This window comes from Pseudomonas putida, assembly GCA_041071465.1.
Taxonomy (GTDB): domain Bacteria; phylum Pseudomonadota; class Gammaproteobacteria; order Pseudomonadales; family Pseudomonadaceae; genus Aquipseudomonas; species Aquipseudomonas putida_P.
Genome location: CP163498.1, coordinates 6,093,137 through 6,147,642, shown reverse-complemented (window position 1 = coordinate 6,147,642; position 54,506 = coordinate 6,093,137). Strand labels below are relative to the sequence as shown.

Annotated in this window: 56 protein-coding genes, 2 tRNA genes and 4 pseudogenes (2 of these 62 running past the window's edge); 28 read left to right on the top strand and 34 right to left on the bottom strand. The window is 61.3% G+C overall.

What is annotated here, in order from left to right:
- Positions 1-598 carry the 3' portion of a LysR substrate-binding domain-containing protein gene (locus AB5975_28210; protein XDR20268.1) on the top strand. The gene continues 281 nt to the left of window position 1, outside the view, so 598 of the gene's 879 nt are visible here — the last part of the coding sequence; its start codon lies beyond the left edge, outside the window; the stop codon is at positions 596-598.
- A 72-nt stretch (positions 599-670) separates the two neighbouring features.
- Here the strand turns inward: AB5975_28210 and AB5975_28205 are convergent, their stop codons facing one another.
- Positions 671-1,888: an amidohydrolase family protein gene (locus AB5975_28205; protein ID XDR20267.1), complete on the bottom strand. Its 1,218-nt coding sequence runs from the start codon at positions 1,886-1,888 to the stop codon at positions 671-673.
- A 281-nt stretch (positions 1,889-2,169) separates the two neighbouring features.
- On the opposite strand from AB5975_28205, the gene AB5975_28200 reads away from it, so the two are divergent.
- Positions 2,170-3,324 (top strand): MFS transporter, encoded by a 1,155-nt coding sequence (locus AB5975_28200; GenBank protein XDR20266.1) that lies wholly within the window; start codon positions 2,170-2,172, stop codon positions 3,322-3,324.
- Here AB5975_28200 and AB5975_28195 read toward each other — a convergent pair.
- The gene (locus tag AB5975_28195; protein ID XDR20265.1) at positions 3,318-4,286 is read right to left on the bottom strand and encodes a LysR family transcriptional regulator; all 969 of its coding nucleotides are present in this window, start codon (positions 4,284-4,286) and stop codon (positions 3,318-3,320) included. The genes AB5975_28200 and AB5975_28195 overlap by 7 nt on opposite strands.
- A gap of 234 nt (positions 4,287-4,520) precedes the next feature.
- Between AB5975_28195 and AB5975_28190 the strand changes: the two genes are divergently transcribed.
- Together AB5975_28190 and salA are read left to right on the top strand one after the other, a co-directional pair.
- Positions 4,521-5,858, top strand: coding sequence for an MFS transporter (locus AB5975_28190; protein ID XDR20264.1), 1,338 nt, complete (start codon positions 4,521-4,523; stop codon positions 5,856-5,858).
- 111 nt (positions 5,859-5,969) lie between these two features.
- Positions 5,970-7,253 carry a salicylate 1-monooxygenase gene (gene salA / locus AB5975_28185; GenBank protein XDR20263.1) on the top strand — a complete coding sequence of 428 codons (1,284 nt, stop codon included), beginning with the start codon at positions 5,970-5,972 and terminating at the stop codon, positions 7,251-7,253.
- Between the two features lie 26 nt (positions 7,254-7,279).
- Here the strand turns inward: salA and AB5975_28180 are convergent, their stop codons facing one another.
- Positions 7,280-8,242 carry an XdhC family protein gene (locus tag AB5975_28180; protein XDR20262.1) on the bottom strand — a complete coding sequence of 321 codons (963 nt, stop codon included), beginning with the start codon at positions 8,240-8,242 and terminating at the stop codon, positions 7,280-7,282.
- Positions 8,243-8,347: 105 nt separating this feature from the next.
- Here AB5975_28180 and AB5975_28175 point away from each other — a divergent pair, with 105 nt between their 5' ends.
- Positions 8,348-8,986: a TetR/AcrR family transcriptional regulator gene (locus AB5975_28175; GenBank protein XDR20261.1), complete on the top strand. Its 639-nt coding sequence runs from the start codon at positions 8,348-8,350 to the stop codon at positions 8,984-8,986.
- A gap of 3 nt (positions 8,987-8,989) precedes the next feature.
- Here AB5975_28175 and AB5975_28170 read toward each other — a convergent pair whose 3' ends face one another.
- The 4 genes from AB5975_28170 to AB5975_28155 form a co-directional block, all read right to left on the bottom strand.
- Positions 8,990-12,553 (bottom strand): molybdopterin-dependent oxidoreductase, encoded by a 3,564-nt coding sequence (locus tag AB5975_28170; GenBank protein XDR20260.1) that lies wholly within the window; start codon positions 12,551-12,553, stop codon positions 8,990-8,992.
- Positions 12,550-13,023 carry a (2Fe-2S)-binding protein gene (locus AB5975_28165; protein XDR20259.1) on the bottom strand — a complete coding sequence of 158 codons (474 nt, stop codon included), beginning with the start codon at positions 13,021-13,023 and terminating at the stop codon, positions 12,550-12,552. The genes AB5975_28170 and AB5975_28165 overlap by 4 nt, the downstream gene beginning before the upstream one ends.
- A gap of 200 nt (positions 13,024-13,223) precedes the next feature.
- Positions 13,224-13,703, bottom strand: coding sequence for a MarR family winged helix-turn-helix transcriptional regulator (locus tag AB5975_28160; GenBank protein XDR20258.1), 480 nt, complete (start codon positions 13,701-13,703; stop codon positions 13,224-13,226).
- 69 nt (positions 13,704-13,772) lie between these two features.
- Positions 13,773-14,825 (bottom strand): 2,5-dihydroxypyridine 5,6-dioxygenase, encoded by a 1,053-nt coding sequence (locus AB5975_28155; GenBank protein XDR20257.1) that lies wholly within the window; start codon positions 14,823-14,825, stop codon positions 13,773-13,775.
- On the opposite strand from AB5975_28155, the gene AB5975_28150 reads away from it, so the two are divergent.
- The 7 genes from AB5975_28150 (at position 14,812) to AB5975_28120 (ending at position 21,473) form a co-directional block, all read left to right on the top strand.
- A complete protein-coding gene (locus tag AB5975_28150) occupies positions 14,812-15,156 on the top strand; it encodes a hypothetical protein (protein ID XDR20256.1) in 345 nt (114 codons plus the stop codon). The two genes, AB5975_28155 and AB5975_28150, sit on opposite strands and share 14 nt — an antisense overlap.
- Positions 15,146-16,294: a 6-hydroxynicotinate 3-monooxygenase gene (gene nicC, locus AB5975_28145; GenBank protein ID XDR20255.1), complete on the top strand. Its 1,149-nt coding sequence runs from the start codon at positions 15,146-15,148 to the stop codon at positions 16,292-16,294. The genes AB5975_28150 and nicC overlap by 11 nt, the downstream gene beginning before the upstream one ends.
- On the top strand, positions 16,291-17,097 hold the full coding sequence (gene nicD / locus AB5975_28140; GenBank protein XDR20254.1) for an N-formylmaleamate deformylase: 807 nt from the start codon (positions 16,291-16,293) through the stop codon (positions 17,095-17,097). Before nicC ends, nicD begins: the two co-directional genes overlap by 4 nt.
- Positions 17,098-17,110: 13 nt before the next feature.
- Positions 17,111-17,863 carry an Asp/Glu racemase gene (locus tag AB5975_28135; GenBank protein ID XDR20253.1) on the top strand — a complete coding sequence of 251 codons (753 nt, stop codon included), beginning with the start codon at positions 17,111-17,113 and terminating at the stop codon, positions 17,861-17,863.
- A gap of 14 nt (positions 17,864-17,877) precedes the next feature.
- Positions 17,878-18,519: an N-carbamoylsarcosine amidohydrolase gene (locus AB5975_28130; GenBank protein ID XDR20252.1), complete on the top strand. Its 642-nt coding sequence runs from the start codon at positions 17,878-17,880 to the stop codon at positions 18,517-18,519.
- A 208-nt stretch (positions 18,520-18,727) separates the two neighbouring features.
- A complete protein-coding gene (locus AB5975_28125) occupies positions 18,728-20,041 on the top strand; it encodes an MFS transporter (GenBank protein XDR20251.1) in 1,314 nt (437 codons plus the stop codon).
- A gap of 139 nt (positions 20,042-20,180) precedes the next feature.
- On the top strand, positions 20,181-21,473 hold the full coding sequence (locus AB5975_28120; GenBank protein ID XDR20250.1) for an OprD family porin: 1,293 nt from the start codon (positions 20,181-20,183) through the stop codon (positions 21,471-21,473).
- An 83-nt stretch (positions 21,474-21,556) separates the two neighbouring features.
- On the opposite strand, the gene AB5975_28115 is transcribed toward AB5975_28120, so the two are convergent.
- Positions 21,557-21,742 (bottom strand): hypothetical protein, encoded by a 186-nt coding sequence (locus AB5975_28115; GenBank protein XDR20249.1) that lies wholly within the window; start codon positions 21,740-21,742, stop codon positions 21,557-21,559.
- Between the two features lie 292 nt (positions 21,743-22,034).
- Positions 22,035-23,075, bottom strand: a complete 1,041-nt coding sequence (locus AB5975_28110; protein ID XDR20248.1) for an alpha/beta fold hydrolase — start codon at positions 23,073-23,075, stop codon at positions 22,035-22,037.
- Between the two features lie 205 nt (positions 23,076-23,280).
- On the opposite strand from AB5975_28110, the gene AB5975_28105 reads away from it, so the two are divergent.
- Together AB5975_28105 and AB5975_28100 are read left to right on the top strand one after the other, a co-directional pair.
- On the top strand, positions 23,281-23,637 hold the full coding sequence (locus AB5975_28105) for an SH3 domain-containing protein (GenBank protein ID XDR20247.1): 357 nt from the start codon (positions 23,281-23,283) through the stop codon (positions 23,635-23,637).
- Positions 23,638-24,005: 368 nt separating this feature from the next.
- Positions 24,006-24,200: a hypothetical protein gene (locus tag AB5975_28100; GenBank protein XDR20246.1), complete on the top strand. Its 195-nt coding sequence runs from the start codon at positions 24,006-24,008 to the stop codon at positions 24,198-24,200.
- 130 nt (positions 24,201-24,330) lie between these two features.
- Here the strand turns inward: AB5975_28100 and AB5975_28095 are convergent, their stop codons facing one another.
- A complete protein-coding gene (locus tag AB5975_28095; GenBank protein ID XDR20245.1) occupies positions 24,331-25,236 on the bottom strand; it encodes a LysR substrate-binding domain-containing protein in 906 nt (301 codons plus the stop codon).
- 98 nt (positions 25,237-25,334) lie between these two features.
- Between AB5975_28095 and AB5975_28090 the strand changes: the two genes are divergently transcribed.
- Entirely contained in the window at positions 25,335-26,096 is a 762-nt protein-coding gene (locus AB5975_28090; protein XDR20244.1) for a sulfite exporter TauE/SafE family protein, read from the top strand.
- Between the two features lies 1 nt (position 26,097).
- On the opposite strand, the gene AB5975_28085 is transcribed toward AB5975_28090, so the two are convergent.
- From AB5975_28085 to AB5975_28070, 4 genes and pseudogenes are all read right to left on the bottom strand, one after another.
- Positions 26,098-27,522 (bottom strand): diguanylate cyclase, encoded by a 1,425-nt coding sequence (locus tag AB5975_28085; protein ID XDR20243.1) that lies wholly within the window; start codon positions 27,520-27,522, stop codon positions 26,098-26,100.
- 137 nt (positions 27,523-27,659) lie between these two features.
- A pseudogene (locus AB5975_28080) lies at positions 27,660-29,488 on the bottom strand (SLC13 family permease).
- Between the two features lie 126 nt (positions 29,489-29,614).
- On the bottom strand, positions 29,615-30,007 hold the full coding sequence (locus AB5975_28075) for a glycine zipper domain-containing protein (GenBank protein XDR20242.1): 393 nt from the start codon (positions 30,005-30,007) through the stop codon (positions 29,615-29,617).
- A gap of 73 nt (positions 30,008-30,080) precedes the next feature.
- Complete coding sequence (locus AB5975_28070; GenBank protein XDR20241.1) at positions 30,081-30,275, bottom strand: hypothetical protein; 195 nt, start codon at positions 30,273-30,275, stop codon at positions 30,081-30,083.
- A 221-nt stretch (positions 30,276-30,496) separates the two neighbouring features.
- On the opposite strand from AB5975_28070, the gene AB5975_28065 reads away from it, so the two are divergent.
- The 3 genes from AB5975_28065 to AB5975_28055 all read left to right on the top strand — a co-directional run bounded on the left by AB5975_28065 (position 30,497) and on the right by AB5975_28055 (position 33,013).
- Positions 30,497-31,657 carry a GGDEF domain-containing protein gene (locus AB5975_28065; GenBank protein XDR20240.1) on the top strand — a complete coding sequence of 387 codons (1,161 nt, stop codon included), beginning with the start codon at positions 30,497-30,499 and terminating at the stop codon, positions 31,655-31,657.
- Positions 31,658-31,729: 72 nt separating this feature from the next.
- Entirely contained in the window at positions 31,730-32,080 is a 351-nt protein-coding gene (locus tag AB5975_28060; GenBank protein ID XDR20239.1) for a hypothetical protein, read from the top strand.
- A 111-nt stretch (positions 32,081-32,191) separates the two neighbouring features.
- Positions 32,192-33,013: a class I SAM-dependent methyltransferase gene (locus AB5975_28055; GenBank protein XDR20238.1), complete on the top strand. Its 822-nt coding sequence runs from the start codon at positions 32,192-32,194 to the stop codon at positions 33,011-33,013.
- Here the strand turns inward: AB5975_28055 and AB5975_28050 are convergent, their stop codons facing one another.
- The 4 genes from AB5975_28050 to AB5975_28035 form a co-directional block, all read right to left on the bottom strand.
- On the bottom strand, positions 33,014-33,781 hold the full coding sequence (locus tag AB5975_28050) for an SDR family oxidoreductase (GenBank protein XDR20237.1): 768 nt from the start codon (positions 33,779-33,781) through the stop codon (positions 33,014-33,016).
- A 35-nt stretch (positions 33,782-33,816) separates the two neighbouring features.
- Complete coding sequence (locus AB5975_28045; GenBank protein ID XDR20236.1) at positions 33,817-34,884, bottom strand: phosphotransferase family protein; 1,068 nt, start codon at positions 34,882-34,884, stop codon at positions 33,817-33,819.
- Between the two features lie 186 nt (positions 34,885-35,070).
- A complete protein-coding gene (locus tag AB5975_28040) occupies positions 35,071-35,388 on the bottom strand; it encodes an SCP2 sterol-binding domain-containing protein (protein XDR20235.1) in 318 nt (105 codons plus the stop codon).
- Between the two features lie 56 nt (positions 35,389-35,444).
- A complete protein-coding gene (locus AB5975_28035; protein XDR20234.1) occupies positions 35,445-36,155 on the bottom strand; it encodes a histidine phosphatase family protein in 711 nt (236 codons plus the stop codon).
- A gap of 197 nt (positions 36,156-36,352) precedes the next feature.
- Here AB5975_28035 and sohB point away from each other — a divergent pair, with 197 nt between their 5' ends.
- Together sohB and AB5975_28025 are read left to right on the top strand one after the other, a co-directional pair.
- Positions 36,353-37,372, top strand: a complete 1,020-nt coding sequence (gene sohB, locus AB5975_28030) for a protease SohB (protein ID XDR20233.1) — start codon at positions 36,353-36,355, stop codon at positions 37,370-37,372.
- Positions 37,373-37,526: 154 nt separating this feature from the next.
- A tRNA-Cys gene (locus AB5975_28025) sits at positions 37,527-37,600 on the top strand.
- 97 nt (positions 37,601-37,697) lie between these two features.
- On the opposite strand, the pseudogene AB5975_28020 reads toward AB5975_28025, so the two are convergent.
- From AB5975_28020 to AB5975_28005, 4 genes and pseudogenes are all read right to left on the bottom strand, one after another.
- Positions 37,698-37,991, bottom strand: a pseudogene (locus AB5975_28020) (integrase).
- Positions 37,967-38,149, bottom strand: a complete 183-nt coding sequence (locus tag AB5975_28015) for a hypothetical protein (protein XDR23064.1) — start codon at positions 38,147-38,149, stop codon at positions 37,967-37,969. Before AB5975_28015 ends, AB5975_28020 begins: the two are co-directional and overlap by 25 nt.
- Positions 38,150-38,201: 52 nt before the next feature.
- Positions 38,202-38,528 carry a hypothetical protein gene (locus AB5975_28010; protein XDR20232.1) on the bottom strand — a complete coding sequence of 109 codons (327 nt, stop codon included), beginning with the start codon at positions 38,526-38,528 and terminating at the stop codon, positions 38,202-38,204.
- A 438-nt stretch (positions 38,529-38,966) separates the two neighbouring features.
- Positions 38,967-39,329, bottom strand: coding sequence for a hypothetical protein (locus tag AB5975_28005; GenBank protein XDR20231.1), 363 nt, complete (start codon positions 39,327-39,329; stop codon positions 38,967-38,969).
- Between the two features lie 1,318 nt (positions 39,330-40,647).
- Here AB5975_28005 and AB5975_28000 point away from each other — a divergent pair.
- A complete protein-coding gene (locus tag AB5975_28000; protein XDR20230.1) occupies positions 40,648-41,022 on the top strand; it encodes a hypothetical protein in 375 nt (124 codons plus the stop codon).
- Positions 41,023-41,026: 4 nt separating this feature from the next.
- Here AB5975_28000 and AB5975_27995 read toward each other — a convergent pair.
- Positions 41,027-41,233 (bottom strand): annotated as a pseudogene (locus tag AB5975_27995) (hypothetical protein).
- Here AB5975_27995 and AB5975_27990 point away from each other — a divergent pair.
- Positions 41,165-41,476 (top strand): annotated as a pseudogene (locus AB5975_27990) (hypothetical protein). The pseudogenes AB5975_27995 and AB5975_27990 sit on opposite strands and share 69 nt — an antisense overlap.
- On the opposite strand, the gene AB5975_27985 reads toward AB5975_27990, so the two are convergent.
- Together AB5975_27985 and AB5975_27980 are read right to left on the bottom strand one after the other, a co-directional pair.
- Positions 41,473-42,325 (bottom strand): IS5 family transposase gene (locus tag AB5975_27985; protein ID XDR20229.1). Its coding sequence is split into 2 segments (ribosomal slippage): positions 41,473-41,971 and positions 41,970-42,325, totalling 855 coding nucleotides; the frame shifts between segments, so codons are not numbered across the junction. The pseudogene AB5975_27990 and the gene AB5975_27985 sit on opposite strands and share 4 nt — an antisense overlap.
- Before the next feature lie 186 nt (positions 42,326-42,511).
- A complete protein-coding gene (locus AB5975_27980; protein XDR20228.1) occupies positions 42,512-42,775 on the bottom strand; it encodes a hypothetical protein in 264 nt (87 codons plus the stop codon).
- Between the two features lie 409 nt (positions 42,776-43,184).
- On the opposite strand from AB5975_27980, the gene AB5975_27975 reads away from it, so the two are divergent.
- Positions 43,185-43,769: a hypothetical protein gene (locus AB5975_27975; protein XDR20227.1), complete on the top strand. Its 585-nt coding sequence runs from the start codon at positions 43,185-43,187 to the stop codon at positions 43,767-43,769.
- Positions 43,770-43,985: 216 nt separating this feature from the next.
- Here AB5975_27975 and AB5975_27970 read toward each other — a convergent pair whose 3' ends face one another.
- The 4 genes from AB5975_27970 to adhP all read right to left on the bottom strand — a co-directional run bounded on the left by AB5975_27970 (position 43,986) and on the right by adhP (position 47,189).
- Positions 43,986-44,789, bottom strand: a complete 804-nt coding sequence (locus AB5975_27970) for a hypothetical protein (protein XDR20226.1) — start codon at positions 44,787-44,789, stop codon at positions 43,986-43,988.
- A gap of 582 nt (positions 44,790-45,371) precedes the next feature.
- A complete protein-coding gene (locus tag AB5975_27965; GenBank protein ID XDR20225.1) occupies positions 45,372-45,608 on the bottom strand; it encodes a hypothetical protein in 237 nt (78 codons plus the stop codon).
- 272 nt (positions 45,609-45,880) lie between these two features.
- Positions 45,881-46,087, bottom strand: coding sequence for a DUF6434 domain-containing protein (locus AB5975_27960; GenBank protein XDR20224.1), 207 nt, complete (start codon positions 46,085-46,087; stop codon positions 45,881-45,883).
- Positions 46,088-46,178: 91 nt separating this feature from the next.
- On the bottom strand, positions 46,179-47,189 hold the full coding sequence (gene adhP / locus AB5975_27955) for an alcohol dehydrogenase AdhP (GenBank protein XDR20223.1): 1,011 nt from the start codon (positions 47,187-47,189) through the stop codon (positions 46,179-46,181).
- A gap of 442 nt (positions 47,190-47,631) precedes the next feature.
- Between adhP and AB5975_27950 the strand changes: the two genes are divergently transcribed.
- On the top strand, positions 47,632-47,829 hold the full coding sequence (locus tag AB5975_27950) for a hypothetical protein (GenBank protein XDR20222.1): 198 nt from the start codon (positions 47,632-47,634) through the stop codon (positions 47,827-47,829).
- Position 47,830: 1 nt separating this feature from the next.
- On the opposite strand, the gene AB5975_27945 is transcribed toward AB5975_27950, so the two are convergent.
- Positions 47,831-48,244 carry a DoxX family protein gene (locus tag AB5975_27945; protein ID XDR20221.1) on the bottom strand — a complete coding sequence of 138 codons (414 nt, stop codon included), beginning with the start codon at positions 48,242-48,244 and terminating at the stop codon, positions 47,831-47,833.
- A gap of 103 nt (positions 48,245-48,347) precedes the next feature.
- A tRNA-Leu gene (locus AB5975_27940) sits at positions 48,348-48,432 on the bottom strand.
- 201 nt (positions 48,433-48,633) lie between these two features.
- Between AB5975_27940 and AB5975_27935 the strand changes: the two genes are divergently transcribed.
- From AB5975_27935 to AB5975_27920, 4 genes are all read left to right on the top strand, one after another.
- Positions 48,634-48,909 carry a hypothetical protein gene (locus AB5975_27935; GenBank protein ID XDR20220.1) on the top strand — a complete coding sequence of 92 codons (276 nt, stop codon included), beginning with the start codon at positions 48,634-48,636 and terminating at the stop codon, positions 48,907-48,909.
- An 83-nt stretch (positions 48,910-48,992) separates the two neighbouring features.
- Positions 48,993-50,153 (top strand): nitrogen regulation protein NR(II), encoded by a 1,161-nt coding sequence (locus tag AB5975_27930; GenBank protein XDR20219.1) that lies wholly within the window; start codon positions 48,993-48,995, stop codon positions 50,151-50,153.
- A gap of 5 nt (positions 50,154-50,158) precedes the next feature.
- Positions 50,159-51,604: an ATPase domain-containing protein gene (locus AB5975_27925; GenBank protein ID XDR20218.1), complete on the top strand. Its 1,446-nt coding sequence runs from the start codon at positions 50,159-50,161 to the stop codon at positions 51,602-51,604.
- Between the two features lie 11 nt (positions 51,605-51,615).
- Complete coding sequence (locus tag AB5975_27920) at positions 51,616-51,969, top strand: response regulator (GenBank protein XDR20217.1); 354 nt, start codon at positions 51,616-51,618, stop codon at positions 51,967-51,969.
- 45 nt (positions 51,970-52,014) lie between these two features.
- On the opposite strand, the gene csrA is transcribed toward AB5975_27920, so the two are convergent.
- The 3 genes from csrA to modC form a co-directional block, all read right to left on the bottom strand.
- Positions 52,015-52,212, bottom strand: coding sequence for a carbon storage regulator CsrA (csrA, locus tag AB5975_27915; GenBank protein XDR20216.1), 198 nt, complete (start codon positions 52,210-52,212; stop codon positions 52,015-52,017).
- 253 nt (positions 52,213-52,465) lie between these two features.
- The gene (locus AB5975_27910) at positions 52,466-53,488 is read right to left on the bottom strand and encodes a DNA topoisomerase IB (protein XDR20215.1); all 1,023 of its coding nucleotides are present in this window, start codon (positions 53,486-53,488) and stop codon (positions 52,466-52,468) included.
- Positions 53,489-53,545: 57 nt separating this feature from the next.
- Positions 53,546-54,506, bottom strand: partial view of a molybdenum ABC transporter ATP-binding protein gene (gene modC, locus AB5975_27905; protein ID XDR20214.1) — the 3' portion only. 131 nt of this gene lie beyond the right edge of the window; the window shows 961 of its 1,092 coding nt (coding positions 132-1,092); its start codon lies off the right edge, out of view — the gene reads right to left on this strand; its stop codon occupies positions 53,546-53,548.

Genomic DNA, 54,506 nt, shown 5'->3' with positions numbered 1-54,506 from the left:
AGGCGGGGTGACGGTTACCGTGCGTATCGGCCTGCCGGACGATTTTGTCGCGGGCAAGACGATGCAGGCGTTGGCAGCGTTCAATCGGCGTAACCCGACAGTGAAGCTGGAGATCACCGGTGGCCTGAGCCGGGATTTGATGAGCACCTACGACCGTGGCGAACTGGACCTGGTGCTGATCAAGCAGCGGCGGCATAGCCGGGAGGCCAATGCCTGCCAGCCGGAGTGCATCGAGTGGATCGACAGTGCGCAGTACCCGTGTTTTGCCCAGGATCCGATTCCGCTGGTGACCTTTCCGCCGCGGGGGCTGTACCGGGATGACATGATCGGTGCGGTCGAGGCGATGGGGCGCAGTTGGCGGATCGCCTTTACCAGTTCGAGCCTGGCAGGGATTCAGGAGGCGGTGGCCAATGGCCTGGGGGTGAGTCTGTTGCCTTCGCGCGTGGTGACGGCCAGGCATCGAGTTTTGGGGGCGCAAGAGGGGTTCAAGCCGATCAAAGTGTTTGAGGCGGCAATTTTCCATCGGCCTACGGCGGACCCGATGGTGATGGAGCTGGCTGAGATTCTGATTGGGATTTTGCGGGCTGAGGCAGAGTAAGCACGGGGCTGGAAACCAGCTGGGGCGATGAGGGCTGCCAGGCAGCCCATCACCGGCAAGCCAGCGCTGACCTCAACGGCGCAGCTCGTTGGCAAACTGCGTAGCCTTCAACCGCAATTGCGCAGGCCCGCCCCAGAATGTGCCGTGGCGCACGATCACGCGTTCATGGAGGGCTGCCGCCACCGCCGCCGCCGCATTCGGCGCCTTGAACAGCACGAAACTGGCCTCGTTGCCGACCTTCAAACCGTAGTCTTGTTTGCCCATCACTCCGGCGCTGGCCTCAGTGGCCATTTCCAACGCAACCCGCAATTCTTCGTCGGTGTTGAAGCCCGAGCGATAGCTGATCAGCATCGCCCGTTGCAGCATGTCGCCATTGCCATACGGCCACCAGGCATCCTGGATATTGTCGTTACCGGTGAACACCCGCACACCGCCTGCACGCAGGCGTAGCACAGGCGGGAAGGCGTGTTCGCCGGGTGCGTTGGTCATGATCGATACGCCGGCGCCGGCCAGCAGCTCGGCCGTGCGGTCGACCACCGCGTCGGATACATCGCCCAGGCCATAGGCGTGGCTGACTGCCACCAAGCCTTGCATGCCCAAGGCGGTGGTGCGCGCGGCGATGCGTTCAAGCTGGGCGATGCAGATGTCGCCGGGTTCATGCAGGTGGATATCGACCTTCACGCCGTGCCGGTCGGCAATGCCGAACACGATGTCCAGCTGCGCTTCGGCGTCGCCATCCAGGGTGGTTGGGTCGATACCGCCGACGACCTGCACACCTTCGCGTATAGCCGCTTCCATCACGTCGGCAGTGCCGGGGCAGGTCACCACACCGGCCTGGGGGAAGGCCACAAGTTCGATGTCTATCAGGTCTTTCCAGGTGTCCCGGGCTTCGAGCATGGCGCGCAAGTTGGTCAGGCCGGTGGTGGCGTCCACGTCCACATGGCAGCGCATGGCCACGGTGCCGTAAGAGGCGGCCTGGCGCATCAGCGCGTCGGCGCGCTCGAGGATCGGTGGGGCGCTGGCAAGTTCGCGTTTTTCCACGGCCAGGCGCTCACGCAGGCTGGCGACGGGTTGGTGTGGGCGCCAGCGGTCGCCGACGAAGCTTTTGTCCAAGTGGATGTGGCCGTCGACGAAGCCGGGGAGCGCCAGCAGGCCTTCAAGGTCGATGGTCTCGCGGGCGGCTGTGCTGGCGCGTTGCGGGCCGATGTGGCTGATGCGGCCGTTGCTTACGGCGATGTGCAGGGGCAGGCCATCGGCGTCGATGGCATTGATGAACTCACGGTCGTTCATGAACGGGCCTTTTTTACTGAGGCTTGGGTGACGTACCACGGTAGGGCGGATGCGGGTATGTCTCCAATTAATTATCAGGATCCTATGCAGTGCATTTCTGGATGCAGGCAGGGCGCGTCAGCCTGCATTAAAAAGCCCACTGAAGTCGATTTCGATAATTAACTTTCCAAGCCTTCGCTCTCGGCCCAGGATTGCCCACGGGACCCGCCCGCCGCCAGCTACGGCGCCTTTCAGGGCCGGTCGCCACACACAATAAAAACAAATGCCGTGTCGGAGTCCCCATGACCCATGATTCCAAGCTGCTGCGTGCCGCGCTGATTTTCATTGCCTGTACCTCCTTCATTGTTTGTGGTGTGCAACCCATCTTCATGGGGTTGGTCACCGAACAGCTCAGCCTGTCACTCGACCAGCAAGGTTGGGTGGTGTCGGTCGAGATGATTGGCATGACCCTGGGCACCTTGCTGTGCCCACTGTTGATGAAGCGCCACGGCGGGCGCGGCTTGTGTCTGTTCGTAGGTGGGCTGTGCGTGGCGCTTAGCATCGCCACGGCTTTTACCAGCAGCAACGCGATGTTGCTGGGCGTGCGCCTGGCGGCCGGCACCTGCGCGGGGCTGGTGTATGCCTATGCGGTGTCCACGTTGGGCCGCCTACCCAATCAGGACCGTTCGTTCGGCCTGATGCTGTTACTGCAAACGCCGGAGTACTCGCTGTTTTCCGCAGCGCTGCCATTGCTTGCCGCGCAGAGTGGAACGGTAACCGCCTTGTGCGCGTTTGGCCTGTGGTACCTGTTGATCTGCGGCGCCAGCCTGGTGCTGCCGCGTCGCCCGGCAGTTTCGTTGGCCAATGACGAAGGTTCGCCCGCCCAGGGTGGTTCGGCGCGTGCGGGACGCACTGCACTGGTGGGCATGCTGTTCATGCAGATCGCCATCTATTGCGTGTGGGGCTTCATCGACCAGCTGGCGCGAGACCAGGGTATCGAAGGTGTCGACATTGGCTGGGCATTCGGCCTGTCTGCCATTGGCGGCCTGCCTGGGGCAGGGCTGCCGAGTTTGCTGGGCGCGCGGGTAAACCGGCAGTTGATGATTGCCGTAGGCTTGGTGGCAGTGTTCATTTCCATTGCCATGCTCACCGGCCATACCCGCACGCCGATGCAGTTGTTCGTGGCGCTGTTGCTGATCAACTTTGGCTGGGTGCTGTCGTTGTCGTACTACATGGCGCTGATTACCACCAACGACCCGACCGGCAAGCTTACGCCGCTGGTCAGCATTACCTTGATGGGCGCGGCGGCCGTGACGCCTGCGCTGATTGCCTTGTTGGTGGAAGGGTCCAATCAACAACTGATCTTCTTGCTGGGGACGGGGGCGTTGGTGATTGCTTTTGCGGTTACCTGCCTGGGGGGCGGGGTTAGAGGTGTGCGTAGAAAGGCTGTTTACTGAGCGTTCGCGGTTGAGGCTGCGCCGCAGCCCCAAGGTGCATGACGATTGGCGCAAGACCATGCATCCGAGAACAAGTCGAACATCAATTGTCGAAGCCAGCGGTTGGCCGGGTCCTTGTTGTACCGCCCATGCCAGAACAGGTTGATTTCGATGTTCGGCAATGCCACCGGGGGTGGCATAACGCTCAACCCGAACGGTGCCTCGCAACTGGCGGCAAACCGCTCTGGCACCGTTGCCAACAAATCACTGTGCTGCAGGATGTGCCCCACCGCCACGAAGTGCGGCACTTCCAGGCGAATGTTGCGCACCACCCCAGCCCGCGCGTAATACGTGTCGACCTCGCCATGCCCGGTATTGGCCGCCACCACACTCACATGCTCGAAGCTCATGAAGTTCTCCACGGTCAGGGGCTGCTGCGTAGCGGGGTGCCCTTTACGGCACAGGCACACATAGCGATGGTGAAACAGCCGCCGTTGAAAGAACCCCGCCTGCAGATGCGGTAACAGGCCAACCGCCAGCTCAATAGTGCCGTTCTGCAGCCCTTCGGCCAGGGTGTCAGCCGAGTTGCGCAATGTGCTGATGGTGCAGCCGGGCGCCAGTGCGGCAAACGCGTCCATCAGCTTGGGCATGAAGTAGATCTCGCCAATGTCGGTCATGGCCATGGTGAAGCGGCGATTGCTGGTGGCCGGGTCGAAAGTGTCCTGCCGGCTGAATGCGTCGCGTAGCGTTTGGATGGCTGTGGTAATCGGCTCCGCCAACTGCAGGGCGTAAGGAGTGGGCTCCATGCCCTGGTAGGTGCGCACGAACAACTCGTCCTGCAGCACAGTGCGCAGGCGCTTCAGGGCATTGCTCATCGCCGGTTGGGTCAGGCTCAGGTTTTCGGCGGCGGTCGAAACTTTGCGGTCGATCAGTAGCTGGTTGAAAACCAGCAGCAGGTTCAGGTCTAGATCGCGTAAATCCATGATACCTCTCAGGTATTGGTCGAGACGCGATGGGTATTGTTTTCAGGGTTTATCTGCGTCCGAATGCAACGCTACCGGAAACGAGACTCACTGGGTATGCATAAACAGTATTCATACCCGAAATAGCCACTATTCGAGTGGCTGCATATCAGCCGTGTCGCGCCTTGGTCATGATGGATCGCGCTAGCCAATTTGGGGGCATGCCCCATCCATAACAACTACAAGAGCGATGCCATGCGAAATATCAATGCAGCGGCCCTGCTGGAACGGGCCCGGTTCAATGCCTTTCACGCGCGTTTACTGTTCTGGTGCGCGCTGATCATCATCTTCGACGGCTATGACTTGGTCATCTATGGCGTGGTACTGCCATCGCTGATGGCCGAATGGGGCCTGAGCGCGGTACAGGCGGGGGTACTGGGCAGTTGCGCGCTGGTCGGGATGATGGCGGGGGCGCTGTTCTTCGGTTCGCTGTCGGACCGGATCGGGCGGCGCAAAACCATCATGACCTGTGTCTTGCTGTTCAGTGGCGTCACGGCCTTGAATGGGCTGGCCACTTCACCCGAAACCTTCGCGCTGTGCCGCTTTGTTGCCGGGCTGGGGATCGGCGGTGTCATGCCCAATGTGGTTGCGCTGATGAACGAGTACGCACCCGGCAAGATGCGCAGCACCTTGGTGGCGATCATGTTCAGTGGCTATTCGCTGGGCGGCATGCTGTCGGCTGGGCTGGGCATGCTGTTCATTCCCCAGTGGGGCTGGCAGGCGGTGTTCTATGTGGCTGTGATACCGCTGTTGCTGCTGCCGTTGCTGATCCATCAATTGCCCGAGTCCATGGACTTTCTGTTGCGCAGCGGTCAGGCCGAACGCGCCAAGGTTTTGCTGGCCCAGGCCACATCAGACTATTTGCCGGAGCACGATGACCAACTCAGCTTGGTCGCTACGCGGGCTGGGAAAGTGTCGATTCGGGAGGTTTTCAGTGAAGGGCGGGTGGTAAACACGCTGACGTTGTGGGCGGCATTCTTCTGTTGCCTGTTGATGGTTTATGCATTGAGTTCGTGGCTGCCAAAGTTGATGAGCAGTGCGGGCTATGGGCTGAACTCAAGCCTGGCATTTTTACTGGTGCTCAACTCGGGTGCGATCGTTGGGGCGATTGCGGGTGGCTGGCTGGGTGACCGTGTGGGTATCGCCAACGTGTTGCTGTGCTTCTTCGCCTGCGGTGCGCTGTCGCTCAGCCTGCTTGCGCTAAAGGCGCCCGTGGCGGTGCTGTACCTGCTCATCGCCGTGGCTGGCGCTTCTACCATTGGCACGCAGATTTTGGCCAATGCCTGCGCGGTGCAGTACTACCCGCCACACATCCGTTCCACCGGACTTGGGTGGGCAATGGGTATAGGGCGGCTGGGGGCAATCGTCGGGCCGGTACTGGGCGGGGTGCTGCACAGCGCGAACCTGCCTTATCAAAGCAGTTTCCTGGCGTTTGCCATACCGGGCGCCATTGGCGCCGTCGCCATTCTGCTGTTTATCCGGCGTCAGGTTGTGGCAACGCGAAGCCGGGGCGTTCAGCGAGTTACCGGCTGAGGAATATTCAGGTAGGTGATGGCGTTTATGGGTTTGGCGATATTTATCAATGGTCTGCCAGCAGTAATGATCGGCTCACTCCAATAACAATCAGCCCCGAGGTACCTTGCAATGCAACAGGCTACTGCACTTGAAGTTTCCATAGTTGGCGGTGGTATCGCAGGTGTCGCACTTGCGCTCGATCTTTGCCGCCATGCGCACTTGAACGTCCAACTGTTCGAATCGGCTGCGGCCTTTGGTGAAGTAGGCGCAGGCGTCTCTTTTGGTGCCAATGCGGTGCGTGCCATTGCCGGATTGGGCATTGCCGAGCCCTATGCCAGGATCGCCGACAGCACGCCGGCACCTTGGCAAGATGTGTGGTTCGAATGGCGTGATGGGCGTGACGCGCAATACCTGGGCAGCAGTGTGGCAGAAGGGGTTGGGCAGTCGTCGGTACACCGGGCTGATTTTCTCGATGCGCTGGCCAGCCAGTTGCCGCCGGGCATCGCCCAGTTCGGCAAGCGTGCGCAGCAGGTCGAGCAGGTGGGGGAGCGTGTGCGGGTGTGCTTTACCGATGGCACGGAGCATCACTGCGACGTGTTGATTGGTGCCGACGGCATCAAGTCATCCATCCGTGACCACGTGCTCGACGGCCTGGGTGTTGCGCGGGTGGCGCCGCGTTTCAGTGGCACATGCGCCTACCGTGGGCTGATCGACAGCGCGCAGTTACGTGAAGCCTGTTGGGCGCGCGGCGTGGGTGAGCATCTGGTCGATGTGCCGCAGATGTACCTGGGGCTCGACGGCCATATCCTGACCTTCCCGGTCAAACAGGGGCGGTTGATCAATGTGGTGGCGTTCGTGTCGGACCGCAGCCAGCCGAATCCAGCCTGGCCAAGCGATGCGCCTTGGGTGCGTCAGGCAAGCCAGGCCGAAATGCTCAAAGCGTTCGAGGGCTGGGGTGATGCGGTGCAGGTACTGCTGGAGTGCATCGCCACACCTTCCCTGTGGGCACTGCATGATCTTGCTGAACTGCCGGGGTATACCCACGGCCGAGTGGGGCTGATTGGTGATGCTGCTCACGCCATGCTGCCGCATCAGGGCGCGGGGGCCGGCCAGGGGTTGGAGGATGCCTGGTTGCTGGCACGGTTGCTGGCCGACCCGAATGTGCTCGGCAGCCCTGTGCAGGCAGTGCTTGAGGCGTATGACGCGGTACGGCGACCGCGTGCTTGCCGGGTGCAGCGCACCTCATGGGAAGCGGGTGAGCTGTATGAGTTCCGTGACCCTGCCGTGCTGGACGATCCGCAGTTGCTCGGCAAGGTGCTGGGCGAGCGGTTCGATTGGTTGTGGAACCATGATCTGCAGGATGACCTGAAACGCGCCCGTCAATTGTTGGGGTTGCAGGTGCAGGCTGCCTGAATGGCAGGGGGTCGTGGTGCCAGGCGTTACAACGCATTTCGCGCCTTGCCCCGGTATACCCGCAGCACATCCGCCATCACCGCCAGCGCAATCTCCGCTGGCGACTTGCTGCCCAGGTCCAGCCCGATAGGCATGTGCAGCCGTTCGATCTGTTCGTTCGTCAAGCCGCCAATCCGCTGCAACCGCTCGGCGCGGCGGGCTGATGTGGCTGCCGAGCCCATGGCGCCGATGTAGAACGCCGGCGTATGCACCGCCTCCATCAAGGCCAGGTCATCGATTTTCGGATCGTGAGTCAACGCCACCACGGCCGTAGCGGCATGGCAACCACCCGCCGCGATGAACAGCGAAGGCAGTACCCGGTGCATCTGTACGCCTTCTATCTCGACACTCGCCATCTCCTCGCGCGGGTCGCAGGCAATGACCTCGCAGCCCAGCGTGCGAGCGATATCGGCACAGGCCTCGGCGACCGGCGACAGCCCGGCCAGCACCAGCCGCAAAGCGGGGCCGATACCGATGTGCACGGCGCCGTCGTCCATGCGCACGGCAACGCTATTGTCACAATGCAGGCTGACACTACCCGCCGGCAGACAGACCTTGCGCGTCACCCGTTGCTGGCCCAGCAGCGCCCCGCGAAGGGCCTGCAGATGCTCCAGCCACGCGCCATCCGCCTGCCGCCGCTCTACCAGCACCACCAGCACGCCGCCGCAGGGCAGGCGCAAGCGCCGGCTCTGCTCGTGCCCGTCGCCATAGCGCATTACCTGTGCCGGCTGGGTGAATGCACCGTGCGCCAGGCTGGCGAGGAACTCCTCTTCCACGCAGCCGCCGGACAAAGAACCGACCCACTCATGCGCGCTGCGGCAGGCCAGCATCGCGCCGGGCGAGCGGGGGGCCGAGCCATAGGTGGACAGCACCGTGCACAGCCACACCGTATCGCCGGCACGGGCCCATTGCAGGGCTTTGTCGATCACCTGCAGGTCGAGATGCTGCATGTTCCGCTACCTCGCTCGTATCGTGTCAGCCCAGCCGAAAAAGGCGCGCAATGGCCCAACGTCTGTGGCAGTGTTGGGTATCTGGCCAGCCCCACAGGGACCGACATGCAAACTCGCAAAACCGGTGTTCGCGCCCAGCAGGCCGACCGCACCCGGGACAACATTCTCAAGGCTGCCGTGAAGGTCTTCAGCAAGGAAGGCTTCACCGGTGGGCGCATCGAGCAGATCTCCACGCTGGCCAAGTCCAACGACCGGATGATCTATTACTACTTCGGCAGCAAGGAAAAGCTGTTCATCAGCGTGCTGGAGCACATCTACGCCAGCTTCAACCAGGCCGAAGCCAAGCTGCGCCTGGACCTCGCCGACCCGGAACAAGCCCTGCGCGAGCTGGTGGCGTTCATTTGGGACTACTACGTGCGCCACCCCGAGTTCGTCACCATCCTTGCCACCGAAAACCTTCACCAGGGCCAGCACGCGCGCAAGTCGCAAAACCTCAGGGCGCTGTCCGGCGAGGCGGTCGGCGTGCTGCGGCCGATCATCGAGGCCGGCCAGGCCAAGGGCCTGTTCCGGGACGACATCGACATCACCCACGCCTACCTGATGATTGCCTCGCTGTGCTACTTCTATAACTCCAACCGCCATACTCTCAGCTCGTTCCTGGCCGTGGACCTGGCCGACAAGCAGGCCAAGGCCGACTGGCTTGCCTTTATCAGCGACCTTGCCTTGCGTGGCCTGCGCCGCTGAACCTCAGTGGCTGCCGGGGTTGGCGCGTATTTGCGCGGCCTTGGCCGCCAGCCCTTGCCAGGCGGGCTTGTCGGCGGCAAAACGCTGGCGCAGGTAGGCCGCCAGGTCGGCTACCTGACGGTCCGACAGGCTGTCCTTGAAGCCGGGCATGTAGCCCAGGTCGGGGGTTGCCGGGGTCGCAATGCCGTGCAGCACCACGCGCAGCAGGTTGTCCGGCAGGTCGCTGTGGACGTTGCTGTTGACCGCCATCGACGGGCTGACACCAAACAGTTTTGGCCCCAACCCATCGCTGTGGCAGGCCATGCATGCGCCTTTGAAAACCCGCTCGCCGTTGCTCAACGACACTTGCGTGTCCGCCTGAGGCGCGGCCTTGGCCACCTGTGCCTGTGGCTCACCATCGAGTGAGCTGAGGTAATGGGCAATGGCCCGCACATCGCTTTTGGGCAGGGTGGCCAGTTCGCTGACCACCGGCCCCATGGGGCCGGCCGCCACGCCGTGCTTTTCCGAAAAGCCGGTGCTCAGGTAGCTGAACAGTTCATCTTCGCTCCACGGCGTCGCTGACTTGCCCAGGGCGTTCAGGGCCGGGGCTTCCCAGCCATCGACCATGCCGCCGGCGAGGTAGCTGCTGCCGGCTTTTTCGGCACCCATCAGGTTGCGCGGCGAGTGGCAGGCCGTGCAGTGCCCCAAGCCGTCGACCAGGTAGGCACCACGGTTCCACTGTTCGCTGCGTTGCGGGTCGGGCTGGTATTCACCGCGTTGCAGAAACAGCGCGTTCCAGCCGGCCATCAGTGGCCTCTGGTTGAACGGGAAGCGCATCTGGTTGGCCGGCGCTGCCTGGCGTACCGGCGTTTGCGACATCAGGTAGGCGTACAGCGCTTGCATGTCGGCGTCGTTGATGTTGCGAAACGAGGTGTAGGGAAAGGCCGGGTACAGGTGCCGGCCATCGCGGCTGATACCCTCGCGCATGGCCCGCTCGAAGGCGGCGAATGACCAGCGGCCGATGCCGGTTTCCGGGTCGGGGGTGATGTTGGTGCTGTACAGCGTACCGAAGGGCGTGTCCATTGCCAGCCCACCGGTATTCACCTTGCCGCCGCTGACCGTATGGCACACGGCGCAGTCGCCGGCCGCTGCCACCTGGCGCCCGCGTTCGAGCATCGCGGCGCTCCAGCTGCCGGCGCCAGGCGGGGTTACCGGGGCGATTTCGGCACGCCAGGGCAGGGCGGTGGCAAGCATGCCCAAGGCGGCACCGAACACCCCGGCGAGCGAGCCGATCCACCATTTGGAGCGTTTGGTCGTCGGCTGCGCTGGCGCGGGCGCATCAGGCCCCTGGCCTTCACCGCCGAGGGCGGCACGCACCCGCTCGGCCGTGATCGGCAGTTCGCGAAAACGAATGCCGGTGGCGTCGAAAATGGCATTGGCGATGGCCGCCGCGCTGGGTACCGAGGCCGACTCGCCACTGCCCATTGGCGGCTCGTGCTGGCGGGGTAGCATCATCACGTCGATAGCTGGCAACTCGGGGAAGGTCAGGATCGGGTAGCCACCCCATTCCTTGCTTGCCACCGTCGACTCCTCGAAGCTGACCTGCTCCTTGAGCACCCGGCTGGTGGACTGGATGACGTTGCCGTGGATCTGGTGACGCACGCCCTCGGGGTTGACCATCATCCCGGCATCGTGACCGATCACTACACGGGTGACGGCGACTTCACCGGTGCGCCGGTCTACCGCGACATCCGCCACCCATGCCGCCCAGGCTGCGCCGAAGCCGGGGAACTTGCTGTGGATGTAGCGGGCATAGGCAAAACCTCTGCCGCACAGTACGTCACCGTCGGCCTGCGCCTGCCTGGGCTGGGTATGCGGCTGCCATTGAGCACGTTCGGCGGTGGCCTTGACCAGGTCGATGGCGCGCGGATCGGACAAGTGCTTGAGGCGGTATTCGACCGGGTCGACGGCTGCGGCGAAGGCCAACTCGTCGATGTACGATTCGTGGGCGAAGCTGTTGGGCATGGCCGACACGCCGCGCATCCACGAAGCGCGCACCAGTGGCGTCATGTCGTTGATGGTGACGCGCATGTGTTCGTAGTCATAAGGCGGGATCGAGGTGCGGTCGCCCATTTCGAACAGTGCCGGCACCGGCTCCACGGCGCCGGTCAGCAACAGGGCCAGGGTAGGTGCGCCATTGGACGGGTAGCTGGTCTGGAAGTCGTAGGCGGCCACGCTGCCGTCGGCGTTAAGGCCGCCGTCGATCTCCATCAGTTGCGCGGTGCCCTTGGGCTCCCAAACGTGTTCCTGTTCACGGGTCAGCTGCACTCGCACTGGGCGCTGCACCGCACGCGACAGCAGCACCGCATCGGCACACACGTCATCGGCGCAATTGCGGCCATAGCAGCCGGCGGCCTCCATGCGGATGATCTCGATGCGCGCTTCGTCGCACGCCAGCAACCAGGCCAGGTCGGCGCGCAGCAGGTGCGGGTTTTGCGTGCCGGACCACACGCGGATCGGCCCCTCGGTGAAGTCGGCCAGCGCGCACGACGGGCCGATCGAGGCATGCAACTGGTAGGGCCACAGGTAGCTGCGGCTCAGGCGCTGGCTGGCGTTGGCGAGGCCACCGTCCACATCGCCCTGGTCCAGCACCGTGCGCTGCACGCGTGGGTTATCGCGGATGGCCTGGGCGATATCGCTTAGGTCAGGCAGCTTGCCTGTGAATGGCTTCCAGCTGATTTTCAGCTCATGGGCTGCACGGATCGCTTGCTCTTCGCGCTCGGCCACCACGCCGACGAAATCGCGGATGACCACCACGGCCACCACGCCAGGTATGTGGGCGATGGAGGACTCATCCACCGCCAGCAGGCTGTTGCCGACGAAGTCGCCGCTGTCGTGGCCGGCGTAGGGCGGGCGGATCACCCGGCCGTGAAGCATGCCGGGCAGCCGCATGTCGTGCACATAGGTCAGCTCGCCGGTGGCCTTGCCGGGGATATCTACCCGTGCCGCGCTGCGCCCGACCAGGCGGTAGTCCTCGATGGCTTTGAGCGGGGCATCGTCGGCAATAAACAATTGATGATTTTCACCCTGCACCAGTTCGGCAAAGCTCAGCGTGCCGCCGTTGCTGCCGATAACTACGCCGTCTTCAATGCGCAGCGCTTCGGGCGTGCAGCCAAACCGTTGCGCGGCCTGTTGCAGCAGATGGCGCCGCGCCGTCGCGGCGGCCTTGCGCAGGGGCACGGCGGAAATCTGCAGGGTGGCGCTGGCGATGGTCGCGCCCTGGTTCGGTGCCCGCTCGGTGTCGCCCAGCACCATGTGCACCTGGTCCATACGCAGGTCAAGCTCTTCGGCGACGATCTGCGCCAGCGAGGTGCGGATGCCGGTGCCCAGGTCGACGTGGCCGTTGAAGGCGTAGACCATGCCGTCGTCGCTGACGGCGATGAACAACGCCAGCTCGCGCTCCTTGGCCACAGGTGTCACGCCCTTGGCCACGGGGCCCGAGGGCGGGGTGATGTGGTCGACGATCAGCAGTACGCCGGTCTTGGCCAGCAACTGGTCGCGGCTGGGCACCTGTTGAGAGTGGTTCATGCTTTTCTCCGGGTCTCGGCGGCGCGGCGCACGGCGCGCAGGATTTCGACGTGGGTACCGCAGCGGCACAGGTTGCCGGACAGCTCGTTGCGAATCTGTTCGTCGGTGGGGTCGGGAATGCGGTCGAGCAGGGCCTTGGCGGTCATGATCATGCCGTTCATGCAGTAGCCGCACTGGGCCGCCTGTTCGTCGATGAACGCCTGTTGCACGGGGTGTGGCGCAGCCTTGTTGCCCAGCCCTTCGAGGGTGGTGATGTCGCGGCCTGCAGCGCCGGCCAGGGGGATGACGCACGAGCGTGCGGCCACGCCGTCGATGATCACCGTGCACGCCCCGCATTCGCCCAGGCCGCAGCCGTACTTGGGGCCATTCAGGCACAGGTCGTTGCGCAGGATCAGCAGCAGCGGGGTGTCGGGCATGGCGCTGACGTCGACCGGCTGGCCGTTGATCCGCAGGGAGATGGTTGTTTGCATTGTTGGCTCATCTCTGGAGGTTGCTTGCGCTACCAAAGGACTCAAATGGTGCGTGAGTTTCGGTAAGTACTCACTACATGAAGTGAGTGAGCAAGAAGCAGGCCAGGGATGAATTCAGAGGGAGGGTGCAGCCTTGTTTCGGGGTGCAGGGAGGCCTGTGCAAGCGGCCTTGTGTCGCGAAAGGCCGCTTGCACAACCGGTCAACCCGCGCTGTCGTCGCTGTCGATCATCTTGCGCAGCAGGTACAAAATGGCCACGCGCTCACCGGCATTGAGGCTGCCCATGCTCAGTTCGCTGATCTGCCGGGCGCAGGGGATCATTGCATCGAGCAATGCCGCACCGCTGGCGGTGAGTTCGACGATGACCTTGCGCCGGTCGCCCGGGTCGGGCGAAAGCTGCACCAGTTCGCGTGCCTTGAGGCGCTCGACGATGCCGCGGATGGTGGCCTGGTCCACAGCGGTGGCTTTGATCAACTCGGCCTGGGAGCTGGGGCCGTGGTCGCGCAGGGCGCACAGGGTGACGAACTGAATCGAGGTAAGCTGCGGGTCGCAGGCCTGCTGCTGGAAAATCGCCGTGTGCCGCTGATAGGCCTTGCGCAGCAGGTGGCCGACCTGTTCGGTGACGTCGTAGGGGGTGGTGGTGTCGAGCGGGGCGCTGCTGGGTGTGGTTTTGTTCGGCATAGGATGGCTTGGGCTGGTGGAAAGGTGCTGGCCGGCCGCCAATAGCGGAGCGCCCGGCCAGTATAACCCCTATCGCGCGCGCGACTCCTCTGGTGCGACTACATCGCCCGCCAGCACCACGGCCTTGTCATCCAGGTAGATGTCGCAGTTGCGCAGTGGGATGTCCAGGTGGCACGGGGTCTTGCGTTTGCCGCCGACCTCGGTGTTGGGGCCGGTGGAGAACAGGAAGTTGCCGTAGAACGCACGGGCATCCATGCACATGCCGTCGTTGCGGTCGTGCAGGCCCATGGCTGTCCACTGCGCGCGCGGCTGCAGGCCCCAGCCGATGTGCGAGATGCCGTACACCTCGGGGTCATTGAAGTACTTCATGTAGTCGCGCAGGTACTCGGCCTCGAAACCGCCATGGATACCGGTGATGAAGCCTTTTTCGATCTCCAGGGTAATGCGCTCGCGGCAGTAGTTCTTGAACGGCAGGATGATGTCGCCCACGTCCAGCACCAGCGTGCCCTCGGCGCTGTCCTCGTTCGGCCAGGTGAACAAAAAGCCGCTGGGCCAGTGGTCCCAGCGCCCCGGCTCGTCGGCATAACCGTACTCGGTCACGGCCGGGTACTGGCCAAGCGGGGCGTGGAAATCGCTGCCGGCCTTGGACCGTACATGCAGGCTGCGCGCCTGCTTCAGCAGGGTTTCGGCGGCCAGTACCCGACGTTTGTCGTCTTCGCTCGGCAGCATGCGCGCCAGCACTTCTGGCGGCTCCACGGCCAGCAGGATGCGCGTGCCGGTCTTGAGGATCTGCTCCTGCTCAGGCGAGTGCAGCAGCATCATGGTGTCGACCACCAGGTCAGCTGCCTCCAGCGCCCGCTGCGCCGCCAGGTTGCCGGTGAGCGCGGTGTCGCCGCAGTAGGCGGTCATGTCGTTGCCCATGGCGGTCGGGTGGTTGAACGCCGGCAGCTCTACCGCATACACCTTGGCCTTCAGGCGCTGCGCGGCCTCCATTGCGGCGTTGACCGTGCGCGGGTCGGAGTAGTGGCTCTTGAGCACGGCCACGCTTTGCGTCTCGTCCACGCGGGACAGTTTCAGTACGTGCTCGAACATCTGGGTCAGTTGTGCATTGCTCACCGGCATCGGGGTTCTCCTGGTGGCGTTGACGGGGATGCACCGGGGCGGTGCCTGGCGCTTCATCTCGGTGCAAAGTAATAGTGTGTACACCCTACTTTTGCAGATGAAAGCGCATCCCGCCGGCAAGCGCAAGTGCTCTCTAAAACGTTACCTATCCACACATTGGCTCAACGTTTGCGGTAACAATCTGCCATTTATCGTTTCGATCAGGTGTTTGAAAAATATTTTCAAGAACCTCTTTCCAAAAATCATTTACAGCGTATACGCTCTAAATCGTCAGGCGGTCGAACCGCTGGCCACACATCAGAACAAGAGGAGAGATACCCATGCGGGGTAGGCAGAAAATCGCAATCGTCGGTGCAGGTCTGGGTGGGGCAGCCGCCGCCACGTTGCTGCAGCAGGCCGGGTTCGATGTCGAGGTGTTCGAGCAGGCGCCAGAGTTCACCCGCCTGGGGGCGGGCATTCATATCGGCCCTAACGTGATGAAGATCTTCCGCCGCATGGGGCTGGAGCAGAAACTGGAACTGATGGGCTCGCACCCGGACTTCTGGTTCAGCCGCGATGGCCACAGCGGCGATTATCTGTCGCGCATCCCGTTGGGCGAGTTTGCTCGCCGCGAGTACGGCGCCGCCTACATCACCATCCACCGTGGCGACTTGCACGCGTTGCAGATCGAGGCGATCAAGCCGGGCACCGTGCACTTTGGCAAACGCCTGGAAAAGATCGTCGACGAAGGCGACCAGGTCCGCCTGGACTTCGCCGACGGCACCCACACCGTGGCCGACATCGTCATCGGTGCCGACGGCATCCACTCGAAGATCCGTGAAGAGCTGCTGGGTGCCGAAGCGCCGAACTACAGCGGCTGGGTGGCGCACCGCGCGCTGATCCGCGGGGTGAACCTGGCGCAGCATGCCGATGTGTTCGAGCCTTGCGTCAAATGGTGGTCCGAGGACCGCCACATGATGGTCTACTACACCACCGGCAAGCGCGACGAGTACTACTTCGTCACTGGTGTGCCGCACGAAGCCTGGGACTTCCAGGGCGCGTTCGTCGACAGCAGCCAGGAAGAAATGCGCGCCGCCTTCGAAGGCTACCACCCCACCGTACAGAAACTGATCGACGCCACCGAATCGATCACCAAGTGGCCGCTGCGCAACCGCAACCCGTTGCCTTTATGGAGCCGTGGGCGCCTGGTGCTGCTGGGCGACGCCTGCCACCCGATGAAGCCGCACATGGCCCAGGGCGCGTGCATGGCCATCGAGGACGCGGCCATGTTGACCCGCTGCCTGCAGGAGACGGGGCTGTCCGACCACCGCACCGCGTTCGCGTTGTACGAGGCCAACCGCAAGGAACGGGCATCGCAGGTGCAGTCGGTTTCGAACGCCAACACCTGGCTCTACACCCAGGAAGACCCGGCTTGGGTCTATGGCTACGACCTGTACGGGCAGCAGCTGAAAAGCGGGGAGGCGGCATGAGCACCTTCGTCGCCGGCGGCAACGTCAGCGCCAATGGCATCCGCCAGCATTACCTGCGCTATGGCGGCAAGGGCCATGCGCTGATCCTGGTGCCGGGCATTACCAGCCCGGCGATCACCTGGGGCTTCGTCGCCGAGCGCCTTGGGCAGCACTTCGACACCTATGTGCTGGATGTGCGTGGGCGCGGCTTGTCTTCAAGCGGCCCGGAACTGGATTACGGCACCGACGCTTGTGCCGCCGACATCCCGGCCTTTGCCGCAGCGCTGGGCCTGGACAGCTACCACCTGGTCGGGCACTCGATGGGCGCGCGCTTCGCCATTCGCGCGGCAGCCCGAGGCGCACCGGGGCTGCAGCGGCTGGTACTGGTCGACCCACCGGTGTCCGGGCCGGGCCGCCGCGCCTACCCGAGCAAGCTGCCGTGGTATGTCGATTCGATCCGCCAGGCCACGGTTGGCATGAGCGGCGATGACATGCGTGCCTTCTGCGCTACCTGGAGCGACGAGCAACTGGCGCTGCGTGCCGAATGGCTGCACACCTGCTACGAGCCGGCGATCGTGCGCGCCTTCGACGATTTCCATGAGGTGGACATCCACCAGGACCTGCCCACCGTGCGCCAGCCGGCGCTGCTGATGGTGGCCGGGCGCGGCGGGGTGATCGAGCCACGCGACATTGCCGAAATCCGCGAGCTCAAGCCGGATACCCAGGTTGTAACGGTAGACAACGCTGGCCACATGATCCCTTGGGATGACCTTGAAGGTTTTTTTGCCGCCTTTGGCGATTTCCTCGACCAACCCCTTGTCTGACGGAGCACGAGACATGACCAAGCTATACCGCATCGGCCAGATCGTGCCGAGCTCCAACACCACCATGGAAACCGAAATCCCGGCGATGCTCCACGCGCGCCAGGCGATCCGCCCCGAACGCTTCACCTTCCATTCCAGCCGCATGCGCATGAAGCAGGTGAAGAAGGAGGAGCTGGCCGCCATGGACGCCGAGTCCGACCGCTGCGCCGTCGAGCTGTCCGACGCCAAGGTCGATGTGCTGGGCTACGCCTGCCTGGTGGCGATCATGGCCATGGGCCTGGGCTATCACCGCCAATCGGAAAAGCGCCTGCAGCAGGCCACTGCCGATAACGACGCACTGGCACCGGTCATCACCAGTGCCGGGGCGTTGGTCGAAGCCTTGCATGTGATGAAGGCCAAGCGCATCGCCATCGTCGCACCGTACATGAAGCCGCTGACCGAGCTGGTGGTGAACTACATCCGCGAGGAAGGCTTCGAGGTGCAGGACTGGCGCGCGCTGGAAATCCCCGACAACCTCGCCGTGGCCCGCCACGACCCGGCCAACCTGCCGGGCATCGTCGCCGGCATGGACCTTGAGGGCGTCGATGTGGTGGTGTTGTCGGCCTGCGTGCAGATGCAATCGCTGCCGGCGGTGGCCAAGGTCGAGGCGCAAACCGGCAAGCCGGTGGTCACTGCCGCCATCGCCACCACTTACGCCATGCTCAAGGCGCTCGACCTGGAACCGGTCGTGCCGGGTGCCGGTGCCCTGCTGTCGGGTGCCTACTGAAATCGGAGACGGACATGAGCGACGCACAAAGCGCCCGTGACAACTACCAAGGAGTGTGGGGCCAACGCATTGGTTTTGGCCGCAAGCCGGCCCTGTTGATGATCGACTTCATGCAGGGCTATACCACCCCTGGCGCACCGCTGTACGCGCCGGGCGTGGTTGCGGCGGTCGAGCAGGCCGCCGGCCTGCTGGCGCTGGCCCGCGACTGCGGCACTTTGGTGGTGCACACCAACATTCGCTACCAGCCGCCGCATTTCGCTGACGGCGGCGTGTGGGTGCGCAAGGCACCGGTGATGAAGGACATGGTCGAAGGCAACCCGTTGGCCGCCTTCTGCCAGGCCGTCGCGCCACAGGCAGGGGAGGTGGTGCTGAGCAAGCAGTACGCCAGTGCCTTCTTTGCCACCAGCCTGGCCCCGCTGCTGCATGCGCAAGGGGTGGATACCGTGGTGCTGGCGGGCTGCTCGACCAGTGGCTGTATCCGCGCCAGTGCGGTGGATGCCATGCAGCACGGGTTTCGAACCATCGTGGTGCGCGAGTGTGTCGGCGACCGCCACAACGACCCGCACGAAGCCAACCTGTTCGACATCGACAGCAAGTACGGCGATGTCGTCACCCGGCAGGATGCCATGCAGCAACTCAGGCAACTGGCCGGCTGAACGCCGGGCAGCCCTGAGCCAATAACAATCAAGGAACGGTGCGGGAAGCCCGTCCATGACCGCCTGCTGTCCGGGCGGTCGCCCCGCAGGAGCACTCGGGGTATTCAGGCGTTGCCCAGGCACGCCGCGTATAGTGCGCGGGGTGCCCGGCGCGTCGAAAACTGCTGGCTTTAAAACAACCACAAAGTCGCCCGCCAGGAGACAGGAAATGCCAATTGCGAATGCAACCACGGTCCACAGTGACATCGACCATGGCACGAAAGCGCTGTACAGCAAGATCACCTGGAGGCTCATCCCCTTCCTGTGCTTCTGCTACCTCGCAGCTTATCTGGACCGCATCAACGTCGGCTTCGCCAAGCTGCAGATGCTCGAAGACTTGCAGTTCAGCACAGCGGCCTATGGCCTGGGTGCCGGGCTGTTCTTCGTCGGCTACATCATCTTCGAGGTGCCGAGCAACCTGATCCTGCAGCGCGTTGGCGCCAAGCTGTGGATCGCCCGCATCATGATCACCTGGGGCCTGCTGTCGGCCTGCACCATGTTCGTCACCAGCACCACCCAGTTCTATATCCTGCGTTTCCTGCTGGGTGCGGCCGAGGCCGGCTTCCTGCCCGGCGTGCTGTTCTACCTGACCATGTGGTACCCCACCTACCGGCGCGGGCGCATCATTGCCCTGTTCATGATCGGGCTGCCCTTGTCGAGCGTGATCGGCGGGCCGATTTCTGGCTGGATCATGGGGCATTTCGACCAGGTTCACGGTTTGCACGGCTGGCAGTGGCTGTTCCTGCTGGAGGCGATCCCCAGCGTTTTGCTTGGCATCCTCACGTTCTGGGCATTGCCTAACCATTTCCAGCAGGCCAAGTGGCTGTCGGTTGACGACAAGGCACAATTGGCGGCGCACCTGGCGGCTGATGATGCCGAGGGCAAGGACAGCAAGCACAGCTTCCGCGATGGCTTCTTCAACCTGAAGGTGTGGATGCTCGGGGGTATCGACTTTTCGATCCTGCTCAGTGCCTATGCCATGGGCTTCTGGATGCCGACCTTCATCCGTGATGCGGGCGTCAGCGACACTTTCCATATCGGCCTGCTCACAGCCATTCCGAGCCTGGCTGCACTGGCCGGCATGCTGATGATCGGGGCCAGCTCCGACCGCCATCGCGAACGCCGCTGGCACATCATCGTGCCGTTCATCATCGGTGCAATCGCCATGGCCAGCAGCACCATGTTCAGCCACAACCTGGTGATGACCGTGGTGTTGTTCGCCATTGCCTCGGCAGCGATCATTGGCGCGGTGCCGGTGTTCTTCAGCCTGCCGGCGACCTTCCTCAAAGGCACTGCTGCCGCCACTGGCTTTGCCCTGGCCTGCTCGGTGGCCAACATCGCCGGCCTGGTGAGCAACTCACTGATGGGCGTGGTCACCGACCTCACCGGTACCTCGCACGCTGCCCTGTGGGTGTTTGCCGGCTGCCTGATCCTCAGCTGCTTCCTGGTCATCGCCTTGCCGGCGAAGCTGGTCAACCGCTAGCGGCCCAGCGCTTCACGCAACGGCAGGGCAGGCGGGCCGGGTGCCCGCCTGCCCGCCCTCTCTCGATGCAACCCGCACGTCGGTGGCCTTATCAGGCCACCGCGCCGGGTTGCTGTTGCCCGAATCCAGGAGTAGCCCCATGCAAGGTTTCACTGCACCGCGTTTTTCTTCGTCTGCGCGTCTTGCCGGCGGTTGTATTGCCGCAGCGTTGTGTGCCGAGGCTTCGGCAGAAGAGGCCGGTTTCATCGAAGGTGCCCGCGCCACACTGCAAGCGCGCAATTACTTTTTCAGCCGCGATTATGCCGATATCAAGGGCGCGAGCACCCAGTCGCGTACTCAGGAATGGGCACAGGGCTTTATCCTCAATGCCAGCTCCGGTTACACCCAGGGCACCGTTGGCGTCGGTGTGGATGTTACTGGCCTGCTTGGCTTCAAGCTCGACAGCAGCCCGGCGCATGCCAAGTCCGGTTTGCTGCCCAGCCTGGACAGCGGCAAGTCGGCGGACGAATACAGCCGTTTGGGGGCGGCGATCAAGTTCAAGGTGTCGCAGACCGAGCTGAAGGTGGGCGAGTTGATGCCCAACCTGCCTGTGCTGTTGTTCAGCGACTTGCGCCTGCTGCCGCCGACCTATCAGGGCGCGATGCTGGAATCGCGCGAGATAGCGGGGTTGACCCTGAATGCTGGCCAGTTCCGCTCCACCAGCCTGCGCGACTCGTCCAACAGCCAGAAGATGTACGCACTGGTCAACGACCCGATCAACCCGGCGCGGTTGGCGCGCTTTACCAGCGACCGCTTCAACTACGTGGGCGCCGACTATGCCTTCAACGACAACCGCACCAGCGTGGGGGTGTGGCAGGCGCAGTTGGAGGATATCTACCAGCAGCGCTTCTACAGCTTCAAGCACGCCGAGCCGCTGGGGGACTGGACGCTTGGGGTCAATGCCGGCTATTTCGATGCCCGCGAGGACGGGCGCAAGATTGCCGGCGATTACGACAACCATGCGTTGTTCAGCCTGTTCTCGGCCAAGACCGGTGGGCATACCTTTTACCTGGGTTACCAGCAGATCGGCGGCGATGATGGTTTCATCCAGGTGGGTGCCAACACCAACCCGATGGGCAATACGCTGCCGACCTATGAGTTCTCGGCGCCGGGTGAACGCTCGTGGCAGGTGAGGCATGACTACAATTTTGTCGCTTTAGGCGTTCCGGGCCTGACGTCGACCCTGCGCTATGTGAAGGGGCGGGACGTGGACACCGGGCTGGGCTTCGAGGGGCGTGACCGCGAGCGCGATCTGGACCTGGCCTATGTGGTGCAAAGCGGGCCGCTGGCTGGGCTGGGGATACGCGTGCGCAATGTGATGGCGCGCTCCAATTACCGCACCGATATCGATGAGAACCGCTTGATCCTCAGTTACACGGTCAAGCTGTTCTGAAGTCGATTGCCAGTGCAGCGCGGCCTTTCGCGACACAAGGCCGCGCTGCGCGTCTGCGGCATGCTTTGCAGGAGCGGTGACGATCACTGCAAGGTTACGGGCTTCAATGAAGCCGGTAACTGTGCAACCGCAGCCTCCAGCCGCTCGATCGGCCCAGCGAGCAGGTCTGCTTCCTTGTCCTTGCCCTCACTTCTCAGGCGATCGCGCTCACCACGCAGGTTAAGCAAGTTTTTTTGTAGCTTCAGGGCCGAGGCGTTGAACGGGTCCATGCTTTTCTCATGCTGTAGGCGTCCGTGCCGTTGTAGGAAAAGTGGACCGTAGCAGCTCGAATTTGCTGAAGAAACTGATGTTTCATACAGGCAAATTCCGCTGCTAGATTACTTCCTACACTGCCAAGTAAAAGATCCTACAGCCTGCGTTTCAACTCATGTCTTCATAATCACGTTCAACGTCCAGTGTTTGCTGGGCTCAATCGCCTTTCGACGGATAGATCGTTCAACCTGGCCAAGCCCAGAGTCTGTCGTGCCTTTGAAACCTTACGTAGCAATTGCCGTCCGCAGGCTACATGTGGTCCGCATCGACCACCGCCTTGGCAAACGCCTGTGGTGCTTCCTGCGGCAGGTTGTGGCCGATGCCACCGCTGATCAGCCGATATTCGTACTTGCCGGTAAAGCGCTGCGCATACGCTTCGGCCGGTGGGTGCGGGGCGCCGTTGGCGTCGCCTTCCAAGGTAATGGTCGGTACCGTGATGCTGGGGAAACTGGCCAGCTTGGCTTCCAGGGGGTCATAGCGTGTTTCGCCCAGGGCCAGCCCCAGCCGCCAACGATAGTTGTGCACGGTAATCGCCACGTGGTCGGGGTTGTCCAGGGCCTTGGCGCTGCGCTCGAAGGTGGCATCGTCGAAGGCCCAGCTGGGCGAGGCGGTTTGCCAGATCAGTTTGGCGAACGCATGGCGATTCTGTTCATAGCCAGCCTGGCCGCGTGGGGTCGCGAAGTAGTACTGGTACCACCACTGCAGCTCGGCGCTGGGTGGCAGCGGGGCTTTGGCGGCCTCCTGGCTGCTGATCAGGTAGCCACTGACTGACACCAGGGCTTTGACCCGCTCGGGCCACAGCGCCGCGACGATATCGGCGGTGCGTGCACCCCAGTCGAAGCCGGCGAGTACAGCGCGCCGGACATGCAGCGCATCCATGAACGCAATGACATCGCTGGCCAGCGCCGTGGGCTGGGCATTGCGTGGCGTTTGCGCGGACAGGAAGCGGGTCTGGCCGTAGCCGCGCACGTAGGGCACCAACACTCGGTACCCTTTTGCCGCCAGGTCAGGTGCAACTTGCTCAAAGCTGTGAATGTCATAGGGCCAGCCATGCAGCAGGATCACTACCGGGCCATCGGCTGGACCTTGCTCCACGTAGGACACGTCGAGCACGCCAGCGTTTATGTGTTTCAGCGGGCCGAAGTTGTCTGCCACCACTGTTGCCTCGGGCTGCGCGGGTGCAGCGGTGGCGAGGTTCACGGCCATCAACCCAAGCGGCAACAGGGCGCAGGCAAGCAGGGTATGGCGGGAACGGCGTGGCGGGGTGGTGGTCGAGTGATGGGCGGGCATCGGGCGTCTCCTTGGCAAAGCCAGCGGTGCGAGGTGATGGGGCCAGTAAAGATGACGCCTGTATCGCCGATATGTCCGAGTAGCCTGCAGGAAACGTTCTTGTGTATCAGGTCTCAATTTGTACACATAACGATACAAGTACCGTGCAGCGGCGGGATGTTCCGCCTCTGCTACGATCGATGGTTTTCCGGCCAAGGAGAGGCCCATGCATTACGTAGTCATCGAACCCCACCGCAGCGAGTACCCCCAGCCTATTCGCTTTGCCAAGGGCACCTTGCTGGACATCGGCCCGCGCTACGAAGGCGAGCCAGGCTGGCAGGACTGGTACCTGTGCACCTGCGCAGGCCAAGCGCCAGGCTGGGTGCCGGCGCAGCTGATCGAGCGGCTCAGCGTGTGCCAGGGTAGGGCGCTGGACCATTATTCAGCGCACGAGCTGGATGTCGACCCAGGGCAACGGGTGCAGATGGTGCGTCCGCTCAATGGCTGGGTCTGGTGCCGACGCCAGGGTAATGGCGAGTTGGGCTGGCTGCCTGCAGAAAAGCTTCAGAGGGTTTCCATCTGATCTGCTTTTTTTCCACAAACCTGAATCTGTAACCGTATCAGCCCAGGCCCGACAATATGCCCATCCCCGCATCACAACTGTAGAGGTTCCAATGGGCAAGCTGGCGCTGTTCCTGGGTGGTTTTCTGCTACTGACCATTCTGATTGGTATTCTTGGCACCATTCCGCCAAGCTGAGTTCAACTGCTTTCCTCCTGCGCGGCCCGTCTACTTCTTACGGCGGGCCCAATCTTTAGGCAAATGGCCACTCCCCCTCTTGTTGCACGGCTGGACCAGCGGTAGGTGCAAGTCATTCTCAAGTGCAAAAGGCTCGTGTAGTCTCCCGCCGCCGCTCATTCGGCGGTCTTTTTGCCTTGGAGTCGATACATTAATGGAATGCAAGAAAGGCACTTCAGCCATGCTGGAGTGGCGTAGCCGTTTTCTCGCCGAGGGCGCGCTTGATGAGCAGGGCTATGACCAGGCTCTGCGCTATGCCGAGGCGTTGGAGCAGGCCGGAGTAGTTAGCACGCAGGAATGGATCGAGCTGGTCAAGCTGGCCAATTCGGCATTGCTGCTTGAGCGATAAGTCTTTCTTTGTGCGGGGAAATCTGTCCACAAAAAACGTGGGTAGGTCTGTGGATAAAGTGCTGCAGGCCAGGCCCACGGCGGGCTCTGTTAAATTGAGCAGAAATTGAACAGCCGTTTTTGGCTCTGTTTCAACAGCCCATGCCTGCACGGCGCAGGGCTGCCAGCAAGTCACGCACCCGCGCCGGCAGTTCGCCAGCAGGGTACACGGCATGCATCTGTGGGTCCTGGCCGCTGCTCGACGTCAGGCGGTAATGCGGGCACACCCGCACCAGGCGCCCGACGTTGACCTGCGCCTCACCGACCCAGGCGGCCAGGCGAGCGATACCGGCGCCGGCCAGGGTGCTGTGGTACACCGCATGACCCGAGCCCAGGCGCAGCCTGGGCCTGGGGCGCAGGCTGGTGATCTGGCCGTCGCGACAGAAGTGCCAGGCCTTGAGGATACGTGGCGCGGTATGCAGGATCAGCGTATGCCCCTCCAGGTCCTCTGGATGCTGCGGTGTGCCGGCCAGGGCCAGGTACGCCGGGCTGGCATACAAATGGCGCTGGTAGGGCCACAGCGGATAACCGATCAGTTCGCTCGATTGCGGGAAGGCACCGCGCACCACGAAATCGAATTTGCCCTGCAGCGGGTCGAGGGCTTCGTCGCTGCACTGTACGTCCAGGGTCACTTGAGGGTGACAGCGGGAAAACTCGGCAAGCACCTGCGGCAGCACATGTTCCCCCAGCAGTTGTGGCACGGCAAAGCGGATCCAGCCCTGGGCGCTGCCGCTTAGCGCGGCCAGTTCATCGGCAGCATCGCGTTGCACATCCAGCAAGCGTTCGGCGTGTGGCAACAGGCGCTCGCCGGCTTCGGTCAGGGTCACGGCGTTGGCGTTGCGGTTGAGCAGCTTGCTGCCGGCATTGTCTTCCAGGGTTTGCACCGCGCGCGTAACTGCACTGGGTGAGCGCCCCAGTGCACGGGCGGCGGCTACGAAGCTGCGTTTGTGCGCCACGCTGACGAACGCTTGGATTTCTCGCAACATGTCCAATGCCATTGCCTGCTCCTTGTTGCAGTTATTGCAATATGGCATTTCAACACAACGGCACCACTTTGATTAGCCTTGCAGGCGTCTTCACTGCCTGGAACCGCGTCATGATGGATATTGCTGTGCTTTGCGTGTTCGCCTTCGCCGCTGGGCTGATCGATGCCGCCGTGGGTGGCGGCGGGCTGATCCAGATCCCTGCGTTGTTCAACGTGCTGCCCACCGCGCAACCGGCGGCATTGCTCGGCAGCAACAAGCTGGCGTCGGTATGTGGCACGGCCTTCGCGGCGCGTTCGTTCATCCGCAAGGTGACGCTGGACTGGGGGTTGATCGTGCCGGCGGCACTCAGCGCCTTTGTCATGTCGTTCGCCGGAGCTGCCACGGTGTCGCTGGTGCCCTCCAGCGTGATGCGCCCGGCTGTGCTGGTGCTGATCGTGCTGATGGCCATCTACACCTTCTGCAAGAAGGACTTCGGCACCCTGCACAGGCCTGCGCGGATCGGCCGCAAGGAGCAGTGCCTGGCGGTGCTGATCGGCGGTGCGATTGGCTTTTACGATGGCCTGTTCGGCCCGGGTACCGGTAGCTTCCTGATCTTCCTGTTCATCCGCTTCTTTGCCCTGGACTTCCTGCACGCTTCGGCGTCGGCCAAGGTGGTGAACATTGCCACCAACCTGGCGGCGCTGGTGTTCTTCGTACCGACGGGCAACGTGCTGTATGCCATCGCCTTGCCGATGGCGGTGTGCAACATCCTTGGTGCGCTGACCGGTACCTGGCTGGCCGTACGCAAGGGTGCCGGCTTTGTCCGCGGGCTGTTCCTGCTGCTGTTGTGTGTGCTGATCGCCAAGCTGTCGTGGGACTTGCTGGCCGGCTAGTTCAGACCACCTGGCGCTGTGCTTCGGCCTGTTCGACGCGGTTGCGGCCGTGGGCCTTGGCCCGGTACAGCGCCTGATCGGCACTCGCCAGCAGTTCGTCCAGGCTAGGGGCTGGCATGTCGGCATCGCAGCCAGCCAGGCCGATACTCACGGTAATCTGCAAGCGTTGGTCGGCCTGCATTACATGCAGGTCCTGCACGGCGCGGCGCAGGCGTTCGGCGGTGAACTTGGCCCGCTCTGGCGCAAGGCCGGGGATGATGACCGCGAATTCCTCACCGCCCAGGCGCGCGAACAGTTCGTCGTTGTGCAACTGATCCTGCAGGGTGCCGGCGAACTGGCGCAGCACCTGGTCACCGACCGCATGGCCATGAGCATCGTTGACCGACTTGAAATGGTCGATGTCCAGCATCATCAGGGTCAGCGGGAGCGCCTGGGCGTGCTGCTGGCGGCTGTCGAGCAGCGCGTTGGCACGACGGGTGAAAGCGCTGCGGGTGAGCACGCCGGTGAGGTGATCGATGGTGGCCTGGCGCGCCAGGCGGGCCATGAGGCTGCGGTTGGCCTGGCTGACGCAGGCCACCACCAGCGGCCCTAGCACCAGCATGGCGATGCCAAGGCGAGCCGACATCAGCGTGGTGACCCCCGGTTCGCTCTGCGGCACGCTGAAGTGCATGAGGTTTTGTGCCACCGCTACGATCAGTGTGCTCCCGGCCGTGAGCGTCAGTAGTGAAACCAGGAACGGTGAATAGGTCCAGGCACACCACAGCAACGCGGCAATCGGGAAGGCGATGGCCCCAGGCCCGCCAAACGCGATGCTGAACGCCAGCGAGGCCAACAGCACCAGCAACGGTGCCAGACGGATGGGCTGTGCACCGCCACGCACCAGGGCACGCAGCGAGGGCGCTGTAAGCATTACCGGCAGCACCAGCACGCTGGTCGAGAATTGTTCGCTGAACCAGGCGAGCCAGGTGGCACGCAACGACTGTTCGAACCAGGGGGCAGCCATTACCGCTGCCATGCTGGCTGCCACCATGGCGGCGGCGGCGCAGGCGGCGAACACGCTGAGCACGCCGTGTGGGGTGCGCATGCGCCGATGCAGCCGTGGCAAGCGAGAAAGCAACTGCCAGAGGGTGACCACCACGCCAAGATTGCACAAGTTGAACCACAGGGCCGGCACCCAGGCACTGCCGCACAGCAAGTCGGCGCCGACCATGGCCAGCCACACCAGGCTGAAGCCGGTAAACGTGGCTTGGCGGGGGTAGCGCAGCAGTACGCCGGCCAGTACCGCATTCACCGGCCAGAACAGCGACAGCGATTCGATCGGGCGTGCCAGGATGCCGCCCAGGGTAAGGGCAAAGGTCAGGCAAAGCAGAAAGACATAAGGCATCAAGCGCGATTGGGCTGGGAAAACCATGAACTCGACCGGCAAGCGGAAACGAAATCCAGGACAACGCCTTGAAGCACCTGGGGCAATAACCCGCAGTGTGTTTCGTCAGGGTAGTTGATGTCAATCTGCCGCGATCGGTCGAGATAATGGCAAATTGCCGCCACTCCCTGCCGCTATCCTCAAAGCCCGAAGAACCACGGCACCATCACGATGGTTACCAGCATTACCAGTATGGTGAACGGCACGCCGATTTTGACGAAGTCGGCGAAGCGGTATTGCCCCGGACCCAGCACCAGCGTGTTGACCGGCGATGAAATAGGCGTCATGAATGCCGCCGACGCGGCCAATGCCACGGTCATCGCGAATGGGTAGGGCGACATGCCCAGCTGCGCTGCAGTGCTGACGGCCACCGGTGCCATCAGCACTGCGGTGGCGGTGTTGGAAATAAACAACCCGATCACCGCCGTGACGGCGAACAGGCAGGCAAGAATGGCGCTGGGGCCGGCACCGCCCAGTACGCTGACAAGCCCGCCCACTGCCAGGTCGATACCGCCGGTTTTCTGTAGCGCCTGGGCAAAGGGCAGCATGCCGACGATCAGCACCAGGCTTTGCCAGTGGATAGCCCGGTAGGCGCTGTTCATGTCGATGCAACGGCCCGCGCCCATCAACAGGCAGCCGATCAGCGCGGCGATGACATTGGGCACCGCGCCGCTGACCATCAGCCCGACCATCACCGCCAGGCTCAGCAACGCCTGCGGCGCACGGGTGCGGGCGGGGGCGACCAGGTCGATTTCGGCGGGCAGGCTCAGTACCAGGAAGTCTTTGGGCTTGCTTTGCAACTGGCGTACAGCCTTCCACGGGCCGACCACCAGCAAGGTGTCGCCCAGGCGCAGCTTTTCCTCCACCAGTTGCTCTTCGATGGCCGCCTGCTCGCGGCGCAGGCCGACCACGTTGAGGTCATAGCGGGTGCGAAACGCCAGTTCGAGGATGCTCTTGCCGATCAGCTGCGAGCCCGGCGGTAGCGAGACCTCGGCCATGCCAAGCTCTTGGGACTGGTCGATGAAGTAGGCAGCCTTGAAGTGCAGCGGCTCCAGTTGCATGGCCTGGCACAGGCTGCGCAGGTCGTCGCGGTTTGCGAACAGGTCGAGCAGCAGCACGTCGCCCTGATGCAGCACGGTACTGGAGTCGGCAGCGATCACCCGCGTGGTGAACTTGTGCTGGCGTTCGATACCAATCACGTTGGCGCCGTGCCGGGTGCGCAGCTCCAGTTCGCCAAGGGTGTGCCCTATCAGGGGGAATGGGGGCGGATGCGCAGGCGCCGTTCACGGCCGTTGAGCTTGTAGTCCAGCACCAGGTCCAGCAGGGTGCGGCGGCTTTCCACCCGGCCGTCCTTGCGTACCTCGCCGTTGAGCCAGTGCCGGGTCAGCAGCATGTAGCCAATGCCCAGCACCAGTACCACCAGGCCGAACGGGGTAAAGCTGAAGAAGCTGAAGCCTGCTTGGCCATTGCGTACCAGCTCGCTGTGTACCACCACGTTAGGCGGTGTGGCGACCAGGCTGAGCATGCCGCTTATGAGGCCGGCAAAGGCCAGTGGCATCATCAGGCGGCTGGGCGAAATCTGCAGGCGCGCGGCGATGCTCAGCACCACCGGGATGAAAATGGCTACCACACCGGTAGAACTCATCATCGACCCGAGCCCGGCCACGGCCACCATCAGCAGCACCAACAGGCGCGCTTCGCTGTTACCGGCCCGCTCGCTCATCCATTCGCCGATGCGGTAGGCAATGCCGGTGCGCACCAGGCCTTCACCGATCACGAACAGGGCAGCGATCAGCACCACGTTGGGGTCGCTGAAACCGGCCAAGGCCTGTTCCACGGTGAGGATGCCAAGCAGCGGCAGGGCAAGAATCACCAGCAGCGCGACCACGTCCATGCGTGGGCGGTTGATGACGAAGAGGAAAATGACGATGGCCAGCAGGCCGAGGACCCAGAGTAGCTCTTGGTTCATGGGGAGGGGGTGTTCCTTCACACGGAGGCACGATAGACAGTAGCAGCCAGTGTGCCAGCGTGTCGTGAAGGAGGTGTTGATGTGCTGCAACCAAAAGGGCCGCTATGCGGCCCTTCATTCACGTAATCAGTGACGGTGGCGGTGGTGCTTCTTGCTGCCGCGGTTTTCGTCGCCCAGATGGTTGCCAAGGGCACCACCGGCGGCGCCGCCCAGGCCGGCACCTACGGTCGAACCGGTCTTGCCGCCTACTGCACCGCCCAGCAGCGAGCCGCCAGCCGAACCCAGGCCACCGCCGATGGCAGCTTCGGTGCGGTTGCCCTTGCGTGCACCGACAGCACTGCCGGCCGCGCCGCCAACGCCGGCGCCAATGGCCGCGCCAGTCTTGCCGCCAAGCTGTTGACCAACAACGTTGCCCAGGACACCACCCAGGCCGCCGCCAATGGCGGCAGTACCGTCACCGGCGAAAGCGCCCTGGCACAGCAGCAGGCCGAGGGCAAGGGAAGGCAGAGTCAGACGCATGATACGAACCTCAAAGGAATCATCAGGATAAGTTGCCGCGCAACGGGCGGCGGGTCAGGGCTGAAAAGACGCTTCAGCGGTAGTAGCGGTCACCGCGGTATTGCCGATTGTCATCATCGTCATCGTCGCGGTCATGCCGATGGTGGTGGCGATGGTCACGGTCGCGGTCACGCCAGCCATCGTCATCGTCGTGGTAGCGATGGCTGTGGCAACCTGCGGTCAGCAGGACAACGGCAACCAGCGAAAGGCTTGCAAGACGGGTGCTCACGATATAGGTCCTTGATCCGCATAGGTTTACGGGACACCTCCTGAGACTGGGATCGCTCCATTTGGTTTCCCGGGCGGTTAAAAAATTGTGCTGACAGCGATGAGCGGCGTGCTTGCGGGTTGCTGTTCTGTCCCGTTCGGTCATGGCCGAGCGGCCAATGCCCCTCTAAACTGTGGGGTAAGCCGCAGTCAAGACGGCAACCTGCCACACGGTGAATCACGATGATCGCCCACACCCCCACGTTGTTCGCCGCCGTTGCCCTGGTGGCAACCATCCTGGCCTTCTGCTTGCTGCTGGTCGGGCGCAGCAACCGCCGCGACAACCTGATGCTGACTGGCTGCGGGCTGCTGGTGCATGCCTTGGCTTATGTCTGCTACACCGTCTATGCCCAAGCCCCTTTGTGGCTCAGCTATGGCGTGGGCAACAGCCTGCTGTCGCTGGCCCTGGCGTTCTACACGGCCAGCTTGTTCCGGGTGCGTGAGCAGGTAGTGCCCTGGCGTGTCATCTTCGTCATACCGGCCTGCATGCTGGTGGGGCTGATGCTGCTGCTCGATACGCTGGAACCGCGCATGCTGCTGGCGACCCTGGTGCTGATGCTGCAGTGCGCGATGATCTTGTATTGGGCGTGGCGTTATGCCGAGCGGCCGGGCAGGGCCCATCTGTTGCTGGAGATTGGCGCGTTGATCAGCCTGGTGGGCCTGGGTATGCGTGTGGTGGCGGTGGCCAATGGCACGGCGGTGGAAATGCGCTATGACACCAGCAACCTCAAACAGAGCATTTCTGTGGCCATCGGCACCGCCACGGTGATGATGTACTCGATCGGCTTGGTGCTCCTGGCCAAGGAGCGTAGCGAATCGCGCCTGCAGCACCTCGCTCTGCGTGATGTGCTGACCGGTACCTACAATCGCCGGGCGATCCTCGAACGCTTCGGCGTCGAACTGGACCGTGCACGCGATCAGCAGGGCAGTCTGGCGGTGGCGATGATCGACATTGACCATTTCAAACGCATCAATGACCTGTATGGGCATCTGGCTGGCGATGAGGTGTTATGCCACTGCGTGCGCCAGTTGCAGCAGCGCCTGCGCCAGGGTGACAGCCTTGGTCGTTACGGCGGCGAAGAGTTTCTGTTGCTGTTGCCCGGCACCGACCGCACCGGTGCAATGGCCGCCCTGCAAGGGCTGCGCGAGGCCATTGCGCGCAGCCCGGCGCGTTTTGCCGGTGACCAGATCGAACTGCGTTTCAGCGTAGGCCTGTGGTGCGGCGTGCCGTGCCCAGGGGACAGTACTGCCAGCTTGCTGGCCCAGGCCGATGCGGCGCTGTACCAGGCCAAGGCCGCTGGGCGCAACACGGTGCACATGGCGGCATTGGTCGAGGCGAGTTGACTGTACGCAACCGTTCACGCGCGCTACCCGGCAGTGCTAGAGTCGCCTTCTTTTTTACCTTGAGGATGGAACATGCGTGCGATTCTGCCGATGGCCGCGGCGCTGATGCTGGTCGGTTGTGCTTCTGCGACCATGGAGACGGCACGCGGCGGCAAGCCGATGGCGCAGCTCGACTCGCACAAGGCGCCAGAGTTGGTTGCCCAGTGCATCCAGTTCAGCTGGCAGGAAGAGAAGGTGTTCGGTGACGACGCCAGTGGCTACCTGGAGCCGCGCAAGCAGGGTGGGTTCACTGTGTATACCCGTGAGGCCGAGGCGTTCGTGGACGTTTACCCGCAGGCGGGTGGGGCGAGGGTGGATTACTACGCGCAGAAGAACGACGGGGTGGCATTGCAGCGGCGGGCGGCTGCGGCGACCTGTTTGTAACGGCTTGAACCGATTCTGCGAGAACGACTTTTACAATTTTTAGCAAGGCAGTGGTGTCCTGGAGGTGCAGGTGACGGCTAGCATGAGCCGCTACCACTCAAGGAAGACACCATGGACCGTTCACTGCAACTCAACCGCGTCAGCTGGGACGAACGTGCCCCGCTGCACGCCGCGTCGAAGGACTATGAAGTCGAACGCCTGGTCCAGCAACCTGGGCACCTGTCTGAAACCGTGCGCTTCGACCTGCCATTGCTCGGCGATATCGAGGGGCTCGACGCTGTCCACCTGCAGTGCCACATCGGCACCGACACGCTCTCGCTGGCGCGCCTTGGTGCCAAGGTTTGCGGCCTGGATTACTCCGCGGCTTCGCTGGCCGAGGCGCGGGCATTGGCCGGGCGTTGCGCGGTGCCCATCGACTATGTCGAATCCGACGTCTATGCCGCCGACCAGGTACTGCCGGCAGGTACTTTCGACCTGGTCTATACCGGCATTGGCGCGCTCTGCTGGCTGCCCCGCATCGAGCCATGGGCACGCACCGTCGCAGCCCTGCTCAAACCGGGCGGGCGGCTGTTCTTGCGCGATGGGCACCCAATGTTGATGGCTGTCAACGAAGACCACCAGGACCGACTGCAGCTGGAATACTCGTACTTCGAGCACGAAGCGCCGACGGTGTGGCACAACGACCAGACCTACGTCGAAACCGAGCAACGCCTGGCCCACACCGAAACCCACGAATGGAACCACGGCTTGGGTGAGGTGATCACTGCCTTGCTGGCCCACGGCCTGCAGCTGACTGCGTTGGTCGAGCACCAGAGCATCCCCTGGGAGGCGCTGCCAGGGCAGATGGTCAAGGGCGACGACGGTGAGTATCGCCTGCGCGAGCAGCCCGCACGCCTGCCCCTGAGCTACACCCTGGTGGCGGTAAAGGCTTGATCAGGACAGGAAGCCACCGTCGACATTGAGCGCGGTACCGGTGGTGTAGCTGGAGGCATCGCTGGCCAAGTACAGCACTGCGCCGGCCATTTCCTTGGGGTCGGCCACGCGCTTGAGCGGGATCTGCTGCAAGGCGGCATTGAGGATGGCGTCGTTCTTCACCAGTGCCGAAGCGAACTTGGTATCGGTCAGGCCAGGCAGCAGGGCGTTGCAGCGAATGCCGAACGGCGCGCATTCTTTGGCGAACACCTTGGTCATGTTGATGACTGCCGCCTTGGTCACCGAATAGATACCCTGGAAAAGCCCAGGCGAAACCCCGTTGATCGACGCCACGTTGATGATGCTGCCGCCGCCGTTCTCGCGCATCAGCTTGCCGGCCTCCACCGACATGAAGAAGTAACCACGGATGTTCACGTCCACGGTCTTCTGGAACGCTCCTGGGTCGGTGTCCAGCACGTTACAGAACTGCGGGTTGGTGGCGGCGTTGTTGACCAGCACGTCCAGGCGCCCGAACTGTTCGCGAATGCCGGCGAACACCTGCTGGATCTGCTCCAGTTCACCAATGTGGCAGGCCACTGCCGTGGCCTTGCCGCCGGCGGCGATGATGGCGTCGGCCACCTGTTGGCAACCGTCGAGCTTGCGACTGGAAACGATCACGTGGGCCCCTTGCTGCGCCAGCAAGTGGGCGATGGCCTCGCCGATGCCTCGGCTGGCGCCGGAAACAAAAGCAATCTTGCCGTCGAGGTCGAACAGGTGGGTCTTGGACATGCTGTTTTCCTTGTTATCCGTCGTCGTGGCGGTGCTCAGAGGCTGGACTTGGCGATGACCTGCAGGGACATTTGCTCCAGCAAGCGGTTCATGTGGATGAACTGGGCGAAACGTTTGTCCTGGGTCTGGCCGTGGTAAAAGCGGTAGTAGATTTGCTGGACGATGCCCGCCAGGCGGAACAGGCCATAGCAATAGTAGTAATCGAAGTTGTCCAGGCGGATACCGGCGCGCTCGGCGTAGTAGTCGACGAACTGGCGGCGGCTGAGCATGCCCGGCGCGTTGCTTGGCTGGCGGCGCATCAGTTGCACCGGCGCTGGGTCGTCGGCTTCGATCCAATAGGCCAGGCTGTTGCCCAGGTCCATCAGCGGGTCGCCCAGGGTGGCCATTTCCCAGTCCAGCACGCCAATGATGCGCATGGGGTTGTCGGCGTCGAGGATCACGTTGTCGAAACGGTAGTCGTTGTGCACGATGCCGGGGCGCGGGTGATCGGCGGGCATTTTTTCCTGTAGCCAGGCGGTGACCTTTTCCCAGCGCGGCGCATCCGGGGTCAGGGCCTTTTCATAGCGGCTGGTCCAGCCCTCGATCTGACGCTGCACATAGCCTTCCGGTTTACCGAGGTCTGCCAGGCCGCAGGCGTTGTAGTCCACCTGGTGCAGCTCGACCAGGCGGTCGATGAAGCTTTTGCACAGGGCTTCGGTACGGCTGGGGTCGAGGTTCAGTTCGGCCGGGATGTCCGAGCGCAGGATGATGCCCTTGACCCGCTCCATCACATAGAACTCGCCGCCGATCAGGCTGCTGTCGGTGCAGTGCACATAGGCCTTGGGGCAGTAGGGGAAGCCGCTGTTCAGTTGGTTGAGGATACGGAACTCGCGCCCCATGTCGTGCGCCGACTTGGCTTTCTGGCCGAACGGTGGTCGTCGCAGCACGAAGTCGCGGCCTGGGTAGCTGACAAGGTAGGTAAGGTTGGAGGCGCCGCCAGGGAACTGGCTGATGCTCGGCAAGCCGTCCAGGCCAGGGATGTTGGCCTTCAGATAAGGGGCGATGACGGCCGCGTCGAGTTCTTCGCCGGGGCGTACCTGGGTGGACTGGTCGGTGAGCGTCATGCGTTTTCCTTATTTTCGATCGCAAGGACTATTGGCTAATCTAATGGCCTGCCGAGGCTGGAACAAGCATGCCAGTTGCCATATAGATGAGGGTGTTGCTGGTGGATCACTGCATCGAATGCAGGGCAAAAAAAAAACCGAAGCCGGTCAGGCTTCGGTTTTTCGATCATCCGGTTTGCCCAGCCTTCAGGACGGGAACAGCTCGCTGAGCTTCATCGACAGCATCATGTCGCCTTCAACGCGCAGCTTGCCGCCCATGAAGGCCTGCATGCCGTCGGTTTCGCCGCTGACGATACCTTTCAGGGTTTCGCTGTCCATCACCAGGGTGCAGTTGGCATCCGGGTTTTCGCCTTCCTGCAGGTCGCAGGTGCCGTCTTTGACGATCAGCGCGTATTTCTTGCCTTCGTCGGTGATGTCGAAGCCGAACACCAGGTCCAGGCCGGCGGCAGCGGCTGGGTTGAACTTCTCTTGCATCTTCTTAACGGCATCAGCTACGGAGGTCATGGCGCATTCCTTATAGAGTGATTTACACGTCCCCGCAGGGACACAACAAGCCGGGCTTATCGGTAAGTGACAAGCTCCGGCGCCTTCAACAGCTGCACATGGGCCTGGCTGTTGAAGGAAGCCAGTGCCACGTCGCGGCCGCGAAACTTCAACTGGCTGAGCGACGTGTTGATGATCTGCCAGTTCAGCGTGAACGCCTGACTGGGGGTGATACGGGTAACCAGGTGGAGCAGGGCGGCAATGGTACCGCCCGAGGTGAAGATGGCGATATCGTCGCCGCTGCCGGCGGCATCCAGTACGCGTTGCAGGCCACCTTGAACGCGGGCGGTGAACGCCTGCCAGGTTTCCAGGCCATCGTCGACATGTTCGCCATCGTGCCAGCGCTGGACCATCAGCGCGAACAGGCGCTGGAACTCGCTGCGGTGCTGCGCGGCATTGCGCAGTACCTGCAAGGCATTAGGCTCGTCCGGCAACAGTGCGGGCAATAGGGCACGGATCACGCCGTCGGCATCGAACTCATTGAATGCGGCGTCGGTCTCAACAGCCGGCACTGGGCAACCATTGGCGTGCAGTGCCTGCAGCGCCAGGCGGGCGGTATCCTGTTGGCGGCGCAGGTCGCCTGCTACGCAGCGATCCAGCCGTATACCCAACTGGGCCAGGTGTTCACCCAGGGCCTGGCTTTGGCGCACGCCCACGGGCGAGAGGACGTCGTAGTCATCGGCACCGAAGGAGGCTTGGCCATGTCGGATCAGGTAGAGGTTGCCCACGAAAGGTTCCGGCCTGTTGGAGGTTGCTGCGAGGTTAGGATGCGGCACTCAGGCTGTCAACGAAAAAACATACAAGCGTTTGAAAAGGTTGTTTGAAAGATGTTGCCAGCGTTTACACCGGCTGGCAGCACTACAGACGCAACGGTATGCTTGCAACAGTTACGCGCCGCATTGGCGCAGGCATTCAAGGAGTCAACGTGGAGTTTCTTGCCGAATACGCAAGCTTTCTCGCTAAAACCGCCACCCTGGTCATCGCCATCCTCGTGGTGCTGTCGGCCATCGCCGGGCTGCGTGGCAAAGGGCGGCGCAAACCAGGTGGGCAATTGCAGGTCACCCGCCTGAACGAGTTCTACAAGGATTTGCGCGAGCGGCTGGAGTCCGGCCTGCTCGACAAGGCCCAGCTCAAGGCCCTGCGCAAGCAACAGGCCAAGGCGGAAAAACAGCAGAAGAAGGGCAAGGCCGAGGACAAGGGCCGGGTTTTCGTGTTGGACTTCGATGGCGACATCAAGGCCTCGGCCACTGAAAGCCTGCGCAACGAAATCACCGCGCTGTTGACCCTCGCCACCCCGCGGGACGAAGTGGTGCTACGCCTGGAAAGCGGCGGCGGCCTGGTGCATAGCTACGGCCTGGCTGCATCGCAGCTGGCGCGTATTCGTCAGGCGGGCATACCGCTGACCGTGTGCATCGACAAGGTGGCCGCCAGCGGCGGTTACATGATGGCCTGCATCGGCGAGAAGATCGTCAGCGCGCCATTCGCCGTGCTCGGTTCGATCGGCGTGGTGGCGCAACTGCCCAACGTCAATCGCCTGCTGAAGAAGCACGACATCGACTTTGAAGTGCTGACCGCTGGCGAGTACAAGCGCACCTTGACCGTGTTTGGTGAAAACACCGAGAAGGGCCGGGAGAAGTTCCAGGAAGACCTGGATATCACTCACCAGCTGTTCAAGGACTTCGTCGCCCGCTATCGACCGCAGTTGCACATCGACGAAGTGGCCACCGGAGAAGTCTGGCTGGGCGTGGCGGCACTCAACCGCAAGCTGGTAGACGAATTGCAGACCAGCGACGAGTACCTGAGCGAGCGTGCGCGCAACGCCAACCTGTTCCACCTGCATTATGCCGAGCGCAAGAGCTTGCAGGAGCGAATTGGCATGGCCGCCAGCGGCACCGTGGAGAACACGCTGGTGGGCTTGTGGAGTAAACTCGGCCGCCTGCGCTAACACCTTGAACCCGTTGAAATTTTTTTTCGTTCAGGGGGTTGCAAGGTTAAAGGAATGAAGACATAATGGCGCCCATCGAAACGCAGCAAACTTTGAAAAAGGTTCAGCGTTTCAAGGAGATAGCAAAGCGCAAGCAGCTAGATCCGACCTTTGAGGCCGAGTAGCAAAGTGGTTATGCTCCGGATTGCAAATCCGTCTACGCCGGTTCGATTCCGACCTCGGCCTCCACCATTCGAAAGCCCCGCAGATTAACGTCTGCGGGGCTTTTATTTGTGCCTCGAAAAAGCCATGAGTTCCGAAACTAAAGGCATGGAGTTCCGAAACTTCAGCCTTTTGATGGCTTGGTGATGGCGCCAACTCGGCGGTAAACGCGCTCGGTGATTCCTTCTTTCGAGTGGCAAAGTAGCAAGCTTGCGTCGGTCAGGTCACTGATCTCGGATGCTGCTTTGGGGCGTATATCTCTGAACTGGAATTGAGCAATTCGGTTAGCTAGTTCCGGTTGCTTATTACCTATTGCCTTTACCCGCGCCGACTCTCTGGCGTCCTGCCAGCGGTTGCGCAGCATCTCCCGCGACAATCGCTTGCCATTGCTGTTCAGGATGAAGAGCGGCTAGAGGTGGCTGTCGGGGATGCAGTGAATCCCTGAGCCGTAAAGGTGTGGATAGTCCAGCATGTGGCGCCGCGCTCATCGTCGTTGAAAGCTTGAATGCTTTTTGGAAGTTCGGTTGCGCTGGCGCCGGTGGCCAGCAGCAGGAGGCAGAGGGCGAGGCGGGTCATGGCTGCACCTGCCTGGCTGCGCGCCGCTGCTTGAGCAGGGTATACACCTCCTCTAGGCCGGCCTCGATTGGCACAACCTCGCGGTCGAAGTAGGCCTGAGTCTCGTTTTCTGGTGGCAGTTCGCTGGGGCCGGCAAGACCATTCCATATCCACTCCATCTCAGCTTCAGCGCCTCGGCCGTTCTGCCACTGATCACCGCGACGCGCACGCCGAGCAGGTAACGACCAAACAATAGGTTCAGCTCCTTAATCCACGTGACAGCCGCGTCGGAGTTGCCGCGCAGGGTTTTGATTTCTTCGATTAGGACAGACACAACAGCAGGATCAGCGAGCTCCAGATAGCGCTCGTCCGTGCCGAGCAAGGAAAAGTTGTCGATCATGCCCTTCCAGCCCTAGGAGCAGATCACATCCTCGGCAGCGGCCTTGGCTGCGACATGCAGGGCGTCCAGATCGATGGAGTCGAGGGCTGTTTTTTCTACAGGCACGGTCGTTCCTTGGCCGCCATATCACGGCAGTGAATAGAGGGGAGAGGGGTTACAGCTGGTCTGAGTACATTTGTGCGCCTGTGTTGCTCGCCCTGATTGGCCAGAGCGTTCAGTCGCTGGAAGGATGTGCCGGGGATGCTCTAATAAGGTTGATCTTGGGGCACCAGAACACAGATGGCGGTCAAGGACTCACAGATAACCTTGATGCAATCGTCGGAGTCCATCAGGTAGTCTTCTTGCGAACAGTGCTCCTGTTCTCGCTCTATGGCGGAGATCAGCCGCTCTGGCAGGTCAGCCAGCTTACTGTGAAGCTCGAAGATCTGTTTTTTTCGGCTACTGCAGAGAAACATCCCATTTGTCCTCGCGCCGCAAGGCCCTGCGGAGCATCTCGCAGGCCAGACCGATATCACCTGCATCGGTCATCGGCCCGACCGGAATAATTGGCAGCCCAGTCGCTGCCGCATCCCGCTCTGCCTCTTCTTTGGTCCACCAGATGTCAGTACCAACCGTCCAGGTTATAGGCTCGGGGTGTTGTGAGGCTGGTTGCGCCAGGACATCAATCAGCTCTGCTCGCGCTTTGGCTCGGGCAAGGTCAGTTGAGTCTCGCTGCGTCCGGTGAAAGCTGCGGATCGTCTCAAGCAGCCTCCTCGGCACGCTGACCATTTCGGTATTGCTGGATCGGTTTTCTGTGAGCATGGGGAAATCTCATGCGAGGATGTCAGATCGGGCTCTTAAGAAAATGCGAGATCCTTCCTGCGAGCTTATCCAGTAAAGAACTCTCCCAGCGATAGGGTTGACCTGTGGTGGCTAGTGGCCGCTATCATTTTGGGTTCAGTATTGGGAGGTTTGAAAATGGATGTCGCTCGGTGTACGAAGGATGGAATTACCTACACTGCCCCCGCATTTGAGGCGCTTGGTGAAAAGCGTGTTCAGGAGTACAGGCAATTACTTGTTTGCCCCAAATGTGGTGCAAGGGCTTTTTTTAGGAAAGAATCAACGAGCGGACAGGCTGCGTGTTTTGGCGCTAGGCCCCACGCATTGGGCTGCGACCTGGCGGCTGTGGAATCTCGATATCGTGGGGGGTCAGGGTTGCCCCAAGAAGAGCGAATCAACCATGGCGAGCGCATCGAGATCGATTTCGCTTTTGGTGCTCATGAAGTTACTCACGTAGATCCGGTAGAACCGACCGATCCCACAGGCAGGGGTGGGCGGTTTACAGGAGGGAATGGACGTAGGACGGCCATAATGCACAGGCGGCTTAGCACGCTGCTCAAAAACCTGATGCTTTCAGACCAGTTTCGGACTTCAGATCAAATCATAGCGTTGCCAGCGGGCCAATTTAGAGTCAGAGACTTCTTTGTCCCGTTCAGCGAAGCGATCAAGCCTTTAGTAGGCCAGTATCGAGGTTTCTGGGGGATGTTATCGGACGCGAGGTTTGGTTCCCAGGGCGAGGTTTGGCTAAACAGCGGTGGACAAAGCAACGTGAGCACAGTTGTAAACGCTACCCTGGTTAGCCATTTCGCTAATAGGTTCAAGCTCGCAGATACCGAAGATCTTGCTGGTGCATACGCACTCGTGTTCGGGACTTTGGGTTTGGGGTCGAGCGGTAAGCTTTACTTGGCTTGCAACGACCTACGCTACATTACAGTCAGCCTAGCGGATTGATAATTCGGCTACGAAGTAATGATGAAGGAGGGCGCGGGCGGACAGCGCCGTAGGGGCAGACCGCTTTACGCGCGTGGAGAACATGTTGCCGGGCTGTCTCGTACTCGCTGCTGACGATCCCAGCCAGGCCATCGACATCGCCGTCAGCGGCCTTGTTGCCAAGGTTCAGGTACACATTATCGCCGTAGGTGCGCGCGACGGCAGGACCTTCGGGGATTCGGTTTTGTAGAAGTAGCTCATGGCATTCTCCAAGTATGCGCCTCCCTCTGTGGCCGGATGCGGCATGGTGGTAATTTAGTTTTGGATAGGGTATTGATACTAGTTTTGCTGAACGACTAGGTAGGCAAATTTGGAAAATTTGAATCTCGATCTGTATGAGCGGCCATTACAGAAGGCTAGGCGCAGTTTCTTTGGTTGGGGCCTTCTGGCAGTCCTCACTCCGATAGTTGCTGCTGCAATCTGTTATCGGTTTGATGCGCCAAGCTCTTGGATTTCGCGATCTGGAGCGGTGATGGCTGGATTTGCGTATTTGTCCAGCCTGGGTGCGCAGGGTATGAGCGATGTCCTTATACCCAATGGTTACGCCGGACAAACCTTTGCTGATCTTCCAGAGCGATATGGCTCCCAGATTACGTTGTTCAAAAAAATTTCAGTCGTGCTCGTGTTGATCGGAACAGCAGTGTGGGGGTTTGGAGATTTAATTCCGACCGACACAATTAGCTGAAAAGTCACTCCTTACATTGGACCCGTAGGGCCTTGCTTGCCCGGAATTTCTCAAGCTTTCGCGCCACAGTTGGTAACACCGTTATTTTGTGGCGTGGGGATTCCAAAAGCGGCAGCGCACCGCCAGGGCCAAGGCCATGCAGATGATGAATGATCAGCGTCATCGCCTCGCCCTGTTCCTTGATCCCGGCCCACTCTATAAGCTCCAACAGGGTGTGGCCATCCCTTCAAATCAGCTCGGGAAGATCCAGCCCCTGCGTGCCGACATCCACATCGGTGACCACCACAGCGAGCCGCTGGGCCGAGTGGCGACCCAGGCATGGGTGTTCAACCCTGCACCTAGCCCTGACATTATCCCTTGATTGCACGACGCCAAGGTCAATGGCATGGCTCAACTCGGGATGAACATCAACGGGGTTGAGGATGTGGATGGCGCCCTGTATGGGCAGTCCTAGGTTCTGTACGAAAAGTAATGTCTTAGACACCGCCGCCAGCAGGCCAGCGTGACCATCGCCGCATAGCTTTTCGCGAGCTTGCAGTAACGGGTCGCCAGACGGCGGTGCTCTTTCAACCAGCCAAACAGCCGCTCGATAACGTTCCGTTCCCGATACTTGGGTTTATCGAATAGGCGCGGCAAACCCGGTTTAGGTTTGCGTTTCATGACTCGATAGGGAATCACAGGTTGCATGCGATAGCGGTCACAGTACTGCCGTAGAGACTCCGCGTCGTAGCCCTTGTCAGCAATCAACTTGCGGCATCGCTTACGCGGCCTGCCTCGTTCGGTGGGAATGTGGACGCCGTCCAGCAAGGGTTGGGCGTTGGAGATATCGCTGGCTTGTCCGCCAGAAAGGATGAAGTGCAGCGGCACACCTCGAGTGTCGCAGACCATGTGAATTTTCGTTGTTAACCCACCCCGGCTTCTCCCAAGTGCGTGGTCCGCTGGTTCTTCCGCCCCCTTTTTTGCCTGCCCCAGAGGAGGCCCGGGTCGCTTTGACTGCCGTTGAGTCAATGCACCAGGTGTCCAGGTCGATCAAGCCTTGAGCGTTGAGTTTGACGTGCAGACGCTTGAGCATCTTGTTGAAGATTCCTTGGTTTCGCCAATCTCGAAAGCGCTGATAGACAGTGGACAAAGGGCCGAATCGCTCTGGCATGTCTCGCCATGCCGCACCGGAGCAAAGTACCAACAACACGCCATTCAACATCAAGCGATCATCGACTCTTGGGCGTCCGGTACGTCGATAAGCTGTAAAAAGATCAGCGACTAAATCCCAGTCTGCGTCGGAAAGTTCGTAGCGCTTGGGCATGGCAGAATCCTTTGCCTAAAAGGCGAGAACTCTACGGAAAATCGGGCCTCCAGAGTCGCTGGCGACATTTCAAAGGTTTTCATACAGAGCCTAGTAGAACCGTATTAGACAGATGCGACTCGCAGGCCGCTAACGGCGCGGCCTGACGTTCCCTTCTCGCACTACTGCTGCAGTACTGGAAGTTATTCAGGCCGGCGGCATCCACGGCTCAAGAGAAAAACCTCGCTTGGTCAGGTCATCCCGAGCCAGTTCAATGTCTAGTGTGAGTTCCTGTGGGTCTCGGTACACAGTCTTGCCCAGGCCCTCTCTGGTGGTAAGAGGGGTTCCATCGGAATCCTTAGCCTGGAAACCCAAGCTTTCCTTGTACTTGGTGAACTGGACCGCGTACTCGAATGGGGCGAATGCTGACTCGACGATTTCCTGGGCGGCTTCAGATGAGAGAACTTTCAAATTGGGTTCCTCCAGCTCGTACCAATTTCTGTACCAATGGCTGTGTTTTTGAGGGGGATGCAGTGTGGCAGGGAGGGCTGCAAGGCCCGTAAATACGGGCTTTCCTAACTTTCAGGAACTCTTCAAAACGAGCAAAACATCTCTGGAGTATGGCTGAACTCTACTAATTTTTCCCGCTGCATCATCCGCCACCGCCACCGCCACCACAGGGAAGGCTGCCGCGTCCGCCCTATGGTATTTTTCGACGCGCCGGGAGATAACTAGTACTGCCGTTAGATGGCAAGCTACTAGCGAGTGGCTTGTGTAATCAGGTATTGTTATTTGGTGTGGGAATGCACGCTTAAATTTTGGGGCTGTTGAATGGTAGCGCCAATTTATTGTTTTGATTTGATTGAGCTAAGGTGGCTGGATGTTGGTCGTAATTTGTATTTTTGCTGTAACTTTTGCTTCTTTTGTTGTGTTTAATTTTTGCAATGGGCGATATTCACGAGCTTCCGCAATATCTAGTTTTGCTACAATGATTGTTGCGGTTGGCGCGGCAGTCGTTGCAAATAATCAACTAGAAGAGTCAAGGGTTTCTTCCGTTAAGGATTTGTATAAGAGCTATTTGGAGATGGCGTTTGCTAATCCTAGGCTTTCTGCGGCATCTTATCCGCTTGAGAGTCCAGTATATAAAACTTTTAAGTCTGGTGAAGATCTTGAAAGATATGAGAACTATGTCGGGTTTTTAGTTTTTGCGGCGGAGGAGATTCTGGGGAATGATGAGCTTAAGAGTGAGCGTGGGTGGTGCGAAACGATTAGGGGTCAGTTTAAGTATCATGCTCTATATTTAAGTGATGATAAGTATAATATTAATCAAAACTCTACTGTTGTCGACGGGTTGATCGATGCTGCTGTAAATATGTATCTGCTTGAGAAGAAAATTTCGACGCCTGGTGATCACTCCTTAGAGAGGAGAGAACTGCAGAACCTCAAAAGTAACTGTCGAGTGTAAATCCGCTTGCCGGCCTTCGATAGGCCAAGCGATGAGGCTCAATTAAGGCGATAATCGATTTCAAAACTGAAACGGCGAGCCTTGCGGTGCGCGGCCTGTAGCCTTGCCGTTTCGTCATTGTTTTGGAATCGATTTCACCGTTGACCCCGCAAGTACTAAGCGTTCATGGTACGGTCTTGAAAACCGTTGCCAATCTCGAGTCTAACGGCGATTGCTTCAGATAAGCCTGTCTCGTCGGTAGGCGCCTGAGACTGCGGATAGGAGGGAGTCCAGTTCTGTACTGGTCGCAAACCGGGCTTCGAACTCCCCTTTTTCGCCAGAAAAAACGTACTCCGCACAATGGCAATCCTCTTCGCTCTCGTCGCAGTTGATGCAGGTGGGATTGCAAGCGTTGATCAGGGCATCGATCGGGTCATCATCATCGTCCCCGGAGTAAACTCCGAAATCCATATCGTTCATGCCACCTCGGGCGAACTCCGCAACTTCCTCCTCGCCTTCGAAGTGCCATGCGCATAGCGCTTCCAGGACGGGAAGAAGCACAACTCGGACGTAATCAAATCGAAATCCATCCAGAAGGCAAAGTATTCTCCCTTCGTGCTCGACTAGGCACTCAAAGCTGACCTGACCATACTGCTGTATTAAGCTTTTGTAACGCTTCGGCTCAATGCGTATGTGTTTCATGGCGTTGTTTACCGCGTCCACCAGGGGCATTTTGCCTTCCTTGATTCGACTGCCAGCTATTGCGTATTCAGTATCAAAGACTTTGAGTAGAGCTCCTCGAGGCTCCTTCATTCCGAGCGCCTGCCGGATAGCGATGATGTAGTCGATGGCGTGTGCGGCGCAGAGATTGGCTCCAATAACTTGATGCAACTTCAGGTTGCGCTTGTCAGAGGTGCTTCTCAGCTCTTTAAAAACTGGGACGAGGAGTGTGTCCAGGTACTTGAGATAATCGGCGCAGGCGCTTCTGCAGGTCTCGGAAAGTTCGTGATCCAGGCTGTCCGTCGAGTAGCTTTTGGTCATTGGGTGCTCCCGCTCAGCTGCTGATAAGGTTTATTGGGAGGATTGTATCCCCGATTACCCTAGGGCAGGGGGAGTGTGCTGGCGGGTGCAAGAGTTGAATAGGTCTTACAGAGGGTTAGGGCTGGTGTCAGCGAGAATGAGCAGCCGTGCGAAGCTTTGTCGCTCTGATCAAAATTTGGGGCACACCATGCGCCAGATCGGTGCTACTGCATAGCCCAGATCTGCTTCCTGGCCTGTCTCTCCAGCTATATTCACTTTGGGTCGAAAGCAACCATTTTCAGTTCCGCAACTCCTGATGTACCCCTTGATTTTAAAGGGCTGCAGCCGAAGTGGAAATGCGTCTATGCGGAACAAATTTTTTCGTAAGTTATTGAAATACAAGGAAACGCAGCTCGGATTACAAATCCGTCTACGCCGGTTCGATTCCGACCTCGGCCTCCACCATTCGAAAGCCCCGCAGATTAACGTCTGCGGGGTTTTTATTTGCCCGTTGGAAAAGCCGCTGTGTCCGCCTCGAATGCCTGTGGATCCTTGTAGGCCAGCTTGTTAGCATCCGTTTTTCATGTGTAACACGTTGACTGGCTAGCCCTCGGGTAAGCTTGCCCCGCAGACGAATTCATTCGACCCAAGCCGGTGCGATCCGTACTCGACCACGTAGCTAGCGCCGCGGCGCTCTGCCTCGACCTTGGCAGTGTGCTGATCGGCAAACACGTCGACAAAATGCCATGGGTGCCGGTCGCGTAGCACGCCCCATCCAAGCACCCAGCCTGGATTGCCTGGGTCAGGTGGGAGATTTTTGGCCAGGCTGCGAATCGCCATGTGCGTCCCTCGAAAGATGAGCGGTTTTCTTTGAACCTCGTGCCCCGATCATTTGTCATCACCAGAGATGAGCGTGCTTTTGTACCTAGGCATTTCCTCCAGCATTTCTGAAACCTTTGCAAGCTATCGTTGAACGTAACTCACCAACGACGGAGTCAGGGAATGGATTATTCCAGCATGGTTGAATCGTTGGACAAGATACTGAAAGAAGCGGCTGCCGAATCCGATCGTAGGACAGCGCATGGCTGCCTGCTGACGCCCGAAGTTGGCGCTCACCGATGGGTACGCAGCCATTCGTCCGCCACGTCGCCCATGGTCAACGGCGTGCCACTCTTGATCCAGGCCATGAAGGTGCGGTCGAACCTGAACGCCGGCCCACACTCGCTGAGCAGAAACTGACGCACCTTCTGCGTGTTGCGGTAATGTTTGTCGAGCACAGTGGTGCGGGTTATCGGCCCGGCATGCCAATCGAAACTCATGGTCTGTTCCTTGACTACAGAGAAGGCAAAAAGCCCGTAGATGATCATCTACGGGCTTTGTGTATGTTCGAAATGATCTGCCTTTAGGCTATCAACCTTCGAACTGGATCACCATGCGCCCTTTGATCTTGCCCTCCAGCATCTCGTCAAAGATCTGGTTGATATCCTCGATCGGCCGCAGGGTCACCTTGGGTACCACTTTGCCTTCAGCGGCAAACTGGAACGCCTCCTGCAGGTCCTGGCGTGTACCTACCAGCGAGCCCACCACTTCGATCCCATCCAGCACCAGGCGGGGAATGTTCAGGTCCATGGATTCCGACGGCAGCCCGACGGCAACCAGTCGCCCGCCAGCGCGCAAGGCATCGACGGCCGAGTTGAAGGCGCCTTTGGCCACGGCGGTAACCACGGCAGCGTGGGCGCCACCGGTCTTGGCCTGGATAACCTTCGCGGCGTCTTCGTTGAGTGGGTTGACGACCAGGTCCGCGCCCATCTCGCTGGCGAAGCGCAGTTGCTCTTCGTTGACGTCGATGGCGATCACTTTGGCGTTGAATACGTTCTTGGCATATTGCAGGGCCAGGTTGCCCAGGCCGCCGAGGCCGTAGATGGCGATCCATTGCCCGGGGCGGATGTTGGAGATTTTCACCGCCTTGTAGGTTGTGACGCCGGCGCAGGTAATGCTGCTGGCGGCAGCGGAGTCGAGGCCGTCGGGTACTTTGACCGAATAGTCGGCTTGTACGATGCAAGCCTCGGCCATGCCGCCGTCCACGGTATAGCCGGAGTTCTTCACTTCGCGGCACAGGGTTTCGTTGCCGCTATTGCAGTACTCGCAATGCCCGCAACCTTGATAGAACCAGGCAACGCTGGCGCGGTCGCCTGGCTTGAGCGAGGTGACGCCGGGGCCAACTTCCTGGACTACGCCAATGCCTTCGTGGCCCAGTACTACACCGGTCTTGTCACCGAAGTCGCCATTTTTCACGTGCAGGTCGGTGTGGCACACACCGCAGCATTGCATCTTCAGCAGCGCTTCGCCGTGCTGGAGGGGGCGCAGGGTTTTCTCTACCACGTCCACGCGCCGGCCTGGTGCAACAACAGCAGCTTTCATAAGAGCCTCCGTGTCTATCCGATGTGAGCTTGGGTTATCGCTGGAACAGCATAGACCTTGCCTGGCCGGGCAAAACTGCTTCAGGTCATGGGATGGGCAGTTGCCTTGAGCAAACTGCAGTAGCGGGGAGGGGGCGCAAGCCCTTCGTCAAAAAAAAAAAAAAGCCCGCGGCAATGATGCGGCGGGCTGCAAGAACGTACGGAGCAGGATCAGTGTGCCCATGCGGATGTCGACATTTCGTGAAGGTCAGGTCATGAGGCTGTCATCCTCTGGGCCGAAGTTTGCTTCGCCATAAAAAAGCCCGCCATGACAGGCGGGCAAAGACGTTTGAAGGGAGAGCCTGCAGGCTGCGCCTGGCCGGTTAACCCAGGATTAAGCGACAACGCATTGACCCGACATCCTGATCAGCCTATATAGGCGTGCCATAACCCTTGGAGCCAGCATGCACGACGAAGACGACCTGCACGAACCCGAGCACGATCACCTGCTCGACCACGAATTTCTCTACGACGATGTGGAGCACGAGGCAGATGCCCAGGGCGCCGAGGATGAGGTGGAAGAAGACGAGGAAACGCTGGATGACCTCGATGACGAAGAGCGCGATCACCCAGCTTGGTTCGATGATTGCGACGACGACTGAGTCAGCGACCGTCCACCGAGAAGCGCCCTGGGCCGCTGACCGCCAGCAGCAGCAGGCCGCCCATGATGGCCATGTTCTTCAGAAACTGAGTCATGTTGGCGCTGCGTTCGGGGTCGACCATGTTCCAGAACGGGTGGCCGAGCAGCGCCGTGCCCAGCACGAACAGCGCGAACAGAAACGCCAGCGGCCGCGTGTAGAAGCCGAGGATCAGCAGGATGGCGACGACGAACTCCATGATGACGGCAATCGCTGCCGCCAGCATCGGGGCAGGGGCGCCCAGCGAGGTCATGTAGCCGACCGTGCCATCGAAGCCGGTCAGCTTGGCCCAGCCTGACAAGACGAACAGGATCATCAGCAGTATGCGGGCGATGAGCATGATGATGTCACGTTGACCATCGAACAGGGAGTAGCGCATGGCGGCGTTCCAGTAGAGGGTACTAGCTCCACTCTAGCAGCTGCGTAACACATTGCTGGCAGGCAGCAAAAAGGCGCCGCAAGGGCGCCTTTTCAACGAAATTTGGTGCGAGTGGCGGGACTCGAACCCGCAAGGCTCACGCCGACAGATTTTAAGTCTGCTGTGTATACCAATTCCACCACACTCGCACGCTTGAAGGGGTCGCAACGACCAGCTCGCTTCCAGGCAGAAGGGCTTCGCAATCAAGCGCGCTTTATAACCCATCGTTATAGTTGAGTCAACTGCAGCACCTAAGATCATCAGAAAGAAGGGGCGATCGAATGGGCAATTGACACCTTGCTGTCATTACGCCACTGTTGCCTCTTTATTGGATCCAAGAGTGTTCAGCGATGACTCAGCGCCAAGCTGGCGAGCGTATCGTGCGTCCACGGTTATTCTGGCGACTGTTGTTCGCCCTGGTGGTCGTGCTGGGTGCGTTTCTTTACATCAGCCTGCTCAGCCTGGGCGGTTATTTGTTAATGCTGGGCTTCGATGCGGAGCATACTCAGCAGCAGCGTCTTCTGGCCCTGGCCTGCGGTGGCTTGATCATGCTGGTCGGCCTGTGGCTTTTGAGAGTGGCCATGCCGCGGCGCATCAGCCCGGTGCTGGTCGAAACGGAACGCTGACCGCCTGTCGTCGCACGGCTGCTCATTGATGGGTACGCTGGGCTACGCTCATCCTGTCCCCCTGCTGTGCCAGTGGAGTTTGCATGGTTTCAGCTGATTGCCTCGACCACCCCGTCATGCCTGCCCACCGCTATGAACAGTTGGTTCAGTCGGTGGTGGACTACGCCATCTACATGCTCGACCCCTCCGGCCATGTGGTGTCGTGGAATGCCGGCGCGCAACGAATCAAGGGCTACCGTTCCGATGAAGTGATCGGCAAGCATTTCTCGTTGTTTTTCACCCCGCAGGATTGTGCTGATGGCCGCCCCGAGCGCCTGCTGCGCCAGGCGCTGGAGCAGGGCGTGGCGCAGGACGAAGGCTGGCGGGTGCGCAAGGACGGTACGCAGTTCTGGGCGTTGGCTGCGCTGGATGTGATCCGCGATGACAATGGCCAGATCGTCGGCCTGGCCAAGGTGACCCGCGACATAACCGATCGCCGAGAGTCGGCGTTGCAGCTGGACGCGGTGCGCGCCCAGCTGTTCCAGGCGCAGAAGCTTGAAGCCCTCGGCCAGTTGACCGGTGGCCTGGCGCACGACTTCAACAACATGCTCACCATCATCATCAGCTCGGCCCGTCTGGCGCTGGCCACCCAGGACCCGCTACGCGCCCAGCGCATGCTGCAGCACATCCTCGATGCCGGTCAACGCGGCACTGAGCTGACCCAGCAACTGCTCAGCTTTGCCCGCCACCGCAAGCTTGATGTGGCCAGTGTTGCCCCGGCAGACCTGGTGACCGCTACCCGTGGTTTGCTTGAGCATGCACTACCCAGCTCGATCGAGCTGAACGTGCTGCTGCAACCGGACCTGCCGTTGATCGAGGTGGATGCCGGGCAACTGCAAATGGTCTTGCTCAACTTGTTGTTCAATGCCCGTGATGCCATCGCCGGTCAGGGCCGGATCGGCCTGACGGTCGATGTGGTCGAGCTGGCCGGCGAGGTTGAAGCGTTGCATGGCAACTTTGTGCGTTTCAAGGTGGAAGACAGCGGTGAAGGCATACCCGCCGAGGTATTGCCACGTATCTTCGAGCCATTTTTCACCACCAAGCCGTTTGGCAAGGGCACGGGCCTGGGGCTTAGCCAGGTGTATGGCTTCGCCCGGCAGAGTGGCGGCGCCATTTGTGTCGACAGCGAGCCTGGCCGGGGAACTTGCATGCAACTGTACTTGCCAATGTATCAGGAGCAGACGGATAGCCCACTCGACAGGTAGACAACATGGCACAGGCACTCAGGCGGCTGGTAACGGGGATCGATGGGCTCGACGCGTTGCTCAAGGGCGGCCTGGTGGCCGGTGCTTCCTACATCATCCAGGGGCCGCCGGGAGCGGGCAAGACCATCCTCGCCAACCAGCTGGCCTGCGGCCATGTGCGGGGCGGTGGTCGGGTGCTGGTGGCCACCTTGTTGAGTGAGTCGCATGAGCGCTTGTTTCAGTACCTGTCCACCCTGGACTTCTTCGACCCGGCGTTGGTCGGCGACCAGATCCAATTCGTCAGCGCTTTCGACACCCTTGAGCAGGATGGGCTGGACGCCGTGGTGCGGCTGCTGCGCCAGGAAATCGCTCGGCAACAGGCAAGCCTGCTGATCGTCGACGGCGTGCTCAATGCCCGGGTGCGTGCGGAAACGGCGCTGGACACCAAAAAGTTCGTCTCTGAATTGCAGGGCCATGCGGCCTTCGCCGGCTGCACGGTACTGCTGCTGACCAGTGCCCGGCTGGACGAGGGCAGCCCGGAGCACACCATGGTCGATGGCGTGATCGAGCTGGGTGAGCAGCTGGTGGGCAGCCGCGCCGTGCGCCATGTGCAGCTGCGCAAGACGCGCGGCAGTGCGGCACTTTCGGGGCGTCACGAATGCCGTATCGATGAAGCAGGCATGCACGTCTACCCACGCCTGGAAGCGTTGTTCAGCCACCCCAGCCATCTGGGCAGCGGCACATTGGCGCGCATCAGCAGCGGTGTGCCAACCTTCGATGAAATGCTCGGCGGCGGCCTGGCCACGGGCTCGGTTAGCCTGTTGATCGGGCCTTCGGGTATTGGCAAGACGTCATTGGGCCTGGCCTTTCTAGGGGCCAGCACCCCGCAGGCGCCAGGGTTGCATTTTGGTTTCTACGAAACGCCTGAACGCCTGCGTAGCAAGGCAGCGTCGCTGGGTTACGATTTTGCCGCGATGGAGCAGGGCGGTAGCTTGCAGCTGTGCTGGCAGCCAACCACCGAGGGCTTGCTGGACCAGGTCGGCGCGCGGCTGCTCGAGCGTGTTGCAGCGCAGGGCAGCAAGAGGGTGCTGATCGACAGCCTTGGCGCATTCAGCCGCCTGGCCATCGACCCGACGCGGCTCAATGCGTTTTTCCGCGCGCTGGCCGGTGAGCTGCGCGCGCGCGATGTCAGCGTGATGCTCACCTGGGAAATGCGCGACATCTTCGGCTCGGAAATCAGCGCCCCCGCGCCGGATCTGTCGAGCATCGTCGACAACCTGATGCTGTTGCGCTTTGTCGAGCTGGACTCGCAACTGCGGCGCATGCTGTCGATCCTCAAGGTGCGTGACAGCCACCATGACCCTGCCTTGCACGAACTGCTGATCGGGCCGCAGGGCATTACCTTGCGCAAGGCGTTCGAAGGCGCCTGTGGTGTGCTCTCGGGAACGCCGACGCCGCAGGGGAGTGGGTGACGGACGGGCCGATGAACACGATCCTGATCGTCGATGACGAGTACCTGATCGCCGATATCCTCGGCTTTGCCCTGGAGGACGAAGGTTACCTGGTGGAAAAGGCCAGTAATGGCTGCAAGGCGCTGGAGGCGCTGAAGGAAAAGCGCGTGCAACTGGTCATCACCGATTACATGATGCCGCTGCTCAATGGTGAGGAGCTGGTGCGTGCGATGCGCGAGGACCCGGCGTTAAGCGAGTTGCCGGTCATTCTCATGAGCGGCGCGCAGGCCAGCCAAGGATGCCCGGCCCTGTTCGCCGCCATATTCGACAAACCATTCGACATGGATGAGATGATCGCCAAAGTGCGTCAGTTGCTGGGCACCTGAGGCTGGCGGTCGAGCGCTTCCATGCACCCCTCGAGGAGTTTGGGCTCAGTGCGAGTCGTCGTGCTTCTCCGGGGCTGGGCTGCCGGCCTGGATGCGCTTGAAGATTTCTTCGCGATGGACCTGGACATCTTTAGGTGCATCGATACCGATCCTCACCTGCATCCCTTTGACGCCCAGAATGGTGACTTTGATGTCATCGTTGATGACGATGCTTTCGCCAACCTTACGGGTGAGTATCAGCATGTAGTTCTCCTTGGTGATGTAAAAGTCCGCAGGGCTAGTTGCCGCAACGGCGGGAGCTTGTCCCTCTTCCTTCTCATTAAAGACGCTTTCGGCGGATAGTAATTCCCCGACAGACAAATTCTGTTGCGTGTCTTCAGTTGCAGGTGCCGACGCAAACCGTCAACGGTTTGTCGGCCAAGGTGCTCGATGGCAAGAATAGGGGGCTTGGCGGCTAATGGGAAATTTCTTCGCATCATGGGCTGAATAGACACTCTTAATCGCCGTCCTGTTCCTCGAGTACCTGAAGAAACAGCAGCAAGGCCACTTCCTCGGGGTCCAGGCCTTTGCGCACGCGGCTCTTGGGCAATTGGGCCAGACGTCCCTGGGCATAGTGCTCCAGCACTGCCGGATGGATGTAGCAGCGTCTGCACACTGCCGGCGTATTGCCCAGGCGCGTGGCGACCTGGCGGACTATCGCGGCGACCTGGCGTTTGGCTTCACTCTCCGGTTCCCAGGCCAGGGGTTTGAGCAGGTCCAACGCCAGGCTGCTGCCGGCCCAGGTGCGGTAGTCCTTGGCGGTGAAGTCTGCGCCGGTCAACTGCTGCAGGAACTGGTTGACCTCGCTGGAGCCTACGCTGTGGCGCTGGCCGTCTTCGTCCAGGTATTGAAACAGTGTCTGGCCAGGCAGCTCCATGCAGCGTTTGAGCAGGCTGGCCAGGCGTCGGTCGTTGAGGGTGACGTTGTGTTCGACGCCACGCTTGCCGCGAAATTGAAAGCGAATGGTGCTGCCTTTGACCTGCACATGGCGGTTACGCAGGGTCGTCAGGCCATAAGACTGGTTGTCGCGCAGGTAACGCTGGTTACCAATGCGGATCAGGGTGTGGTCCAGCAGGCTCACCACCAATGCCATGACCTTTTCCCGGTCCAGCCCTGGCCGCGCCAGGTGGGCTTCCAGTTGCGCGCGCAGCTTTGGTAGTGCCTGGGCAAAGGCCAGCATGCGCCCATACTTGTGTTGGTCACGCAGTTCGCGCCACTGCGCGTGATAGCGGTACTGCTTGCGGCCACGGGCATCGCGACCGGTGGCCTGCAGGTGGCCCTGCGGGTCGGCGCAGATCCATACATCGGTGTAGGCCGGGGGAATCACCAGCGCGGCGATGCGCGCCAAGGTGTCGCTGTCGCGCACCCGCTGGCCGTCGGCATCCAGGTAGATGAAACGGTCGCGCCAGCGTCGCCGGGTCATGCCTGGCTGGCTGTCGTCAACGTAGTGCAGGGTGCGTGGCAGGGGGCAGTCGAGCATCAGGGGCTGGCCTCGATCAAGTCACTGATCAGTGGACAACAGCCGTGCGAAGGATGCTCAGCCCAAAAGGGCCACCGACTTGATCTGGGCGAACAGTACCTGGCCCGTGTGCAAGCCGAGCTGGTCTGCCGAGAAGCGGGTGATACGTGCAAGCAAGGCATTGCCACCGGCATCCAGGCTGACCAGTACATGCGCCGGGTTGGCCGCCGGGCGGCTCTCGCGCACACATACTGGCAGGCGGTTGAGGATGCTCGATGTGCTGTCGGCCGTCAGCGCCAGGCTGACGTCCCGGGCCTGTACCTTGACCCGCAGCGTGCTGCCCATCACATGCGCCGGGTGAGCAATGCGCAGCAGCGGCCCGCTGCTGCCGGGCAGGCGCAAGTCGAGCAGGTCGTAGTGCGGGTCATGCCCCACGACCATGCCTTCGAACACCACGCCGGCATCCTCGCCCTGGGCCAGCGACAGGTCGAGGCGCGCCAGGGTTTGGCCAATCGGGCCGCTGGCGACTGCCTGGCCTTGCTCCAGCAACACCAGGTGGTCGGCCAGTCGCGCTACTTCATCCTGGGCATGGCTGACATACACCAGGGGGATGTCCAGTTCGTCGTGCAGGCGCTCCAGGTACGGCAGGATCTCGCGCTTGCGCGGCCCGTCGAGGGCCGCCAGCGGCTCGTCCATCAACAGCAGCCTTGGGCTGCTGAGCAGGGCGCGAGCAATACCCACGCGCTGCGCCTCGCCGCCCGACAGGGTTGCCGGGCGGCGTTCCAGCAAGTGCCCGATACCTAGCAGCTGGCACGCCTGGTCGAGGCTGACCTTGCGCTCAGCGGCGGCTACCCGGCGCCAGCCGAACTCCAGGTTGCCGCGCACCGACAGGTGCGCAAACAGGCTGGCCTCCTGGAACACATAGCCCACTGGGCGCAAGTGGGGGGGCTGGAAGTAGCCACGGGTGCTGTCTTCCCAGACTTCGCCGTTGACTTCGATGTACGCGCTAGCAGCGCGTTCCAACCCCGCCAGACAGCGC

Excerpts from the sequence above, each read along its gene's own strand:
- AB5975_28090 (XDR20244.1), top strand. The coding sequence starts at position 25,335 with ATGATGGATATTGCTGTGCTTTGCGTGTTCGCCTTCGCCGCTGGGCTG.
- AB5975_27945 (XDR20221.1), bottom strand. The coding sequence starts at position 48,244 with ATGCGCTACTCCCTGTTCGATGGTCAACGTGACATCATCATGCTCATC.
- salA (XDR20263.1), top strand. The coding sequence starts at position 5,970 with ATGCAACAGGCTACTGCACTTGAAGTTTCCATAGTTGGCGGTGGTATC.
- AB5975_28105 (XDR20247.1), top strand. The coding sequence starts at position 23,281 with ATGCATTACGTAGTCATCGAACCCCACCGCAGCGAGTACCCCCAGCCT.
- AB5975_28095 (XDR20245.1), bottom strand. The coding sequence starts at position 25,236 with ATGGCATTGGACATGTTGCGAGAAATCCAAGCGTTCGTCAGCGTGGCG.
- AB5975_28200 (XDR20266.1), top strand. The coding sequence starts at position 2,170 with ATGACCCATGATTCCAAGCTGCTGCGTGCCGCGCTGATTTTCATTGCC.
- AB5975_28110 (XDR20248.1), bottom strand. The coding sequence starts at position 23,075 with ATGCCCGCCCATCACTCGACCACCACCCCGCCACGCCGTTCCCGCCAT.
- AB5975_28060 (XDR20239.1), top strand. The coding sequence starts at position 31,730 with ATGCGTGCGATTCTGCCGATGGCCGCGGCGCTGATGCTGGTCGGTTGT.
- AB5975_28005 (XDR20231.1), bottom strand. The coding sequence starts at position 39,329 with ATGCTCACAGAAAACCGATCCAGCAATACCGAAATGGTCAGCGTGCCG.
- AB5975_28050 (XDR20237.1), bottom strand. The coding sequence starts at position 33,781 with ATGTCCAAGACCCACCTGTTCGACCTCGACGGCAAGATTGCTTTTGTT.
- AB5975_27950 (XDR20222.1), top strand. The coding sequence starts at position 47,632 with ATGCACGACGAAGACGACCTGCACGAACCCGAGCACGATCACCTGCTC.
- nicD (XDR20254.1), top strand. The coding sequence starts at position 16,291 with ATGAGCACCTTCGTCGCCGGCGGCAACGTCAGCGCCAATGGCATCCGC.
- adhP (XDR20223.1), bottom strand. The coding sequence starts at position 47,189 with ATGAAAGCTGCTGTTGTTGCACCAGGCCGGCGCGTGGACGTGGTAGAG.
- AB5975_28155 (XDR20257.1), bottom strand. The coding sequence starts at position 14,825 with ATGCCGGTGAGCAATGCACAACTGACCCAGATGTTCGAGCACGTACTG.
- AB5975_28100 (XDR20246.1), top strand. The coding sequence starts at position 24,006 with ATGGAATGCAAGAAAGGCACTTCAGCCATGCTGGAGTGGCGTAGCCGT.
- AB5975_28170 (XDR20260.1), bottom strand. The coding sequence starts at position 12,553 with ATGAACCACTCTCAACAGGTGCCCAGCCGCGACCAGTTGCTGGCCAAG.
- AB5975_27920 (XDR20217.1), top strand. The coding sequence starts at position 51,616 with ATGAACACGATCCTGATCGTCGATGACGAGTACCTGATCGCCGATATC.
- AB5975_28195 (XDR20265.1), bottom strand. The coding sequence starts at position 4,286 with ATGGATTTACGCGATCTAGACCTGAACCTGCTGCTGGTTTTCAACCAG.
- AB5975_28175 (XDR20261.1), top strand. The coding sequence starts at position 8,348 with ATGCAAACTCGCAAAACCGGTGTTCGCGCCCAGCAGGCCGACCGCACC.
- AB5975_28065 (XDR20240.1), top strand. The coding sequence starts at position 30,497 with ATGATCGCCCACACCCCCACGTTGTTCGCCGCCGTTGCCCTGGTGGCA.
- AB5975_28180 (XDR20262.1), bottom strand. The coding sequence starts at position 8,242 with ATGCAGCATCTCGACCTGCAGGTGATCGACAAAGCCCTGCAATGGGCC.
- AB5975_28120 (XDR20250.1), top strand. The coding sequence starts at position 20,181 with ATGCAAGGTTTCACTGCACCGCGTTTTTCTTCGTCTGCGCGTCTTGCC.
- AB5975_28010 (XDR20232.1), bottom strand. The coding sequence starts at position 38,528 with ATGATCGACAACTTTTCCTTGCTCGGCACGGACGAGCGCTATCTGGAG.
- nicC (XDR20255.1), top strand. The coding sequence starts at position 15,146 with ATGCGGGGTAGGCAGAAAATCGCAATCGTCGGTGCAGGTCTGGGTGGG.
- AB5975_28040 (XDR20235.1), bottom strand. The coding sequence starts at position 35,388 with ATGACCTCCGTAGCTGATGCCGTTAAGAAGATGCAAGAGAAGTTCAAC.
- AB5975_27970 (XDR20226.1), bottom strand. The coding sequence starts at position 44,789 with ATGACCAAAAGCTACTCGACGGACAGCCTGGATCACGAACTTTCCGAG.
- AB5975_28075 (XDR20242.1), bottom strand. The coding sequence starts at position 30,007 with ATGCGTCTGACTCTGCCTTCCCTTGCCCTCGGCCTGCTGCTGTGCCAG.
- AB5975_28130 (XDR20252.1), top strand. The coding sequence starts at position 17,878 with ATGAGCGACGCACAAAGCGCCCGTGACAACTACCAAGGAGTGTGGGGC.
- AB5975_28055 (XDR20238.1), top strand. The coding sequence starts at position 32,192 with ATGGACCGTTCACTGCAACTCAACCGCGTCAGCTGGGACGAACGTGCC.
- AB5975_27910 (XDR20215.1), bottom strand. The coding sequence starts at position 53,488 with ATGCTCGACTGCCCCCTGCCACGCACCCTGCACTACGTTGACGACAGC.
- AB5975_28160 (XDR20258.1), bottom strand. The coding sequence starts at position 13,703 with ATGCCGAACAAAACCACACCCAGCAGCGCCCCGCTCGACACCACCACC.
- AB5975_28205 (XDR20267.1), bottom strand. The coding sequence starts at position 1,888 with ATGAACGACCGTGAGTTCATCAATGCCATCGACGCCGATGGCCTGCCC.
- AB5975_27925 (XDR20218.1), top strand. The coding sequence starts at position 50,159 with ATGGCACAGGCACTCAGGCGGCTGGTAACGGGGATCGATGGGCTCGAC.
- AB5975_28015 (XDR23064.1), bottom strand. The coding sequence starts at position 38,149 with ATGACCCGCCTCGCCCTCTGCCTCCTGCTGCTGGCCACCGGCGCCAGC.
- AB5975_27960 (XDR20224.1), bottom strand. The coding sequence starts at position 46,087 with ATGAGTTTCGATTGGCATGCCGGGCCGATAACCCGCACCACTGTGCTC.
- AB5975_28190 (XDR20264.1), top strand. The coding sequence starts at position 4,521 with ATGCGAAATATCAATGCAGCGGCCCTGCTGGAACGGGCCCGGTTCAAT.
- AB5975_28045 (XDR20236.1), bottom strand. The coding sequence starts at position 34,884 with ATGACGCTCACCGACCAGTCCACCCAGGTACGCCCCGGCGAAGAACTC.
- AB5975_28115 (XDR20249.1), bottom strand. The coding sequence starts at position 21,742 with ATGGACCCGTTCAACGCCTCGGCCCTGAAGCTACAAAAAAACTTGCTT.
- AB5975_27935 (XDR20220.1), top strand. The coding sequence starts at position 48,634 with ATGACTCAGCGCCAAGCTGGCGAGCGTATCGTGCGTCCACGGTTATTC.
- AB5975_28125 (XDR20251.1), top strand. The coding sequence starts at position 18,728 with ATGCCAATTGCGAATGCAACCACGGTCCACAGTGACATCGACCATGGC.
- AB5975_28165 (XDR20259.1), bottom strand. The coding sequence starts at position 13,023 with ATGCAAACAACCATCTCCCTGCGGATCAACGGCCAGCCGGTCGACGTC.
- AB5975_27930 (XDR20219.1), top strand. The coding sequence starts at position 48,993 with ATGGTTTCAGCTGATTGCCTCGACCACCCCGTCATGCCTGCCCACCGC.
- csrA (XDR20216.1), bottom strand. The coding sequence starts at position 52,212 with ATGCTGATACTCACCCGTAAGGTTGGCGAAAGCATCGTCATCAACGAT.
- AB5975_28135 (XDR20253.1), top strand. The coding sequence starts at position 17,111 with ATGACCAAGCTATACCGCATCGGCCAGATCGTGCCGAGCTCCAACACC.
- AB5975_27965 (XDR20225.1), bottom strand. The coding sequence starts at position 45,608 with ATGGCGATTCGCAGCCTGGCCAAAAATCTCCCACCTGACCCAGGCAAT.
- AB5975_27975 (XDR20227.1), top strand. The coding sequence starts at position 43,185 with ATGTTGGTCGTAATTTGTATTTTTGCTGTAACTTTTGCTTCTTTTGTT.